This is a genomic window from Moritella dasanensis ArB 0140, from assembly GCF_000276805.1.
GTDB classification, from domain to species: Bacteria; Pseudomonadota; Gammaproteobacteria; order Enterobacterales; family Moritellaceae; genus Moritella; species Moritella dasanensis.
Window position 1 is genome coordinate 173,015 of the sequence record NZ_AKXQ01000006.1, and the last position, 42,405, is coordinate 215,419.

Annotated in this window: 35 protein-coding genes and 2 tRNA genes (1 of these 37 running past the window's edge); 3 read left to right on the plus strand and 34 right to left on the minus strand. The window is 43.0% G+C overall.

The window, feature by feature from the left end:
• The 32 genes from A923_RS0107000 to A923_RS0107155 all read right to left on the minus strand — a co-directional run.
• Window positions 1-486: the 5' portion of a chemotaxis protein CheW gene (locus A923_RS0107000; RefSeq protein WP_017220956.1), read on the minus strand. 507 nt of this gene lie to the left of the window's left edge; the window shows 486 of its 993 coding nt (coding positions 1-486); it begins with the start codon at window positions 484-486; its stop codon lies off the left edge, out of view.
• Window positions 479-1,270, minus strand: coding sequence for a ParA family protein (locus A923_RS0107005; protein WP_017220957.1), 792 nt, complete (start codon window positions 1,268-1,270; stop codon window positions 479-481). Before A923_RS0107005 ends, A923_RS0107000 begins: the two co-directional genes overlap by 8 nt.
• A 26-nt stretch (window positions 1,271-1,296) precedes the next feature.
• Window positions 1,297-2,589 carry a protein-glutamate methylesterase/protein-glutamine glutaminase gene (locus A923_RS0107010; RefSeq protein WP_017220958.1) on the minus strand — a complete coding sequence of 431 codons (1,293 nt, stop codon included), beginning with the start codon at window positions 2,587-2,589 and terminating at the stop codon, window positions 1,297-1,299.
• A gap of 70 nt (window positions 2,590-2,659) precedes the next feature.
• A complete protein-coding gene (locus A923_RS0107015; RefSeq protein ID WP_017220959.1) occupies window positions 2,660-4,822 on the minus strand; it encodes a chemotaxis protein CheA in 2,163 nt (720 codons plus the stop codon).
• Window positions 4,823-4,833: 11 nt separating this feature from the next.
• Window positions 4,834-5,583: a protein phosphatase CheZ gene (locus A923_RS0107020; protein WP_017220960.1), complete on the minus strand. Its 750-nt coding sequence runs from the start codon at window positions 5,581-5,583 to the stop codon at window positions 4,834-4,836.
• 12 nt (window positions 5,584-5,595) lie between these two features.
• Window positions 5,596-5,979, minus strand: coding sequence for a chemotaxis response regulator CheY (gene cheY, locus A923_RS0107025; RefSeq protein ID WP_017220961.1), 384 nt, complete (start codon window positions 5,977-5,979; stop codon window positions 5,596-5,598).
• 100 nt (window positions 5,980-6,079) lie between these two features.
• A complete protein-coding gene (locus A923_RS0107030) occupies window positions 6,080-6,805 on the minus strand; it encodes an RNA polymerase sigma factor FliA (protein ID WP_017220962.1) in 726 nt (241 codons plus the stop codon).
• Between the two features lies 1 nt (window position 6,806).
• Window positions 6,807-7,682: a MinD/ParA family protein gene (locus tag A923_RS0107035; protein ID WP_017220963.1), complete on the minus strand. Its 876-nt coding sequence runs from the start codon at window positions 7,680-7,682 to the stop codon at window positions 6,807-6,809.
• Window positions 7,683-7,684: 2 nt separating this feature from the next.
• A complete protein-coding gene (gene flhF / locus A923_RS0107040; protein WP_017220964.1) occupies window positions 7,685-9,190 on the minus strand; it encodes a flagellar biosynthesis GTPase FlhF in 1,506 nt (501 codons plus the stop codon).
• A gap of 45 nt (window positions 9,191-9,235) precedes the next feature.
• The gene (flhA, locus tag A923_RS0107045) at window positions 9,236-11,335 is read right to left on the minus strand and encodes a flagellar biosynthesis protein FlhA (protein ID WP_017220965.1); all 2,100 of its coding nucleotides are present in this window, start codon (window positions 11,333-11,335) and stop codon (window positions 9,236-9,238) included.
• 89 nt (window positions 11,336-11,424) lie between these two features.
• Entirely contained in the window at window positions 11,425-12,555 is a 1,131-nt protein-coding gene (gene flhB, locus A923_RS0107050) for a flagellar biosynthesis protein FlhB (RefSeq protein ID WP_017220966.1), read from the minus strand.
• Between the two features lie 35 nt (window positions 12,556-12,590).
• Window positions 12,591-13,376: a flagellar biosynthetic protein FliR gene (fliR, locus tag A923_RS0107055; protein ID WP_017220967.1), complete on the minus strand. Its 786-nt coding sequence runs from the start codon at window positions 13,374-13,376 to the stop codon at window positions 12,591-12,593.
• A gap of 3 nt (window positions 13,377-13,379) precedes the next feature.
• Complete coding sequence (fliQ, locus tag A923_RS0107060; protein ID WP_017220968.1) at window positions 13,380-13,649, minus strand: flagellar biosynthesis protein FliQ; 270 nt, start codon at window positions 13,647-13,649, stop codon at window positions 13,380-13,382.
• 90 nt (window positions 13,650-13,739) lie between these two features.
• Window positions 13,740-14,486, minus strand: coding sequence for a flagellar type III secretion system pore protein FliP (gene fliP / locus A923_RS0107065; protein WP_017220969.1), 747 nt, complete (start codon window positions 14,484-14,486; stop codon window positions 13,740-13,742).
• Window positions 14,476-14,799 carry a flagellar biosynthetic protein FliO gene (gene fliO, locus A923_RS0107070; RefSeq protein WP_017220970.1) on the minus strand — a complete coding sequence of 108 codons (324 nt, stop codon included), beginning with the start codon at window positions 14,797-14,799 and terminating at the stop codon, window positions 14,476-14,478. The genes fliP and fliO overlap by 11 nt, the downstream gene beginning before the upstream one ends.
• Window position 14,800: 1 nt before the next feature.
• Complete coding sequence (fliN, locus tag A923_RS0107075) at window positions 14,801-15,184, minus strand: flagellar motor switch protein FliN (protein WP_017220971.1); 384 nt, start codon at window positions 15,182-15,184, stop codon at window positions 14,801-14,803.
• A 9-nt stretch (window positions 15,185-15,193) separates the two neighbouring features.
• Complete coding sequence (fliM, locus tag A923_RS0107080) at window positions 15,194-16,246, minus strand: flagellar motor switch protein FliM (protein ID WP_017220972.1); 1,053 nt, start codon at window positions 16,244-16,246, stop codon at window positions 15,194-15,196.
• Window positions 16,247-16,253: 7 nt separating this feature from the next.
• Window positions 16,254-16,766, minus strand: a complete 513-nt coding sequence (gene fliL / locus A923_RS0107085; RefSeq protein WP_017220973.1) for a flagellar basal body-associated protein FliL — start codon at window positions 16,764-16,766, stop codon at window positions 16,254-16,256.
• Window positions 16,767-16,832: 66 nt separating this feature from the next.
• On the minus strand, window positions 16,833-18,398 hold the full coding sequence (locus A923_RS0107090) for a flagellar hook-length control protein FliK (protein WP_017220974.1): 1,566 nt from the start codon (window positions 18,396-18,398) through the stop codon (window positions 16,833-16,835).
• A gap of 81 nt (window positions 18,399-18,479) precedes the next feature.
• Entirely contained in the window at window positions 18,480-18,926 is a 447-nt protein-coding gene (gene fliJ, locus A923_RS0107095) for a flagellar export protein FliJ (protein WP_017220975.1), read from the minus strand.
• An 18-nt stretch (window positions 18,927-18,944) separates the two neighbouring features.
• Window positions 18,945-20,282 carry a flagellar protein export ATPase FliI gene (fliI, locus tag A923_RS0107100; protein WP_017220976.1) on the minus strand — a complete coding sequence of 446 codons (1,338 nt, stop codon included), beginning with the start codon at window positions 20,280-20,282 and terminating at the stop codon, window positions 18,945-18,947.
• Window positions 20,282-21,082, minus strand: a complete 801-nt coding sequence (locus tag A923_RS0107105; protein ID WP_017220977.1) for a flagellar assembly protein FliH — start codon at window positions 21,080-21,082, stop codon at window positions 20,282-20,284. Before A923_RS0107105 ends, fliI begins: the two co-directional genes overlap by 1 nt.
• A gap of 27 nt (window positions 21,083-21,109) precedes the next feature.
• Complete coding sequence (gene fliG / locus A923_RS0107110) at window positions 21,110-22,153, minus strand: flagellar motor switch protein FliG (RefSeq protein WP_017220978.1); 1,044 nt, start codon at window positions 22,151-22,153, stop codon at window positions 21,110-21,112.
• Window positions 22,146-23,855: a flagellar basal-body MS-ring/collar protein FliF gene (gene fliF / locus A923_RS0107115; RefSeq protein ID WP_017220979.1), complete on the minus strand. Its 1,710-nt coding sequence runs from the start codon at window positions 23,853-23,855 to the stop codon at window positions 22,146-22,148. Before fliF ends, fliG begins: the two co-directional genes overlap by 8 nt.
• A gap of 22 nt (window positions 23,856-23,877) precedes the next feature.
• Window positions 23,878-24,207, minus strand: coding sequence for a flagellar hook-basal body complex protein FliE (gene fliE / locus A923_RS0107120; RefSeq protein WP_017220980.1), 330 nt, complete (start codon window positions 24,205-24,207; stop codon window positions 23,878-23,880).
• A gap of 133 nt (window positions 24,208-24,340) precedes the next feature.
• On the minus strand, window positions 24,341-25,732 hold the full coding sequence (locus A923_RS0107125; protein ID WP_017220981.1) for a sigma-54-dependent transcriptional regulator: 1,392 nt from the start codon (window positions 25,730-25,732) through the stop codon (window positions 24,341-24,343).
• Between the two features lie 4 nt (window positions 25,733-25,736).
• A complete protein-coding gene (locus tag A923_RS0107130; RefSeq protein WP_017220982.1) occupies window positions 25,737-26,792 on the minus strand; it encodes a sensor histidine kinase in 1,056 nt (351 codons plus the stop codon).
• A 176-nt stretch (window positions 26,793-26,968) separates the two neighbouring features.
• On the minus strand, window positions 26,969-28,438 hold the full coding sequence (locus A923_RS0107135) for a sigma-54 dependent transcriptional regulator (RefSeq protein ID WP_017220983.1): 1,470 nt from the start codon (window positions 28,436-28,438) through the stop codon (window positions 26,969-26,971).
• Between the two features lie 306 nt (window positions 28,439-28,744).
• Window positions 28,745-29,659, minus strand: a complete 915-nt coding sequence (gene secF / locus A923_RS0107140; protein ID WP_026006122.1) for a protein translocase subunit SecF — start codon at window positions 29,657-29,659, stop codon at window positions 28,745-28,747.
• 17 nt (window positions 29,660-29,676) lie between these two features.
• A complete protein-coding gene (gene secD / locus A923_RS0107145; protein WP_017220985.1) occupies window positions 29,677-31,515 on the minus strand; it encodes a protein translocase subunit SecD in 1,839 nt (612 codons plus the stop codon).
• A 275-nt stretch (window positions 31,516-31,790) separates the two neighbouring features.
• Entirely contained in the window at window positions 31,791-32,267 is a 477-nt protein-coding gene (locus tag A923_RS0107150) for a hypothetical protein (protein WP_026006124.1), read from the minus strand.
• Window positions 32,268-32,406: 139 nt separating this feature from the next.
• Window positions 32,407-32,492 (minus strand) — tRNA-Leu (locus A923_RS0107155).
• Window positions 32,493-32,814: 322 nt separating this feature from the next.
• Between A923_RS0107155 and A923_RS0107160 the strand changes: the two genes are divergently transcribed.
• The 3 genes from A923_RS0107160 (at window position 32,815) to A923_RS0107170 (ending at window position 38,859) form a co-directional block, all read left to right on the plus strand.
• Entirely contained in the window at window positions 32,815-34,167 is a 1,353-nt protein-coding gene (locus A923_RS0107160; RefSeq protein ID WP_017220987.1) for a sigma-54 dependent transcriptional regulator, read from the plus strand.
• A gap of 70 nt (window positions 34,168-34,237) precedes the next feature.
• On the plus strand, window positions 34,238-35,023 hold the full coding sequence (locus tag A923_RS0107165; protein WP_017220988.1) for a DsbA family protein: 786 nt from the start codon (window positions 34,238-34,240) through the stop codon (window positions 35,021-35,023).
• Window positions 35,024-35,886: 863 nt separating this feature from the next.
• A complete protein-coding gene (locus A923_RS0107170; RefSeq protein WP_017220989.1) occupies window positions 35,887-38,859 on the plus strand; it encodes an Ig-like domain-containing protein in 2,973 nt (990 codons plus the stop codon).
• 106 nt (window positions 38,860-38,965) lie between these two features.
• On the opposite strand, the gene A923_RS0107175 is transcribed toward A923_RS0107170, so the two are convergent.
• Both A923_RS0107175 and A923_RS0107180 read right to left on the minus strand, forming a co-directional pair.
• The gene (locus A923_RS0107175) at window positions 38,966-41,362 is read right to left on the minus strand and encodes a hypothetical protein (protein WP_085984816.1); all 2,397 of its coding nucleotides are present in this window, start codon (window positions 41,360-41,362) and stop codon (window positions 38,966-38,968) included.
• Window positions 41,363-42,305: 943 nt separating this feature from the next.
• Window positions 42,306-42,391 (minus strand) — tRNA-Leu (locus A923_RS0107180).
• Window positions 42,392-42,405 lie beyond the last annotated feature (14 nt).

Genomic DNA, 42,405 nt, shown 5'->3' on the forward strand with positions numbered 1-42,405 from the left:
TTGTGCTGGGACGTCCAACTCACCAGTGCTATCCTCAGAACTCTTCAGCTCAGTTGCTCGCTCTTTAGCCGTACCGGTATCGACAATAGTATTCACTGTATCAACAACGGGTTCGACTGCATCAACAACCTGTTCTACAGTACCTATATCAAGCTCTACTGTTTCGACAACCCCTTGATTTACAGGCAAGTCGACCGGCTCAACCGTATCTAAAACAGACAAGTCCATGTCAGCAAGATCTATATCAATAACAGAACCCAACAACTGGTCAAGTTCGGTTAATGAACCAGCACTATCTGGTTCAGGGATCTTGAAGTTACTCAATGCTTGAGGCGCCACAACCGACAATAACGGTACTGGCTCAGGATGAGTGGGCTTTGCAAGCACAACTGCTGGTTCCACCAGTTTCACTTCTTCCACGACAGGCACTGACAACATAGACGAAAAGTAATCATCCAATGCAGAATGTTTGTTGTTCTTATCCATACATGCGATCCTGTTGTTTTATCTCTGCCAACAAGTCTTGTAATAACGCCCCATACGCAGCAACACCACGGCTACTTCGAGAATACATCGAGGGCGGCATATGTTTTAAACTGGCATTTCTAAATTGTGTATCAATTGGCACAACAGCACGCCAAACATGCTGGCTATAGTTTTGCTGTAATGTCTGCAATGATACCAGTGATGCTTTAGTTCGACGGTCAAACATCGTCGGGATCACCGTATATTTAAATTCATTTGCACAACTACGTTGCATAATTTCAAACGTTTTCACCATACGGTCTAACCCTTTCAAGGCTAAGAATTCCGTTTGTACAGGCACTAAAATACGATCACTGCTTGCTAATGCATTCACCATCATCACCCCGAGTACAGGCGGACAATCGATAATAACAAAGTCATAATCATCCACGACTAGACTGATGATATTTTTGAGAATAAGTCCCATACCATCACGATGACCAAGGGTTCTATCCAAGGTCGCCAATGCCATTGTCGCGGGTAATAAATTAATACCGTTGTAAGGCGTTTCTATTGTCGCATTATGAACTAGTTCAGCATCAAGCGTAGGCGCGACAAAAAGATCAAACAATCCAACTGTTAAGTCATCACTGTCATAATTGAGATAGCTGGTTAAGGATGCGTGAGGGTCGGTATCAATTAATAATACGCGTTGCCCTTGCTCTGACAGTAACCCAGCCAGCGTAATGGCAGTGGTTGTTTTTCCAACCCCACCTTTTTGATTAGCAACAGTCCAAACGTTCAACTTTACCCTACCTTATCTGCTTGTCATTACCGACAACCAACTTCAATATTAATGCGCTCTGCGATTTGTAGCAGATTAATTTGCTCATCGGCTAATCCAGCATTCACAATCGCTTGTGGCATACCATAGACAACACAAGATTGTGCATCCTGTGCCCATACTGTACTGCCATGTTGTTTAAGTAATTTAGCGCCCTCGCGACCATCTGCGCCCATGCCAGTTAAGACAATCGCCAATACTTTATCGCGATATGACTTTGCAGCAGAACCAAATGTAATATCAACACTCGGTTTATAATTAATGCCTTCTGGACTGTCTATGACTTTCAGATACAAGCCACCGGCTTTACTTTCGATCAATACTTGCTTGCCACCCGGCGCTAAATAAGCGACACCCGGCTGTAAGCGATCACCGTGCTGCGCTTCCTTTACCGTAATTTGGCATAAAGTATTCAATCGCGCTGCAAATGCCGAGGTAAATGTAGCTGGCATATGTTGAATCAGCAAAATAGGGAGTGGAAAATCATGCCGTAAAGGTGTTAATACATTTTGCAATGCGACTGGACCACCGGTCGAAGAGCCGATTGCTAATAAGCTATACTTTTTACCTGATGCACGTTTTAGCACACGACTTGCTGCTGGCAATACTCGCGCTTCAGACGGACTATTGTCGACATGGTGAGTGTGACCAGAATTTAACGTATTTAAGCGATTCGTATCCGCATTGTGTCGCGCAACAACTGGCGTATTGATACGGTTATGCACGGTGTTATTAACAGTGCGATTAACTGTATTATTAACAGTACTATTAACCGTACTATTAACCGTACTTCGCGTTAAAGTTGGTATCGAATGATTCGTAGGTGCTGCAGTCATTATTGGCGACGTAACAGGCGTACTACGCGGTGTTCTTAATAAACTGCGTCGTTTACTAATTTCTTTAATATTCTGCTGTAATAATCGTACCGCTTCCGCTTTATCTTTAGCAATATCTTCAAACTTTTTCGGCAAGAAGTTAGCGGCACCCGCTTCTAAGGCCTCTAGCGTTGATTTGGCACCTTGATGTGTTAATGATGAAAACATTAAAATCGGAGTCGGCGCTTCCTTCATGATCACTTTAACAGCAGAAATACCATCGAGTACCGGCATTTCAATATCCATCGTGATCACATCAGGACGTAGTAACTTTGTTTGAGTGATCGCTTCTTGACCATTGTTAGCAGTACCAATAACTTCCATTTCTGGATCTGCATTAATGATTTCACTTACTCTACGTCTGAAAAAACTAGAGTCATCAACGACTAAAACCTTTATTTTCATCTAATCTATCTACTTCAATGTGTCTACTTCAATGTAAAAGCACACAGGGGTTGCCCCCTGCATCAACAAATTAGCGTTTTGCGTAATGATTCAAGAGACTTGGAATGTCCAAAATCAGCGCAATACCACCATCACTGGTAATTGTTGCTCCAGCCATACCTGGCGTACCTTGTAATAAGTTGTCTAACGCTTTAATAACAACTTCTTCTTGACCAATCAGACTATCAACAACAAAACCAACTTGCTTGAGACCCAATTGAACAATAACAACATGGCCTAAACCGCGTTCATTACGAGCACCTGCTTGTGGATCCATTTTCGTTAACCAATCATGCAGATAGAATAGCGGTATCGCTTTCTCTCGAACAATAATTGTCAGCTGGTTATCCACTACGTGCGTTTTATTTAAATCAAGATGGAATATTTCATTCACACTTGTTAATGGTAACGCGAATATCTGTTTACCCACTTCAACCATCAATGTTGGTAATATCGCCAGTGTTAGCGGCACCTTAATAAAGATTGTCGTACCAGTACCCAGGTTTGAATCAATCGAAATAGTACCATTAAGCTTACTAATACCAGTCTTAACAACATCCATACCGACACCACGGCCAGAAATATCAGAAATCTTTTCTTTAGTTGAGAAGCCTGGTGCAAAAATAAGGTTGTATGCTTCATTATCCGAAATGCGTGCCGCTGAATCTGCGTCAAGTACACCACGGTCAATGGCAATTTGTTTTAATCGTTCAGCGTCCATACCGGCGCCATCATCAACGATTTTCAAACTAATATGGTCGCCTTCTTGTGAGGCCGATAAGGTAATATTACCTTGTCGAGGTTTACCATTTTTCTCACGTACGTCCGGCATTTCAATACCGTGATCCACCGAGTTTCTCACTAAGTGAACCAGGGGATCAGCAAGTGCTTCCACTAAGTTTTTATCTAAATCAGTTTCTTCACCAACCAATTCAAGGTTAATGTCTTTCGCTAAAGTACGCGCTAAATCACGTACAACACGGGGGAAACGACCAAATACTTTTTTGATTGGTTGCATCCGTGTTTTCATTACTGCACCTTGTAAATCAGCAGTAACCACATCAAGATTAGACACAGCTTTGGTCATATCTTCATCATTCGTTGAAATGCCCAAGCTCACTAAACGGTTACGAACAAGCACTAACTCGCCCACCATATTCATGATTTCATCAAGCGTACGCGTATCAACACGTACCGTTGAATCGGCTTGTGGCTTAGCTTTTTTATCTGTTTTTGCAGCTGGCTCTACCGCTTTAGCGACTGGCGCCTTAGCTGGTGATGCCGCTACTTTTGCAACAGGTGCTGTCGGTGTTGCAACAGCGGTTAACTGTTCCACAACGGGTTGCGATTGTACTGCTGGTGTATTCGAAGTAGTGGCTACATTTTTAATGCTGTTCACAGCACTTGGTGCATTACCCTTACCATACAAGTCATCGAGTAAGCTTTCGAAGTCATCGTCATTAATACCAGCATTATTATCTGCCACAGGTGCTACCACCTTCGGCGCCGCTGGTGTAGCAGGAGATGCCACACTATGCTGACCAACACCATGCAAGTCATCAAGTAGCTTTTCGAATTCATCATCACTAAAGTCTGAATTTGAACTTACAGGCATCGCCACTGGTGCAGGTTTACTCTCTTCAGTATTAGCCGTTGGTGTACCGCCTTTACCGTGTAACTCATCAAGTAACTGCTCAAATTCAAGCTCTGACATGCCGTTAATGTCTGGACTAGCAGCAGTAACCACAGGTGCCGCAATTTTTTCAGCGACAACAGGCGTTTCGATCACCGCTGCTGGCGCAGATTCAGGTTGAGTAAGCAAATTCAGTTGATGAATTAATGCCGCATCTGCAGCAACAAGAGGCTCTCTTTGTTGAATTGCGACAAACATTTCGTTTACACAATCCAATGATTTAAGAATAACATCCATTAATTCAGGTGTTACCGCTCGAAGTCCATTGCGCAAGCCATCAAATACGTTTTCTGCACCGTGGCATATATCAACGAGTTCTGATAATGCTAAAAATCCAGCACCACCTTTAACCGTATGGAACCCCCTAAAGATTGCATTCAGCAATTCTGAGTCTTCTGGACGTTTTTCTAAATCAACGAGTTGCTCAGAGAGTAGCTCCAGAATTTCAGATGCTTCTATCAGGAAGTCCTGTAGAATATCTTCATCAACATCAAAGCTCATCAATATCTCCCTTAAAATCCTAAACTTGATAATAAATCATCAACATCATTTTGGCCGTCTACCACATCAACACGTTCACTCGCGTTCATGATCGGACCTTCCGCCTCAATGCCACTTATTTCTTTAATTTGTTCAGCTGATTTGTTTAGTGGTTTTGCTGCCTCACCAAACATCGTCAACATTTCAACTAATTTAACTTCAACTTCTTGCACTAGATTAATCACACGACGGATCATTTGACCTGTTAAGTCTTGGAAATCTTGTGCCATTAGAATTTCAGTTAAGTACTGTCTTAGGCTATCGGCATCAGACACTGAAACTTGAAGGAAATCATCTAATAAATTACAAAGTTCTTTGAATTGACCGAGTTGCAAATCACGACTCATCAAGCTCTTCCAATTTGGCATCACTTGTTGGATGCGATCGTTAAAGCTATCGGCGATTGGCAAGCAAGCTTCTACTGCATCCATCGTTCGGTTTGCGGCTTTATCTGTCATCTCGATCACGTAGTTTAAACGCTCTCGTGCATCAGGAAATTCGTCGTTGGCCAAACTTTCAATACGTGTATCTAATTGGAAGTCTTCTAATGAATCATGCAGTTGACGCGTTAACACACCGACTTTATCAAACAGAGCATCGGAACTTGCACTCTGAATATCGGTGATAATTTCATTTGCCATTTCAATCTGGTCACACTCTAACAGTGCAACCAATTCTTTAGCTTTTGCCAATGAAATCAAAGATTCTAGTTGTTCACTCATGCGCATCCCTGATTATTGAATTCGTTCGAAGATCTTCTCTAATTTTTCTTTTAATGTCGCTGCCGTGAATGGTTTGATAATGTAACCATTTACACCTGATTGTGCAGCTTCAATAATCTGTTCACGTTTCGCTTCTGCAGTAACCATCAATACTGGAATATGGCAAAGCGCTTGATCTTTACGGATCTCTTTAAGCAGATCAATACCTTGCATGCCAGGCATATTCCAATCAGTGACAACAAAGTCATAATCGCCATTTTTAAGCATAGGTAACGCGGTGTTACCGTCATCCGCTTCATAAGTATTACTAAAACCAAGGTCGCGCAATAGGTTTTTAATGATACGTCTCATCGTAGAAAAATCATCAACGATAAGAATTTTAATTTGCTTTTTCAAGTTGTTCTCCAAAATAAGTAATTACAATATTTACAGGTCCTGATACCCATAAATATATTACTTCAATATTCAGGTACTGAATAAATAGTACCAATTAAACTTAATCATCAATCCAAGCATGCATACGAGCTTTAACACGATGCATTGCTTGACTGTGTATTTGACTTACTCGAGATTCACTGACACTAAGCACTTCCCCAATCTCTCTTAGGTTTAACTCTTCATCGTAATAAAGCGATAAAACTAAGCTTTCTCTTTCTGGTAATGTTTTAATACAACCAGCGAGTGCTTGCTGAAAACGTTGGTCAGAAAAGTCCGCACAAGGGGTACTTGATTTACCTTCATAAGCTGAATAAGCGTCTTCATTACTGGCCGTCAAATCCTCGACCGCCAATATATGCCCACTGTTAACATCCATCAACATACTATGGTAGTCGGTCAGACTTACGCCTAATTCGCCAGCAACATCAGTATCTTTTGCGTCCGTCCCCGTTTGTTTCTCGATCCGATCAATGGCAGCTGCAATATCACGACCATTTTTATGCACTGATCTTGGTACCCAGTCTCCGCGTCTCATTTCATCAATCATTGAGCCGCGAATACGAATACCCGCATACGTTTCAAAACTAGCCCCTTTAGAACCATCAAAATTGCGCGCAGCATCCAGTAACCCAATCATACCCGATTGGATTAAATCATCTAACTGAACACTCGGCGGCAAACGTAGAAGCAAGTGATGGGCAATTCGTTTTACTAAAAAACCGAATTGCTCAACAGCCTGATTCTGTTGCGACTGGATGTTAGTGTAAGCGGATGCCTTATTCACTTCAATCTTCTACCTTGGCTTTGTTCTCAAACAGGTTCTCAATGAAAAACTCTAGATGACCACCGGCTTTATTCGGTACCGGCCAAGTAGCAGCTTTACTTGCCAATGCTCTAAACGCAAGTGACGCAGGTGCTTTTGGAAACGCCTCTACAACCACTTTTTGCTTTCGAACAGATTGACGAACACAGTTATCAAACGGAATACAAGCAACAAGTTCTAATGTTGCATCTAAAAATCGGTCGGTGACACGTGTCAACTTAGTAAATAATTCTTGGCCTTCACGTAAACTGCGCACCATGTTGGCGACAATTTTAAAACGATGAACACCGTGTTCTTTAGATAATAATTTAATTAAAGCGTAAGCATCGGTAATCGATGTTGGTTCATCACACACCACCATCAAGATATCTTGTGAAGCACGGCAAAAACTTAATACCATGTCCGAAATACCGGCAGCAGTATCAACTAATAACACGTCAATGGGTGTCTTTAATGCGCCAAAAGCGCGGATTAAACCCGCATGCTCTTGCACCGACAACTCAACCATCGAACGTGTACCCGATGTCGCTGGCGCGATCAAAATGCCATTTGGCCCTTCAATCAAAATATCGTCTAATGTACATTCTCCCGATATCACATGAGAGATATTTTTATGTACGCGTAAGCCGAGTAAAACATCGACATTTGCCAATCCAAGATCGGCATCTAAAACCATCACTCGCTTGCCTTGAGCCGCGAGTGCTACTGCCATGTTCAGTGTTACGTTAGTTTTACCCACGCCACCTTTACCACCTGAAACGGCAATAACTTTAACTTTTTTGTTATTACTCATTTGTCTTAGACCACTTGCTTGATCGAAAAAAAGATTTTTATTCATTACTATTTATCATCGCCTAACCAAAAATGCGTATCGTGTTGTTCTTCTCGTGTATCTCTGTTCAGCACAGTACTCACTAATTGCTGAGCATTCGCTGAATCGATATCTTCAGGTACTCTCTGCCCATTCGTTATATAAGCAATCGGCAGTTGATGTTGTATTAATACACTTAAAATTTCACCGAGGCTTAAACTTTCATCCACTTTACTTAAAATACAGCCCGCTAACGGGATGTGGTGAAAATGCTCAAGTGTTTCTTGTACGACCCTACGCTGTGAAGTAGCAGGGACAACTAAATAGTTACGAATCACGACTTTTTCATTATTTACTAATGTCTTTAACTGTTCAGACAAACGCGTATCGCGCTGACCCATCCCAGCGGTGTCAATCAAAACTAAACGCTTACTACGTAATTGATACAAGTATTGTGCCAATTCCGCATCATCACGTGCAACCTTAACGGTACAGCCCATTATACGGCCATAAGTCGCTAATTGTTCGTGTGCACCGATACGATATGTATCAGTTGTGATCAACGCAACATTATCGGAACCATGCAACATGGCAAATTTTGCCGCTAACTTGGCGATTGTTGTCGTTTTACCAACACCGGTTGGGCCCACTAAGGCAACGGCGCCACCTTTACTTAAAATATCATCTTTGGCAATCAAGACATTATCTATTAATAGCGCCTGAATTTGATCCCATGCTGATTCTATTGAACAATTTTCTGCCACACAATTTGCCAATTGATCGGCAATTTCGTCAGTAAAACCAATCTTAACTAGATGCTTAATCAACATAGCACGAATAGGTTCGTTACGTTCAACTTCCTGCCACTGCAAGCCTGACACTTGGTGCTCAAGCAACTGACGGATTGAAGCCAGCTCCGCTTTCATGGCACTAATATCCTGCTGGTTATCCACTTTTGGCGGCGTTGACTCAAACGGTTTATAGCCATTTGGCGCTGACTGCTTCGCCATACCATCACGCATTTCATTTTGCTCAGCGAGCGTGGCTGGTGCAGACTTTGGTGGTTCAGCGAAACGTCGAGACACAGGTTTCTTTAGAAAACTGGTATCCCAATTATTCTCTTCACTCGTGTCATCATTGTTTATAGCTTGCGACATCTGCTGTTTATGTTCTTGCTGACGTGCCAGTAAGCTTGCTAATGAGTCGTTTTTACCCGCAACTTGCTCAGGTTCAGCTTGTTGTGACATTTCGCTATTCATTAATTTCTTGAAACTAAATTTAGATGCCGATAAATTGACGGAATCTTCAGAAAGTTGACGGTTTGTCTTATTTGTTACAGGTGCTTGTTCCGCTGCCAGTTTAGGTGCAGGCTTAGGCGCAGCAGGTTTACTTTCAGAGAAATCCACAGCAGCAACGATTTCGATGCCACCAGTGACCTTTTTGTTAGACATAATGACAGCGTCAGGGCCAAGAACCTCTTTAACTTCAGCCAATGCCGCTCGCATATCTTTGGCAAAAAAGCGCTTTATTTTCAACTTATCATCCTTAAGTACTGTTCACTACTTTAATTTATTAACGCGTTATTGCCCTACAACACTGACAATTCTAATCTGTTTATCATCGGGGACTTCTTGGTAAGACAATACTCTTAATGATGGTATTGAATATTTCACAAATTTCGCCAATGTCGATCTTAATACCCCAGACGTTAATAAGATCGCGGGTTGTCCCGCTAATTCTTGATTCTGCGCAACTTCTGCTAACGACGTTTGCATTCGTTCAGCTAATCCAGGTTCAATACCAGCACCTTCACTCCCTGCTGCCTGCAGAGACTGATGTAATATTTGTTCTAATTCCGGTGCCAGTGTCACGACAGGTAATTCACTATCGATACCATTAATATCCTGAACAATCATACGACGTAAGCTGACACGACAAGCCGAAATTAATACTTCAGGGTCTTGTGTTTTAGTGCCATATTCAGCCATCGTTTCGACAATGGTGCGTATATCTCGAATGGGTACGTTATCATGCAATAACCCTTTCAGTACTTTCACTACAACACCGAGAGGTAAAATTTCAGGTACTAAACTTTCAACCAACTTGGGATGTGTTTTTGCTAACACATCCAATAAATTCTGTACTTCTTCATAGCCGAGTAACTGCGCCGCATTGTTCAGCAGTAACTGACTCAAGTGTGTCGCAACAACCGTAGCCGAGTCAACTGCTGTATAGCCCAAGGTTTGCGCTTGATCACGCTGTTGCGGGTTGATCCACAAAGCAGGTAAACCAAAAGCTGGATCGATGGTTGAAATGCCATCAATTTTGCCGTAAACCTGGCCAGGGTTAATCGCTAACTCTTTATCGTGGAAGATTTCAATTTCGCCATTTGATACCCCCATAATGTTAATACTGTAACAATTTGGTGGTAGATCAAGGTTGTCTCGAATATGTACCGCGGGTACTAAGAAGCCTAATTCTTGAGACAGTTTTTTACGCACACCTTTAATACGATTTAATAATTCGCCACCTTGGCTCTTATCAACCATAGGTATAAGACGGTAACCCACTTCCAAGCCAATTGTATCAACGGGTTTAACATCGCCCCAATCAAGGTCTTTTTGATCATTCAAATTCGATTCAATCGCGGCATCTTCTGGTATGTTATTTTTATCTTCTTCGCGTTTATCGGCTTGTTTCATTAAACGCCAAGCCCAAGCACCGGTAAGCACACCAAAACCGATGAAAGCGAGATGTGGCATGCCCGGCACTAGGCCCATTACAGTCATAATAATTGCAACAACCGCTAATGCTTTTGGATTAGCCACCATTTGACTCGTCACTTGGGTACCAAGTTTTTCGTCTTTATTTTGACGGGTAACGATAATTGCTGCAGCAATAGAAAGCAGTAATGATGGAATTTGTGCAACCAAGCCATCACCAATCGTCAGCAAGGTATAAATTTCACTGGCTTCAGAAAAGCTTAAATCATGTTGCATAATACCGATAATCAGACCACCGATAATATTGATAAATAAAATCAATAAACCCGCAACCGCATCACCTTTTACAAATTTACTGGCACCATCCATCGAACCATAAAAATCAGCTTCTTCAGTCACCTCGGCACGGCGCTGTTTGGCTTGTTCTTGATCGATAATACCGGCATTCAAATCGGCATCAATCGCCATCTGTTTACCTGGCATCGCATCAAGGGTAAAACGCGCACTTACTTCCGAGATACGACCCGCACCTTTGGTCACAACCGCGAAGTTAATAATCATCAGGATCATGAACACGATTAAACCGACCGCCAAATTACCGCCGATCACCACAGAACCAAAAGCGTCAATTACCTTACCGGCGGCATCACCACCATTATGACCTTCCAATAACACCACTCGAGTCGAGGCCACATTCAGGGCTAAACGCAGTAGCGTCGCAATTAACAGTACCGTCGGAAAAGCAGCAAATTCAAGGGGTTTGTTTACGTATACAGAAACAAGTAAGACTAATAACGACAACGCGATATTAAAAGAAAAGAAGACATCTAACAGGAATGCAGGTATCGGTAATACAACCATACCTAATGTAGCTAAAACAACTATCGGGGTGCCGATATTTTCTAGCGCGATCGATCTTTTACCCCAGATTTTGGATAGATTTGTTGCTACTTGCATTCGGAGACCTCAAAAAATTATGCTCGCTAGTATAAAGCAATAATCATACCTAAGGCAAAAGCATTAGCTATCTTAACCTAAAAATGGCATTAATATTTCAAATCATCCGGTATATCCATGGCTTTTGGCAATGGTTTGGGACGATTACCTTTACGCTGCTTGAACTGCTCGAGTTGATAAACGTAAGCGAGGATCTGCGCAACTGCAATAAACAAGCCTTCAGGGATAGGTTCGTCGATCTCGGTGGTATGGTAAATAGCACGCGTTAAGGCCGCGGACTCTAAAATAGGTACTTTATGTTCTTTGGCCATATCGCGAATACGAAATGCCGTGTGATCGACACCTTTAGCCACGACTTTAGGGGCGGAACTCCCCGACTTCTCATATTTTAGCGCCACAGAGTAATGGGTAGGATTGGTAATAATGACATCTGCATCTGGGACATTGCCCATCATTCGACGCTGTGATACCTCCATCTGCATTTGTCTTATCTTGCCTTTTAGCTGTGGATTACCATTCACATCTTTCATTTCGTCTTTTACTTCTTGCTTGGTCATACGCAATTCTTTGGCATGTTTCCAATATTGATACGGTACATCAATCGCCACAATAATAATCAAAGACGCACAGAGCCAAATGAAAACATCAGTCAAGAAGGTTAACGATTCGATAATCGAGATGTGTAATGGCTGAAGACTAAACTCCATAATTTCTAAGAATTGATTTTTTAGCACCATCAAGGCAATGGTGACTACGACCGTGACCTTGGCAATTGATTTAACCAGCTCCACCATCGCCTGCGGGCCCATCATTCTTTTAAGGCCTGCTTTAGGCGACATTTTCGATGCTTTAGGGCGAATTGACTCGCCACTAAAGACTACGCCGCCCATGATAATATTACCGACAATACCAGCAAAAAAACCCACGATCATAATACCGAATAAGGGCCAGAATAACGGTTTAATACTCAGAGTTACAATCTCGAGCAAGGCTTGAGGGTTGAATATTTCTTCACGATCAAGTTTAAAAAGCTGAGTCATATTGGTCACAAGCGCACGCGCTAACGCATCACCAAAAGCCAGAAAAGCAGCACCTGTCGCCGTCAGAACAAAGGTCGTCGCAAGTTCTTTCGAACGTACTACCTGACCTTTCTCCCTGGCTTGGGTGAGCTTTTTCTCGGTGGCGTCTTCGGTTTGTTCTTGACCGTCTTTTTCAGCCATGAGGAAATACCTTTATTCTAATGTGATGAGTAGTACTAATACGCGCACGCATTATTGAGCAATGAACAGATCAGTTCACCGGCTCTTTGCCATTGCGCATCAAAATGGAACATAAAGCTCTTTAATGATAAATAAATAATAAATAAACCCGCGACCATACCTACCGCAAACCCTAAACTGAATACGTTTAACTGCGGCGCCGCTTTGGTCATAACACCAAATGAAAAGTTAATCACGAGCATAGCAACAATCGCAGATAATGACATGCTCAGGGCAGCCGCTATCATCACCGACATCCAGCCTGCTATTTCATAATATTGTATTGCAACCAAACCGGATTCCGATACGGGTAAGGTATCAAAAGATTTAACGATGGTTTCGATCATAAATAAATGACCGTTAACAGATAAATAAACCAACGTACCTAATAGAATATAGATTTGGCCGATCACAGGCGAAGTCTGCCCGGATGACGGGTCTGCCATTGAAGCAAAACCTAAGCTGGTTTGCATCGCAATAATCTGTCCCGCGACAACAAAGGTTTGAATCAACATCAGTGTCACAAAACCAACCGCGATACCAATCAAACTCTGTTGCAGGATTATCATGAAACTGCGGAGCGAAAACAGCTCAACATTCGGCATAGGCGGTAATACAGGTGCAACCATCGCAGTCAGTGCGAGGCAATAGAATAACCGGATCATCACAGGCGTGGTTTTAGCACCACTGACGATCATGACCATCACCATGCCAGAGAGGCGGGCAAACGGCCAAATATAACTGGCCATAAACGTCATGATATCAGCCGACAGAATTTCCACTTATTACCCTACAACTTGCGGAACTTGCAGCATCATATTGGTGAAAAATTCCATTAATCGACCAAACCCCCAGTGAGCGCCATAAATAAGCGCTAATAAGGTGGCAATTAAGCGCGGTAAGAAACTCAGTGTTTGTTCATTAATAGATGTAGCGGCCTGAAATACAGAAACGACTAAACCAACCAGTAATCCGGGCACAACAACAGCACATACCAACAGCAATACTGTCCATAATGCTTGTCGAAATATATCTACAAAGACTTCAGGTGCCATGATGCTGCCTCTTCCTTATAAACCGGTTTATGAACTGGCTGATGAACGTATATGATTGCGGAGATGGAAGCTCGGTGATAAAGAGGCTCGTCATAAACCAAAACTAGTTGCAAGCGTACCCATAATCAGGCTCCAGCCATCAACAAGTACAAACAACATCAATTTAAAGGGTAAGGATACAATCATAGGCGATAACATCATCATACCCATGGCCATCAAGATACTCGCCACAACCAAGTCAATAATCAAAAAGGGAATGAACACCATAAAACCAATTTGAAAAGCGGTTTTCAGTTCACTGGTCACAAAGGCAGGAATGAGTACTCTAAAAGGCACTTCTTCAGGTGAATTAGCTTCCACTTTAGCAATACGCATAAAGGTATCAATGTCAGTCACACGAGTTTGCGCTAACATAAATTGTTGCATGGGTAGCTTTGCCTGTTCAAAGGCTTGTATCGAGGTAAGTTCTTCATTCAAATAAGGCTGCAGGGCATTATCATTAACGCGCTCAAATACCGGCGACATAATGAAAAAAGACAAGAATAAGGTGATACCGACAAGCACTTGGTTAGACGGACTTTGCTGTAAACCCAGCGCTTGACGCAAGATAGACAACACAATGATAATCCGGGTAAACGAGGTCATCATGATTAACGCGGCAGGGATAAAACTCAGCGCCGTCATCATTGCTAAAATTTGCAAGGACACCGAATACTCTTGCGAACCATCGTCGTTGGTGATGAGTTTCACCGCCGACATTACCGAGTTATCGGCCCAGGCAGCAGAAGTAAATAATACCAATATTAATGACAGTAAGATCGTATACTTATTTTTCATTATGCTGTTTCATCATCTGGGCTAATTTAGTAGCAAATGGATTGAGTTCTGGCTGACTATTTACCAATGGTTCTGGCAATTCTTTCAGCAGATTAATTTGCTGTCCAGTCACACCGAGAAGTACTTGTTCAGAGCCCACTTGTACCACCATAAGACGTTCTTTAGGCCCTAGCGGTAGCGTCGCGATAACGTGTAGTTGTTGATGATTACTACCAAATACACGCGTCTTTTTGGCGATCCAAGCTAACATCACGATAACCGCAATAACCACAAACAATGATAATAGCCATTGCAGCATATCGAGATCGTTCATGCTATTTAAGCTTTTTAATACGTTCGGTTTGACTTATCACATCAGTTAAACGAATACCAAATTTATCATTTACCACAACCACTTCACCGTGTGCGATAAGCGTACCATTGACCATCACGTCGAGTGGCTCACCGGCAATACGATCAAGCTCAACAACAGAACCTTGGTTTAACTGTAATAAATTACGAATACTAATTTTACTACGGCCCACTTCCATTGAGATCACAACTGGAATATCAAGAATACTATCTAGCTTTTGCTGATGCTCAGCCGAGAAGGTATTGTCGTCGTTGTTAAAATCTTCTAACTCAGTCGCTTCAACATTACTTTGCTCTGCCATTGCAGCAGCCCAGTCATTAGCCATCTGATCTTGATCTGCACTCATTTCAATACCTTATTTGTCATCATTGTCATTGTTATCGCCTAAATTCAATAAACCACCACGTAATGCTACATGGTCGATATCAGATTTAGTTAAATTACTTACTTTCAGTTTTTTACTAATTTTAACCGCTACATTGTCTTTATTCCGACCTAGTTTGGCTTTATAACTCGGTAAATCTTCAATAAATACAGTGAGTTCTTCAGGCATATCGACCGGAATAATATCGCCGGCTTTTAATTCCATGATTTGCCCTAGCGTTAACTCAGTTTCAAGTAATCGAGTACTAAGCTCTACCGGTACATCTAAGATCTCTTCTTGTAACGCCGAACTCCAGCGTTCATCGGTATCTTCTTTATCACTTTGCACACCCGCATCGAGTAATTCACGGATCGGCTCTAGCATCGAATACGGCATGGTAATATGGAAATCACCACCACCACCATCAAGTTCAATATGGAACGAGCTCACCACCACAACTTCTGTTGGGCTAACAATATTCGCCATTGCCGGGTTCACTTCCGAATCAAGGTATTCAAACTCTGAATCCATGACTGGCGCCCATGCCTCGTGATAATCTTCAAATACTATCTTCAATAACATTTGAATAATACGACGCTCTGTCGGCGTAAACTCACGACCTTCAATCTTGGCATGATAACGACCATCACCACCAAAAAAGTTTTCAACCAAAATAAATACTAACCGCGCTTCCATGGTCACTAACGCAGTGCCTTTTAATGGTCGGAAACGTACCATGTTCAAACTCGTCGGTACAAATAACGTATGTACGTACTCACCAAACTTGAGCATCTGTACGCCATTAATTGATACTTCAGCAGTACGACGCATCATATTAAAAAGGCTGATCCGCATGTGACGCGCGAAACGTTCATTAACCAACTCCAGCGTTGGCATACGGCCACGTACAATACGGTCTTGCGATGAAAAGTCAAAATCAACAATACTGGCACTGTCTTCGACGGTGTCAAACTCATCTTCTTCAACATCATCAACACCATGTAATAGCGCATCGATCTCGTCTTGGCTTAATAAATCACTCACACTTAACCTACTGCATTACAAAACCAGAAAACAGGATTTTTTCAATCGCCGCGACTCCGGTATATTTTGTCAAAATTTCATTCACACTCGTTAATGAGTCCGTACGTACTAATTCTTTACCTTGATAGGTTGCTAATTGCTGCTCTGTTGTGGCGCTAAAGACTTGTAGCAAAGTACTCTCAACCAGCGGTAAATTGGCTTTCACTAAGTCTTGATTATCACTGCCACGTACCATTAGCTGGACTTTTATTTGTACTAAGCGCTCACGCTTCAAGCCAATAACATTAAAGACAAAAGGACGTGGTAGAGCAACATAATAAGCAGTCTGGTCAGCGCTTTTATCAACAATTTTCGTTGCTACTTCAGTACTATCAGTGGCAACACTATCATCACCACCACTTAGTAAGAAAAATGCCGCGCCGCCACCAGCAAGCGCTAAGATTAAAATTATCGCAATGATAATAATTTTCTTATTCCCTTTACCTTTTTCATCTAGTTTCAGGTCTTTGTCGTCGGCCATTGTGATCCTTAAATCGAATGCTCTATTGTGCTATATGAATGCTAATACTGTCACTGATGAAACAGCTTAGGCGTAAAAGTCTACCCCTTTAGCCGAGTCTTGCCAATACGGAGTCGTCACAGGTGCTTCACTCTGTGAATCTATCGCGTGATTCGCTTGATTATTGCTATTTTTTTGTCCGTTTTCTTGTCTTGCTTGCTGAAATCCAGATTGCTGCTGGCCACTGTCAGCTTGTACCTGTGTATCACCGAGTGTCATGCCTTGTTGCTGGAGCATTTCTCGTAATCGCGGCATTTGCTGCTCAAGTAAATCTCGGCTTTGATTATTCTGCGCTTGGATTGTCACATTTATCTGATCATTTTGCACAACCAATTTGATATTCATGCTACCTAATTCTGCAGGGTCTAAGCGGATTGTCGCAGTTTGTAATTCTTTGCCGGCCATGATGGCGATTTTTTCATTTAATTCCGAACTGGCGAGATTGTTATTAAGATGCACCCGTTTCTCTAATACTTGCTGTTCAGCGTCCGTTAATATCGGCGCCTTTGCCAGGGTACGCGTCGTTTGATCTAACAGTTCGGGCTTACGTGCTGACTCCATAATTTGCGCAAAATCGAGTTGTTCAATGGGTTCAGCTGATGTCGTGCTCAGCTGATCTCGCGCTGAATCGTTACTTTCAGTTGCGGCACTGTTGATACCAGCAGCCATGTTATTTGGTTGACCAAACGGTGTGTTCTTCGTCATCCCGGCGTCGCCAAAGCCAGTAGCTAAGCTAGCTTTACCAGCGCCGCCATCTAACCCTTCACTATTAACTGAGCCATCGCCATTAATTGTATCGCCAGTCGCCTGTAAATCATCTTTCGCAGAACGGCTGTTATTGTCAGTCAGACCCGCAACAGTCGACATCCCCGCTAACGTTGATGCTGTGATCGTATCAATTGGAGCTGTCGCATTTGCTGAGGTTGTAGATAATTCGCTCATTGGTAATGCTTGCGTCAGTTCATCGCTGCCAGCATCACTAACATCTGTCGTTTTTGCAGCGTTACTCTCAAGCGCGGATAATTCAGTCATGTCAATTGATGTTGATGTTGATGTTGATGTTGATGAGGCAATATTCGCCCCCTTTGTAGCTGAAGGCAATTCATTACCGTTGGCTTGACCTTGCACGGATTTTCCCGCGTCACTCGCTGCATTGCCTTGCAATAACATAGATGATTGACCAAGGCGCGCTAAAAAGTCATCACTACTTTCATTTTGTGGCAGACTGTCAGAGGGACTTTTTTCGTTTAACTCATCGCCAGATATCACTTCAACGTCATCTGCGTTATTAATTAATCCAGCAGTGACAATATCATCATCACTGTTCAAAGTAGCAGCCGCAGGGCCAGTCGCAACACTCTCGCCCGCTAGCGCAGCGGTGCTATTGTTCGATTTTACAGTGGCGTTATCGGCGGTGTTATTATCACTGCTAAAGAGAGAGAACAATTTAGAAAAGCTACTTTCAGGGGTACTCGACTCTCCATCATTCGCGATATCTGCAGCGGCATCGCTTTTGACATTAAGCGCAGACGATTTGTTATTCGCCGCCTGCGTATCCGTCATCGCTGTTGATTTTTGTAGAGAGAAAGTCATAGTTCAAGCCTAAATGTCATCAATAAGGAATTATAGCTAAACGATTGCAAAATTCACGCCAGATTATGCTCTTACGTGCGTTTAGCGATTATTTTTACGCTTGAAGTATTGGAAGTTAGAAAACTCATCAAGATCTTTTTGCTCGCGGCGGTGTTCGACAAGTTGGGCGGCGGTTTTTCGCTTATCTAACAACAAACCAAGGGCATCCCGTTTCTTACGGATCTCCATCCAATCCCGATGTTTGTTATTGACGGTTTGTTGGATATTGTCGAGTGCTTGCTTTTGCTCAAACTCGGCCAGTTCTAGTTTTTTCATGAAGTTATGATAGTGCGCATAACTATCACCCGATATACCTTCGGCACCTTTGTCAGTAAACTTTTGCAGATATTGTTTACGATAATCACTCAGTTGTTGCATTTGGGTATGATAACGTACTGCATCTTGTTGGATCAGTGCATACGCTCTGGCGGCATATTTCTCTTGCTCTGTAAGCTGCTGGTGCACACGCTCTAACGCGGTATTAGACATATTATTGACACTGTTTCATTATGGGGCTGCCACGCCTAAATGCGGCGCGATGGCAGTCAGCATTTCTTCACATTGTGAAAACGGAATAACTTCTTTCATTCCTTGCTGTAAGAATTGGTCCATCGCCGGTTTTAAGCGAATGGCGCGGTCAATTTTAGCATCGGCACCTTGGTTATATGCACCAATAGCCACCAGATCTTTATTCTGTTGGTATAACGAGTACGCTTGCTTAAAACCACGTGCGGCGGCTTGATGGAAATCACTGGTGACCATCGGCATAACACGACTAATAGACTTTTCAATATCAATCGCAGGGTAATGTCCCGCATCCGTTAAGTCACGTGATAATACGATATGGCCATCAAGAATGGCGCGTGATGCATCAGCAATCGGATCTTGTAAATCATCACCTTCGGTGAGTACTGTAAAGAAGGCAGTAATTGAGCCTTGCTCGTCATTACCGTTACCAGCACGTTCCACCAACTGTGGTAGTTTTGCAAAAACCGACGGCGGGTAACCTTTAGTTGCAGGCGGCTCGCCAACGGCTAAGGCAATTTCACGTTGTGCTTGGGCAAAACGCGTCAACGAATCCATTAACAGTAAAACATTCAAACCTTGGTCACGAAAATATTCTGCAATGGCTAACGATGTTTCACAACCTTTCAGACGCATCAAGGGTGATGCATCCGCAGGGGCGGCGACAACGACTGAACGCGCGCGTCCTTCGTCACCCAGGATCTCTTCAATAAATTCTTTTACTTCTCGACCACGTTCACCAATCAAACCAACGACAACAACATCCGCAGTCGAACCGCGCGTCATCATCCCTAACAGCACACTCTTACCGACACCAGAACCAGCAAAAAGCCCCATACGCTGACCTTGACCTACGGTTAGCATGGCATTAATGGCTTTAACGCCAACATCCAGTGGTTTTGAAATTTGTTTACGTGACAGCGGATTAATACGTTTGGCAGTAAAAGACGTGGTTTGTCCGGTAATGATCTCGCCTTTACCGTCAATCGGCTTGCCGACACCGTCTAACACCCGCCCCAGTAATTCCATACCAACGGGAATACCTTGGGTTTCATTAAGCGGAGTGACTTTGGCGCCGGGGATAATACCGGTGACCTGTTCACTGGGCATTAAGAATAATTTGTCACCATCAAAACCCACAACTTCGGCATCCATCAGCCCGTTATCGGTTTCGACAGAACACAAACTGCCAATCGCAGCGCGGCAACCAACAGCTTCGAGCGTCAAGCCAACAACACGTGTCAACTTGCCCGCGACAGTTGGCTTGTTCGCCAACGAGGTGGTTTTTAATTGTTGTAATCGACTAAGGAGCTCGGTCATTATGCGCCCGGTTTATTAGCAATAAGGAATTGACGCATCATCTGCTTGATACGCTGTTCCATTAACAGTTCGACCGAAGATACTTCATTATTAATAACCAAATCACCTTGTTTCATCATCGGTTCTGAGATTAATACCCAACCACGTTTCTCACACTCTTCAGGGGCGTAATATTCATTAATTACGGCTAAATCATCAGGGTGCAATGTAATGGTAATTTTTTGTTCCAGCACAGGTAACGCAGCCAGTGCTAATTTTAATGTTTGTAGCATGATATCGTGATTAAAGGTGACCTCAGTCTTAATTAACTCTTCGGCCAAACCTGTTGCCACACGAATCAATTCATTTTCAACTTCGCTATTAACGGCCGCTAAAGGGGCGTGCATTTGCGTTTGCAATTGTTCCCACGCCGCGGATTTCTCTAGCACTTGCTGCTGCCCTTCTGCAAGTCCTTGCGCCAGTCCTTGCGTATGGCCCTCGGTTTCACCTTGGCTAAGCCCCTCAGCCGAGCCGCTGGTGAAGCCATCTTGATAACCTTGTTCTTTACCCTCAGCAAAACCATCTTCATACGCCGCTTGGCGTATTGCATCAAGCTCTTCAGCCGTCATCGGCTGAGGTTCAATCTCTTCAACCTGTTCATGACTCGGTTTACCTTCATACCAGTCATGCTTCATGCCCAGTGCATTGGTATTAAGCGCTGCTGCTTGGGTATTCTCAAACTCAGGTAAATACCAATCTTCTATTTCATGTTCATCACTACCTTCAAAAGGTGGGATATTCGACTTCAAACTATCCGTCATACTCGAATTCCATCAACGGTCGTGTGCTTATAAGAAGTCATCACCACCGCCTCCGCCTAACATGATGTCACCGCTGTCAGCTAAGCGACGCGCAATAGATAAGATCTCTTTCTGCGCAGATTCAACTTCACTAACGCGGATAGGACCCATAGCTTCGAGATCGTCTTCCAACATTTCAACTTGACGTTTCGACATGTTTTTAAAGATCTTATCTTTCAGTTGATCATCAGCGCCTTTCAGTGCTTTTTGTAATTGCTCTTGCGATACTTCACGCAATAGCGCTTGAATACCACGGTCATCAACATCGATAAGATTTTCGAATACAAACATAAGGTCTTGGATCTGTTGACTGATCTCTTCGTCCGATTCACGGATCGCATCCATTAATTGACCTTCAATATTGGTATCGAGGTAGTTCATAATATTGGCCGCCGCTTTCAGACCACCCATCTTCGCCGCTTGCGCGCCAGATTGACCAGCAAACTGTTTCTCCATGATCTCATTTAGCTCATGCAGTGCCGCGGGTTGTACTTCTTCTAAATTGGCAATACGCATCATTAAGTCGATCCGTACTTTATCTTGGAATTGCGATAAGATCTCAGCTGACTGTTCAGGTTCTAAATAAGACAATACAATGGTTTGGATCTGAGGATGCTCATTATGAATGATATTCGCCACCTGACGTGCATCCATCCATTTCAGTGAATCAAGACCTTTAGCGCCACTGCCCATGATGATTTGATCAACCAGGTTACCGGCTTTGTCTGCACCTAACGCCGCAGTTAAGGCATTACGTACGAAGTCTTCACTGCCCACGCCAATGTTAGTGAACTTTTGGATGTCATCAATGAATGCACGATGTACACCAGCTACCTTCGCCTGTGAAAAGTCCTTCATCGAGGCCATCGCCATACCCAAGCGTTGTACTTGTTTTGGCTCTAACTGGCGAAAAATAGTCGCCGCATCACCTTCATTCAGGCTCAACATTAATATCGCTGAACGTTCAATACCGGTTAAGGTGGTCGCGTCGAACTTATCGGTCGTGGCTACTTGTTTATTCGAATCAGGCATCTTCTATCATCCATTCTTTTATCACTAATGCAGTTAAGTCTGGTTCGTTGGCAACCAGTGCACGAACCGCTTCTAGCAAGTCTTCATCTTTATGTAAATTAGGTAATTGTAAATGACCACTGCGCATCGCAAAGTCAGTATCACCATCGGCATCGGCAGTAAGCAATTGCATGTCTTCATCATTTTCAATTGCGCTAATACCTAAATCTAAATCTTCTTTGTCGTCTTCAACGTCATTATTGATTAAGCGTTTAATCATTGGACGAATAATCGCCATAATTAAGACCACAATCACAATCAAGCTGGCGACTACACGAATGGCACGCCAGAACCACTCTTCTTCCCAGATTGGCAGCGCAGCCATCGCGGCTAATTCTGGACGATTAAAAGGAATAGCAACGACTTCTAAACTATCACCACGATTGACATTAAAACCGACACCACCTTGTAATACTCGGCGGATATTCGCAATTTCAGCTTGACTACGCGGCTCTCTCACTAAGGTACCGTCAGCGCCGGTACTGTTAATGTAATCGATCGCAACCGATACACTTAAACGTTTAATAATACCGCTTTGTGACTTGGTATGACTGATCGTGGTATCGAGTTCATAGTTTCGCGTTGATTCTTTTTGCGACTGGCCAATAGGACGTGCAGCAGCATTGCCCGCGCCGGCTTCTTCAGGAATGTCAGCATCCAATGGCGGTTGGTTGGTTAATGCCCCTGGAATACCTTGATTACCATTACCGAGCGATTGACGTTCAAGTAACATTTCACTACGGACAGCGGGTAGGTCAGGATTAAAACGTTTTTGAGTTTGTTCTGTCACACTAAAGTCCATAGAGACATCAACTTCAGCAGTGTAGTTACTCACCCCTAAGATAGGGATCAAGATAGAATCAATTTTTTCGCGGTACTCACGTTCGTGATTTTTCACCATTTCAAATTCACGGCGGCCTTTTGCAGCCAGCATGTTTTGGCTACCAGAGTTAAGTAAACGGCCATTTTGATCGGTTAATGTCACCCGTGTTGGTTCTAAGCCTTGTACGGCAGAAGCAACTAATTGCACCATAGAATCAATATTTTCTTGGGAGATGGCGCTACTATTACGCACCGTTAATACCACGGTAGCGCTGGGTTTTTTCTCGCGTTTAGCAAATACATTTTCTTTCGGTATCGCCAGTAAAACCTGTGCTTTTGACACATGTTTAAATTCTTCTAATGCGCGTGAGATTTGACGTTCACGGCCGAGTTTCAAACGTTCTCGTTCAACCCGTTGACTGACACCAAAGCCCATATCTTTCATTAAGATATCGTCACCTTGTAATTGTGTAGTGGTTAAACCAGAACGACGTAAATTAAGTTTAATGTCTTGATATTGTTCTGCCGGTACAGACACTGTATCGCCATTAATTTTATATTCTATTTTTTGTAGGTCTAAAAATTCGAGGGTTTCAATGAGTTCAGCGGTTTGATACGTGCCTAACGGACGCATTTCAGGTTCTTTACCCCAAAGTAAAATAAACACCACTAAAGTTAGCGAGATCGCTAATGCCAGAATGAGAATAATTTGACGTAAGATATCAGAGTTAGAAAAAAAACCAAATGCTGAGCTTTTCTGCTCATTCTCATCTAATTGCGCTAAATCATTACCCATATCGTTGTTATTTGCGATACCTGTATTTGAAGCTGTATCAGCCACAGCAGTACTCCTTTACCCGAGATTAAACAGGCATGCTCATTATTTCTTTATAAGATTCGATCAATTTATTTCGAACCTGAACAGTAGCATCGAAAGCCACCCCAGATTTTTGCGAGGCTATCATAACATCACTTAGGGACACACTGCGATCTCCTTGATCAAATCGGGTGCGTAAATCGCCTGTAGTCTGTTGTAATCCGTTCACATTATCCATTGCTTGCTGCAACATATCACCAAAATTAGCCGATGTCGTGCTTGGCGCTTTGACGGCGGTTGGATCGACTTCAAATTTAGTCGCTTGTAACGACATGCTTTGCATTTCAGAGTAAAGGTTGTTGGCTGCGATGTTCATTGATTATCCTTAGTTGTCATATTTTTGACCTACTCGACTAATTTTGTCACTAACCAAATAAAGCAATTGTTATGCCAACAAAAAAGGCCGCAATTTCAATCAATTGCGGCCTTAATAGATAATTCATTGATGATTAAGCGGGAATTTCAATCCCTTGCTCACGCATTTTCGCTAATTTATAACGTAAAGTGCGCGGGCTAATACCTAATTTCTCTGATACGTCCTTACGCACGCCATGACAACCAATCAAGGTTTCCAAAATAATTTGATATTCTTGCTGACGTAATTCGTTACCTAAAGGTTCTGTTGGCATGGTGACACTTCGCGCAGGTATTTCAGTCTTAACCTGCAGTTGTGGTGCCAGCCCTTCTTCAGTAGACAGCTTAAAATCAGCGGCGGAAAAATCTTCTAAAATCAGATCTTCAGTCTTAACCTGCCCATCAACCGCTAAAATCATCGCGCGTTGAATGACATTGTCTAATTCACGCACATTACCTGGCCAGTGGTAGATCTGTAATTTGCTTTTCGCACAATCAAGTAATTCAAGTGTGGGGATATTGTTTTGTTTACAGTGCAGTTTTAACAAATGCTGGGCAATCGGTAAAATATCGCCTTTACGCTCGGTCAAGGGGAGCCAAGCCAATGGAAATACATTTAAACGATAATATAAATCTTCTCTAAAATCACCGTTCGCCACCGCTTGCTTCATATTGCGGTTACTGGTCGCAATCACGCGCACATTCAATTTAATGGTCTTACGGCTACCGAGTCGCTCAACTTCACGCTCTTGTAATACCCGCAGCAGTTTAACTTGCAGGGCTAAATTCATTTCTGATATTTCATCAAGTAAGATAGTGCCGTTCTGCGCTTGTTCAAATTTACCTGGGCACGCTTGGATAGCGCCGGTAAATGCGCCTTTTTCATAACCAAACAAAGTGGCTTCAAGCATGTTATCCGGGATCGCCGCGCAGTTAATCGCCACATACGGGCCATCGAAACGCATCGAGTTATCATGAATATAACGCGATAATACTTCTTTACCAGTACCACTTGGGCCCGTCACCATAACGGTAGCATCTGACTTAGCGACTTTACGCGCTAGGCTTAATAACTGCTCCGTTTTTATATCACCATAACAAGGTGTACGTTTAACCACTTTTTGTGGTGGCACATAACGTCCCACTTGATTAATCAATACTTCTGGCGAAAACGGCTTACCAATGTAATCAACAGCACCATTACGCATTGCGGTTACCGCATCATCGACTTTGGCATAAGCCGTCATCAACAACACAGGTAAGTCGGGGTGTTTTTGTTTAATGTTATGTAGTAATGTTAACCCGCTCATGCCACCCATTTGGACATCACTTACGACCATATCATACGCTTTTTTACCTAATGCAATCAGTGCGCCTTCGCCACTATCAACTTCATCACATTCGTAACCAGCCATTAATAAGGTATCAACCAAGGCTTCACGGAGACCTAAATCATCTTCAACAACAAGAATTTGAGAATGGGACATACTATTATCCACCTATTACCATTGGTTGCGGTTCTGCTACACGATGTAGCGGTACGATTATACTAAAACGACTGCCTTCACCTTCAGTTGAGTCTAATTTCAAACTGCCATGATGGGCTTTTACCACACTTTGAACCACGGCAAGGCCAAGACCTGTGCCTTGTGATTTCGTGGTAAAGAAAGGTTCTAAAATTTGTTTCTGCATATGCTTGGCGATACCGGGTCCATCGTCAGCCACAATAATGGCGACTTCGTCATCACCCGAGCGTACGGCTGATATCGCTAAGTTAGCGCCTTGGCCACAAGCGTGTAAGGCGTTTTGTATCAAGTTACCAATCGCGCTAGACAGAGCATTGCGATTAGCTAAAATTAATAAATCGGGTTCTGGCAACGTTACGTGCATTTTGCTGTGGGTTTGCAACATCATCGCTTCACTGCCCGCTTGTACTTGCACCAATAAATTCTGTAGCGAGATTTCTTCAACCACTAAGTCATTACCGGTACGTGCAAACAGCAGCATGTCATTCACCTGGTTTTCCAGATCATTAAGACGTTGAATCAGCTTACTTTGAAAACGCTGTCTTGATGCCGGTGGTAGATTAGGATTAGCTAAGTTAGAACCGTATAATAATGCCGCCGATAATGGCGTACGGATTTGATGCGCTAATGACGCCACCATACGACCCAATGACGACAATTGCTTCATGTGACTGACACGCTCTTGTAAATGACGTGTATACGTTAAGTCAGTCAACATAATTAATTGACCAGGCTGAGAACCTAGCGTGGTAATAGAAAGCTGTACTTTACAGCCATTTTTCAATGAGACTTCATGACCATCGTCTTCTTTCGGGGTAAATGCCCGTTGAATAACATCCATCCAACGCGATCCCATTAGCGGCTCACCCAGTAACTGCACAGCCACTTTATTGACTTCAATGACAATACCGTTGCCATCAAGAATGACCAACCCAGACGGCAGTGCTTCTACTAACTTTTCGCTACGATCTTTGTGTGCTCGTAGTGCTGCTAATTCGCCGGGATAAGATTCTTGTACCATGGTAGTACTCCGCTAAAAAATTGACTCACACCTAATAATGCATTTAGTGTGCCAACAAATTCAACTTTGTAATACATTGAAATACTTTAAAATTATCATCTTTAACCGTTATTTAAAAACAAAAAAGCCCAACGTCATGTTGAGCTTTTTATTTTAAATTTTATTTTAATTTTGATTTAAGCTTCTTTCTGTAAGCCATACTTACGCATTTTTTCAACCAAGGTTGTCCGGCGCATACCCAGTTGGTCAGCGGCGCGTGCCACAACATGTGCCTGTTGATCTAACGCTTGCTTGATCATATCAATTTCAAATTCAGCCAACATTTCTTTCAGGTTTACACCCGTTTCAGGCAAGCTACTTGGCATCGAGAAAAAACCATCTTCTTGGGGCTCTTCTTCGACGTTAGCAAAAATTTCATCGTTAAACATCGCCGAGATAGCATCACGCTCGGCTAACTCACTGGGTATATCAGGACTATGCACCTGACTTTCACCATCGTCATTATAACGGTATTTAGCCGGTAACTCACCGATGTCAACGATGTTACCCGATGTCATGATAAGCAGACGTTCAATCAGATTGGATAACTCACGGACATTACCCGGCCAAGAATGTTGCATTAACGATTCCATGGCACGTTGGGTAAATAAAATTGTGGCATCATGCTCTGCTTCGTGACGACGTAATAACTCTTGAATCAATAATGGAATATCATCAGGACGCTCACGCAGTGCAGGGCTTTCAATTGGAAATACATTTAAACGGTAAAATAGATCTTCACGGAATTCACCGTCGGTGATCATTTTTTCTAAATTACGGTGTGTTGCTGCAATAACCCGTACATCGGCTTTAATGGCTTTACTGCCACCCACTCGCTCGAAAACACGTTCTTGTAATACGCGTAATAATTTTACTTGCATTGGTTGCGGCATATCACCAATTTCATCAAGAAATAAGGTACCACCACCAGCGAGTTCAAAACGGCCTTTACGTGCTGCAAATGCGCCGGTAAACGCGCCTTTTTCATGACCAAATAATTCACTTTCTAATAATTCAGCCGGAATAGCACCGCAGTTAACCGGTACAAATGGACCATCGCTACGTGATGACGCATCGTGGATTGAACGGGCAATCACTTCTTTACCCGTGCCGGATTCACCCAATACTAATACATTCGCGCCCTTGGTCGCGACTTGCGTAATCAAGTGACGGACACTTTGAATGGCATCACCACCGCCGACCAATTGCTTAATAAGCGCTTTTGATGCCGAAGGTGATTGACCCAGCTTACTCGCCACACATTGACGATAAGATTGGCAACGTCCGAGTAATAGCGTCAGTTGTTGATAAGATAAAGGCAGTTCGATATGGCCGATTAAATTACCTTGCTCTGATGCTTTTTCATTTGCACCAAAGGTTAAAAATGGGTTCATTGGATTGGCATCAAGTAACGCAGATAAATCATTTTCTGAGTAACTTTCTGAAGACACAATAACGCTGTTTGCAGCAAGGTCTATCTTCGCACTTATGTCCATATGAGAGTCGAAACTCTGCCAGCCTTCACCAAGAAAAGACAAGATCGTTTCTAAATTTTGTCTGCGTTCAATATTCTCATCAATTACAAAAACTGACTTAGTAGTATCCATATTACAGCCTGTGCTAAACCTTACTTAAACTTAGAAGAGTTAATCACTTTAACTATTAACTATTAACTATTAACTATTAACTATTAACTATTAAAGTGTGTCAAAAACTAACCAGCGCCAATTAATTGACATGGCTATAATACACATTCCTAAATCAAGATGAAACAGTCACAAGAATTAATTAGAAGGTCGGATAAAAATAGTCAGTGCTGCATCACAATATCGACAACGATAACCGCCGATTACGGTAAGCGCATGGGAATTAAGCCAACCCATACGCTATCATTATCGGTGACAATAGACTTATTAACCTTCACCAAACTCCTCTTTCAACTCAACGACTTGGTAATGACTGGCATTGAGTCCCCAAAATTCCGGTAATGTCGTCGCCACTGCAATCGATGACCAAGTACCAACAATCAGACCAATAAACATGGCGGTAGAGAAACCATCCAAAGGTCCTCCTCCCAATAACCATAATGCCGAAACTGTCATGAGTGTGGTGCCCGATGTCACCATGGTGCGTGATATTGTTGCCGAAATAGCTTGGTTATTCACCTCTGCAATCGCTAAGGTTGGTTTTAGTATCAGTAACTCGCGGATACGATCTCCGATAATAATCGAGTCATTTAATGAATAACCAATAATCGCCAATATCGCCGCAAACACGGTCAAGTTAAACTCAAGTTGCAATGCTGCAAACACACCAAGCACAAACAGCACGTCATGCACCAAGGCAAATAATGCCCCTGATGCCAAGCGCCATTCAAAGCGATAGCTTAAATACGCCAGGATACATAACATCGATACTAACAGCGCCAAACCGCCTTGTTCCGCCAACTCTTGGCCAACCTGAGAGCCGACAATACTGGTGTTTAATACTTCAATATTGGTTGCTAACGGTGCCAGTACATCGGTAATATTCACAATACTCATACCAGCAGCAGGCTCTGCATAGCGTAAGATCCAACGTCCGACATCTCCCCCTTCAATCACACTGACATGTTGATTCAATGCCGATTGCAATAGCGGTGAGATCTCACTCATGGTAATACTGGGATCAAGTTGTATTTCGGTGATCACACCACCGGTAAAATCAAGTCCCCAATTCAAGCCATTAACACTAATGAAGGCAATCGCAATGAGCATGAAAACAACTGAGATAGCGCTGCTAAAATAACGTAATTTACTGTATTTGTTGCTATTTATAATATTTTTCATGTTGATAGTCATCATACTTATACCTTCAAGTCATGACGAGTATCACGACCCCATATTTTATTAATTAAAGCGCGTGATACGATGATCCCAGTAAACATACTGGTCAAAATACCTAAACCAAGTGTTAACGCAAAACCTTGTACTGGCCCTTGGCCAATTGAATACAACACCACGGCAATAATGAGGGTGGTGATATTGGCATCAACAATGGTGCCAAATGCACTATCAAAACCGCTATTAATGGCTTGTGCGAAGCTGTGTCCTTCGCGCAATTTGTCACGAATTCGCTCAAACACCAGCACGTTAGTATCAACCGCCATACCGACTGTCAGAACTAATCCAGCAATACCGGGTAGCGTTAATACTGCCCCCGGGATCAAGGCTAACAAACCAAATAACATGATGACATTAGCCAGTAAGGCTACATTCGCAACCCAGCCTAAACGGCGATACCACAGCGCCATAAATACCAAGGTTAACCCTAAGCCAAGAGCCAGTGCTGAAAAGCCATTTTGAATATTCTCGGCACCCAGTGAAGGGCCAATCGTTCTTTCTTCAACAATCGTCACTGGCGCAGTTAACGAGCCCGCGCGGAGTAATAACGCTAACTCTTTGGCATCAGCCATGTTACCCGCCCCCGTGATCCGAAATTGGCTGCCGAGTTGTGCTTGAATAGTAGCGACACTGATAACGTTATTGGTCTTTTTAGTTGAACCATCGGTATTGCGGCTGTACTCGCTGTAAAGTGTTGCCATTGGCTTACCAATATTATGCTTGGTGAAGTCAGACATTTTCTTACCACCAGCATTATCTAAGGTGATACTTACCTGAGCAGCCCCCATTTCACCGACATTAGCCCGCGCATCAATAATATGCTCGCCACCGAGTATCGCGTCACGGGCAATGCGTATTGGCGCACCGTCGTTATTACTGACGACCATACTGCCACTGTTTGTCGCTTTCAGTTCATGAAACGCCAAGCTGGCTGTAGCACCAATCACATTTTTAGCCGTTGCCGGATCTTGTACACCCGGTAGTTCAATTCGAATACGATGTTCGCCTTGACGCTGTACCATCGCCTCGGTAATGCCTAATTCTTCAATACGACTGCGCATTGTTTGTAAGTTCTGCTGCACGGTTAAATTAACAATGTCGGTTTTTTCAGCTTGCGGCATGCTCACCTCAACGAACAATCCCGAGCTTTGCGTTACTTTCCATTGTGGATAGTTGGTTTTAATCTGTTTCAACAAGGCAACTTTAGCTTCATCCGTTGGCAAGTTCAGTTGCAGGCTATTATCGCGATCAATACTGATCCTGACGCCACGCAACCCTTGCTCACGAAAATCAGCGTGTAAGTTATCTAATAACTGCTGGGCTCTGATATTAAATACCGGTTCCATATCAACATCTAACAAGAACTGCACGCCACCACGTAGATCCAAGCCTAATTTGATCGGCTTCAACCCCATGTTCTGCAACCAAGACGGCGCAGCAGAAACAAGTGAGAGCGTAATATCATCATCTGCAGGCAACATAGATTCGAGTATCGCTTTGGCGCGGGTTTGCGTATTACTGTCTGCGAGTACGATAGTAGTTTTATCCGCCTCTTGATCGATACGCATCACTACAATGTTATTACTCTCAAGTGTTTGCTTAAGCGTATTAATTGCGGATTTTGGCGATTGTTTGTGGTTAATTTGCAGCGCTGGGTTCTCTCCATATAAGGTAGGGATCGCACTGAGTAACATCACTAAGAGTGTGCAGATTAAGACAACATATTTCCAACCAGCATAATGGTTAAGTAGTTTACGTTGCGATTTAGTCGTTGATTTTTTTGTCATTTGATAGCTGTCCATCAATGCCTTCTTTCTCTATCAGAAACAGATATATAAAGTTGCTATATAAAGTACTTATATAAAAAATATATACATAAACTAATGATATAAAACGCAGGCATATTGGTGATTAACTTGCTTATCGATCCAGACAATCACGTGATAAACACGTTATGTCAGTGCAATGAATTTCTTGTACATTTCAGTACTTGAATCAGAGGTCGAATCAATGCTAACGAAAATAGATAAGCAGATAAAATTAACAAAAAGTAGGTAATTTAATACTTACATTTTGTCTAAACAGATGGTGTAACAGCGGGGTATTGGCGGTGAGAATATAATAAATTACTGTCTTTCCAGCCTGATATGCGCGACTTAGAAGAAGAACGCGTTAACCAGTATTGAGAGAAATTAACATTAACCGCATAGCCGATCACCAAAGATGGCGATGGTGGAATTGATAATTCAATCTCGACTTGATAGTCCGGTTCTGGGTTATTCAATACTAAGCGGCCAGCACTGCTGTAACGGGTAGTGTCCGTTAAGGCAAACTCATAATTATGGCGTGTTTTCGATGATATTGGCGCTGGTTCTGATCCTGATTCACCGAGATCTTGGCTGACACTATTATCTTCATGCGCATTAACCAGTAAAGAGGCTGGTGTGAATGACGGCTGTGATGTTATCGATACTGTTTTCGATACAGCTACTTGTGTACTAGCCTGAGCATTAAAGCCCACAACCATGACAAACAGCAGAATGAAACATCGCATAAACCGAGCTAGCATAGAATATAATTAATCATAAAGGATGATTACATATCATATATCACTAGCGTTTAAAGAGACAAGGATTATTTTAAACGTCAGAAAGCAAAAAAGGCTTACCGTTAGGTAAGCCTTTTTCTAAATTTGGTGCCCGAGGCCGGAATTGAACCGGCACGCCTATTAAGCGAGGGATTTTAAATCCCTTGTGTCTACCGATTTCACCACTCGGGCTGAGTGATAAACTGTTAAGCTGCTGCCTAACCGGATATGCGCTCACTTTACCTGATTCTAATATTGAGTCAACATAAAATATTAAACATAAATCAAATGGTTGAAAATAGATCCAATTTGTTTGTTTATTATCTAACAATTAACCATGAAGCACCAATTAGAGAGCAACTCCCTGATAAACGTAAGCACCTTGAACCAACAAACCGAGATTAATTATTTTCTTTTACTCTAAAGCTGGAAATATATACCATCGGACCTACAATTTGAGTGTCGGCAACCCACTATAAGCTGGAATATCACGCATTCAAAGTAAGGAATTAAAATGGCAAAACTAGCTAAGTTTGACCATGCCAAGCAGAAGCCCGTCCTGTTACTGAATTTAAATAATGAAGAATGCCGCTGGGAATCAGAGTTTAATGCATTAGATTGGCATTGCATTCACTCGAGTAACATTACCGAAACGATTAAATATATTGAAGAGTTCGATATCAAGATCGCAATTGCGATGATCTCCTCAACTTATCAACAGTGCGTATTTAAAACCTTGTCTAAGCTTTTTGAAGTTAACAGCAATATGATCTGGATTGCGATTTCCTGCGACAATCAATTTGCACAATATCCGCTATCACACCAGTTTCCAGACTATTTTTTTGATTATCATCACCTACCAATTAATTGGGATAAATTAGGCCATACGTTGGGTCATGCGTACGGCATGTTGCCATTGAAGACTCAAAGTAACGAGCAACAAGATAAACAAGATAACTGTAATGAGATACTGGGTGTATCTGCCATTATCAAACGTTTGAAATCTGATCTGAATAAAATATCCCATGCCGATGGTGCGGTACTGATTAGCGGTGAGACGGGGACAGGTAAAGGGCTCTGCGCTAGCACTATTCATCGCCAATCCTGCCGAAAAAATGGCCCTTTTGTGACAATTAACTGCGGGGCATTGCCAAGTACCCTGCTCCATTCAGAACTCTTTGGTCACGAAAAAGGCGCATTTACCGGTGCAAACAAATTATATATCGGCCATATTGAACGCGCGCATAAAGGTACTTTGTTTCTTGATGAGATCGGCGATCTCACCTTAGATTCACAAGTACATCTGTTACAGTTTCTCGAAGATCATAAGATTGAACGTCTCGGCGCTAACCATACGATCACTATCGATTGTCGTATTATTTTTGCTTCCCATGTCAATCTCGAAACCGCAGTGGAAGAAGGACGATTTAGAGAAGATCTGTATCACCGCCTTAATATTCTCCGTATTCACGTACCCAGTTTAAGAGAACGCCGAGAAGATATAGAATTATTGGCCAGTTACTATCTACAACAATACAGTCCTGAATTCGCGTTTGCCCCGCAAACACTGGAAAGCATGCTCAGATATGAATGGCCAGGTAATGTGCGAGAGCTTAAAAATCGAATTCAACGCGCTGCGGTCATGGCTGATAACTGCGAAATTCATGAAACTGATATGGGCATGAAAGTCGTGAATAATCTACCAGCTAAAATCAAGTTATCACAACAGCGAATAGAGATAGATACCGAGGTATTACTCGCTGCTATCAACCGCCATCATCACAATATTTCCGCCGCCGCAAAGGAGTTAAATATCTCTCGGACTACGTTTTATCGTCTGGTCAAAAAATGCAAAATTAAACTCTAACTCTAAAATAAAACAAAACTCAACTTATATTTAACTTAATAACTGTGTCAGTAAAAATGAGGTAGTCATAATGCAGAAGAATAAAATACCACTGTTGCTTGCAGTACTCGCCATCCCTTTTATCAGCGCTTGTGAGCCACAGAGCAACGATAAATTGGAACAGGATATCAGCGCACTGCAACAAGAAATTCAGCAGCTGCGGCAGGATCTGACCAATATAGGCACGCAAGTTAACGATATTCATGAAGTCGCTACCCGTTCTCAAAAACCTCAAGTAAAAACCCTGCCGACTCAGGTTAATTACACTGCGGATGGTGAGGTACCGTTACTCGGTGATGCAGGTGCAAAACTGGCGATTATTGAGTTTTCTGATTATCAATGTCCCTACTGTAAACGTTTTATTGATCAAACCTTCGATAAGCTGAAAACCAACTACATTGATGTCGGCAAAGTACAGTACCTGACGCGTGACTTTCCGTTAAGTTTTCACCCCAAAGCCAAAGGCGCAGCGGTGGCAGCTAATTGCAGCTTGCAGCAAGATGCTTACTGGCCGATGCGTGCTGCGTTATTTAACAATATGAAACAGCTTGGTGATGCGTTATATCAACAAACCGCCACCGACTTATCGCTGGATATGACTAAATTTTCAGACTGCCTCAACGATCCACAAGTGCTCAGCAAAGTCGAAGCTGATGTGGCGCTGGGTAAGTCGCTCGGGATCCGCGGTACACCAAGTTTTGTCATTGGCCGAATTGAAAACGATAAGCTAGTAGACCCGCAGCTTGTTGTCGGGGCACAGAGTTATGAGAACTTTGTATTACTGCTAGATGGGTTAATGAAAGAGAAAGAGAATTAAAACTAATCCAAATAATGACAACGCGATATACGAAAAGTAAAGGGGTGACCGATTTCATTCGGCCACCCTTTTTAATAGACAACGCCAACTGAAAATACCTCTGTAGCAATTTAGCCAACATCGCTAGCCAAAGATACCCAAAGTGCCCACCATCACTATGACCATTTTAGTTAATAACATAAAGTGAATAATTAGAACTGTTACATGCATCCAACCCACCGAATTAATTGATAAAACGTACTTTAAATCTCGGTTGAAATCGCACTGACAATAGGGGTGACCACATTCACAAGCGGTCACAAAACGTACACCCCACTTTTGATGGGGAACAGGTTCGCTTGTCTACATTCAAAACTAAAATAGACTTAAATCACCGATAAAACGGCCTTCAGTTAATTAAACATTCATAATACATTGTCATTTATCTGAGATTTCCTCGAAGTTACTGATTAAAAAAGATAATAAAATCGATCAAAAAACAACCTATCTAAAATGAAAAAGTACTGCTACGATGCCTTCCTGAAATTAAACAAAAAATCCAGTTTATGACTGTTTAATGGTTTATTTAGTGTTGAGTTCTGTAATGTAATTTTACTTACCTGTGGCTGTGTATTTTGGTTCAAGGCCGACACGAATAATCCTTTAATCGTAACGCTAACCAATGATATGGAAGATCATCTGAACCATGCCTACTTAAAATAATAACAATAAAATAGCAGGGAAAATGTTTCAGGACATGTGTTTCAGGCAACAGGGAATAACCCTTTTGTTGTCTCGAGTCTCGTCATTCTATTAATAAAATAATCCTTTGTGAGCTCAGGCTCCAAAAACTTAATCAGTAAATTCTAACAATGAGGTTTTTTATGAAGCATCTTGTGTTGGGCATTTTTGTGTCCATCAGCACCCTTTTGACTATATTTCCAGTCACCGCAGAATCCAAGGGTAACCCATTCGAAGGAACTATAAGCATTGAAGCTCTGGAGCATCGGACGCTCGCACAAAACAAAACGATGGCACTGGCCAAGCTGATGGCGAATTATCGCCATGCTGACAAATCAAATAACAAGCAATTGCTTAATGAGCTAATTGAACAGGCTAAAGCGCGCCAAGCGCTACTCGCTGAGTTGGTAAAAACCGACCCCGGTGCAGCGATTCGAGCTACATTGCCAAAGCATGTTCGCGCCGGTATGCCTGCAGAAGTACAAGCATTGTTAGAACAAAAGCAAGAGCTTAACGGTGAGTTAGAAGTTGTCTATGAAGATTATGAAGATCCAAGCCTAAATCGCTTGCATCATACGTTAATCACTGACAAAGACCGCGTTGAGCTATACTTACCTGAAAATTACAAAGGCAATTCGCTGCAAAGCGGCACCAAAGTGCGTGCTAGCGGTTGGTTGTTTAAGCAGGGTGATGACACCGTTCATTCGCTTGCTGTCAATGATGACCAGGTAAGCCTGACCGTGTTAGCTGCCGGTGGCAGTACTACTTCTTCGAGTACGACTACTGCGCCTTTAGCTAACACCACTGGTGAGCAGCGCACCTTGGTGTTGCTCATTAATTTTCAGGACAATTCAAGCGAGCAGCCATGGACTATTGCTGAAGCCAATGACATGATCTTTGGCACCGTCAGTGATTATTACCGTGAATCCTCTTACGGCCAGACTTGGCTTAGTGGTGATGTACTGGGTTACCTGACGCTGCCGATTAATGCGACTTGTGATTTCGGCACGATGGACGGTTATGCGCAACAAGCTGCTATTGACAGCGGCATCGATGTTGCCAGTTACGATAGATTAATTTATTTATTTCCCAAGAACAGTACCTGTGGCTGGCGAGGCCAGGGTACTTTAGGCGGAACCCCTTCCAGATCATGGATTAACGGTGAGTTAAATTTACTCACTATTGGTCATGAATTGGGTCACAACTTAGGGCTGAAACATGCTAAAGAGCTTAGTTGCGACAGGGGCTATATCAGTGATAGTTGCGTTGAGATCACCTACGGTGACGTGCTGGATATCATGGGTAAGTCAGAAGGCCATTTCAACGCCTTCAATAAAGAAAGGCTCGGCTGGCTGACCCCTGAACAGGGCGAGATAGTCACGGCTGACAGCGATGGCAGCTACTTGCTGGAACCCTATGAAACTGCCTCAAATGGTATGGCCAAGGGACTCAAAGTGCGACGAGGTGCGGATGCAGTTACCGGAGAGCAGCTGTGGTACTACCTCGAGTACCGCCAGCCATTGGGTTTTGACGCTTTCCTTGCGGGTAAGGTGGTTACAGGCGGCGTATTAGTGCATCTCAATAGCAGCGCCGAGGATATAACAAGCAGCCTACTGCTGGATATGACGCCCCACAGTTCCGTGCTTGATCTGGACGATGCAGCCCTGTTAGCCGGCGTTAGTTATACCGATGTGGATGCCGGGGTTACTATTACTACCGAATGGGCAGATAATTCAGGCGCCAGTGTCAATGTCAGTTACTCCGGACAGAACTGTGTTAAGGCGAGTCCATCACTATTATTGTCACCTAACGAAAGTGCCTGGGTCACATCCGGTACTACAGTAACTTACAGTGCCGCAGTAACAAATAATGACAGCAATGACTGTGCAAGTGCAGATTTTAACGTTGCAGCTAACGTGCCTTCAGGTTGGGCTACCAGCAGTAATTCACTTAGCCTTGCTCCAGGTGCCAGCGGCTCGGTTATTATTAATGTCACTTCTGCAAGCACAGCTAGCGATGGATTTTATGATATTGCGATCAGTGCGAAAAACAGCACTGACAGCAGCTATTTCGATAGTGGAGTGGTCAGTTATGTAGTTGATACACCGACTCAGGCATGTGTCGTTGCTAACCCGCAGTTGTCATTAACCAATAGTCAAGGTGATGCCGTAACACCTGGTTCTTCGGTCGCTTACACAGCCACTGTTAAGAATCAGAATAGTGATAGTTGTGCGGTGACTAATTTTGATCTCGCTGCAAATGTTCCGACTGGCTGGACTGCCAGTAACACTCGTGTTTCTTTAGCTTCGGGCAACAGTGCAACGGTTAATCTCAATGTAACGTCGGCCACGAGTGCAACTGATGGCGTTTACAATTTCTCCATCAATGCGCAAAACAGTGCCGATGCCAGCTATAGTAACAACACCGTTGCCAGTTATACTGTAACAACACCACCACCGGTTTGTGTTGCGGCTAATCCGCTGATTTCACTGTCTGGACCGAGTGGGAGTGTAACCGCAGGTGCAACAATCAATTACAACGCGACAGTCACCAACTTAGATAGCGAGTCATGTGCAACAGCAAACTTTAATGTGCTTGCTGACATTCCGGCAGGTTGGAACGCCAACAGCGCCAGTATCGATTTAGTACCCGGAGCGAGTACAACTGTTACTTTGAGCGTGACGTCAACAATTAGCGCCACAGACGGTGTCTATAACATTGCCATAAATGCTGAAAATTCAGCGAATAGCAATTATAGCAACAGTGGTGTGGTGAGTTATGCGATTTCGACACCAGTCAAAGTCAATAACGCACCTGTTGCAGTAACAGATAGCGAAGTCTTAGCGACGAAAGAGCCAATATTTATCAATGTATTGGGTAATGACTGGGATCCAGAAAATGACACATTAAGCGTCAGTGCAGTAAGCCAGGGAGCTAAGGGTAGCGTGCAAATCGCCAGTGATGGTCGCCTGCTTTATACGCCAGCTAAGAGTTTTAAGAGCAGCGATAGTTTTAGTTACACCATCAGTGATGGAGATAAGGTTGCGACGGCTACTGTAAACCTTAGTCTTACCAATTCCGGTGGTGGCAAGGGCAAGGGTAACGGCAAGGGCTAAGCCAGTCTGTAAAGTGACTTTCAAATAATTAGGAGCCAGGGCATTACCCTGACTCCTTGTGGATCGAATCGCAGTTAAATCGCACTTACATCAGACTTGCCGGCGATTACTCTCCTGTTATTACCTGAATTGTTACGTCGTTGGTTGAGGTAGCTAGTTTATCGTCTGTAACTATGGCTATGACATCTTCCAGGAAGCCGATAGGTAACGTGTCTTCCAGTCCAGGTTTGAACTCAATAGTGAAGGCACAGCTATAGGTATCTGTGTCCGTAACATCACTATTAAAGGTCAATAACTGATCCTCGACGCAGGCACCATAGGTTATGCTGTTAAAGTCGCCACCAGTATTGATCAGCCTGAAGGCAGTTTCGTCGGCACCGGCAAACACGCTAAAGCCACCCAATGTAAGATCGGTTAGGTTGACATTTTTTATACCGGCGTTGTGCAGTTCCAGTACCACCAGCATGCTGGCTGCAAACTTCATCTCTGTGGCAGGATCGCTAGGTGTGAAGGTCACTGTGGCACTATTCATAGCTTCTACCGCTTGGCCATCTTCGTCTGCTCCGTTGATGGTAGCCTCGTTGGTGTGTATAAACCCCGATTTACCCGTGAGTTCCTCTGTGATAGTACAGCTGGCTTCTTCACCGGGATCCAGCATGAAACCATCGAGTGGGACAGACTGAGTAATAGCTGAAAGATCACCAATTGGGCCTTTCATGTCGACCTCACAGTCGGCGACAGTCCAGTCAGCGAATTTGTCATCAGTCAGACTGCTGAATGTGACAGTATCCACTGCGGTTTCTCCCGTGATAGTAGTAGGGTTGACTGAGAACAAGAGGGTATAGACGACGGTACGGGTTACCGTAGGATCGTCACCAGTCTCAAGTACTGTAGTTGGGTTGGCTGTCTTGGTTAGCGTGATCGCCGAAGGAATATCGTTGATCTGCACCGTAGCCGAGTTAGAGTTAGTGGCTTCATCTGCCTCATTGTCTATCGCCTTGGCTGTGGCTGTGTTGGTATGTGAGCCAGCACCCGTGCCGCTGATGAACTGATCGAAGAAACATTCATAGAAGCCGTCAAAGACGATGAATCCGCCTGTGGCACAAGTTGTGCCAGGGTTCTCTGTCGAATCAGTCAGATCACCAAATTTATCATCCGTCAGGCTGGTTAGCTCCATTGGTGAATCATAGATGGCAGAGGTATTGTCCACTCTGACGGTATAGCGGACAGTTCCGCCGGACTCTGGAACCTGTATTGGATCGGCGGTCTTCAATACCGTAATACTCGGTAGCAAGTTAGTCACTTGCACCTGAAGTACATTACTACAGAATTTACCTGCTGTTCCAGCTAAGTCTGCAGGACAAGTTTCACCGTTAGTTACATCGTCCCCATTCTTATCTTCTAAGCTAAGACGAATTGTATCATCATAGAGCTCAGGACTCTGATCATTGGGTAAATCCGAATCGACAATAGTAACCTCGAATTGGCAACCGAATGAGCCTGAAGGTACAATTTCAATCTGGCCACCACTTAATAGCGCATCACAGTTTGTGTCGGTTAGGTAAACACCATCGCTACTACCTGCTGTTACAGGTGTTCCCCAAAGATCGAGAGCAACATTGTAGCTACCGGGATCTGAGGGATCGACGATATCGACCTCGTCAACGAGCGAAGTGAGGAAGATTGAAGTTTTGTTATTGGGGTTGTCAAAATCAACGTCAAAGGTATAGACACCACCTGGTTCAGCATGAGTATTAGTGCTTACCAGCGTTTTGATCACTACTGGTGGTTCAGGGGTGATAAAGACATCGATGTTAAAGGTATCACAGTTACATTTTGATTTGTTGTTAGGGATCTGGCCGGGATACTCACCACCCAAACTACAGTTATCCCGCTCGATGTTATCCCATGCTGCACAATAGGAAAAATCCGCGCGGTTGTCATTATCGACGTCGGAACAAAGCATGGTAATCAATACAACTTGCTCGTAGTTATCGGTACCATTCGCCTTGGTGATATCACCACAAACATCGCTATCGAGTTTAACATCCGCGGGTTCACCAGTTAAATCATTTGCATTTGGCAAGATAATGCTACAATCGTCGCCTATTAATAGGTTCTCCGTAGATGGAACATGAACCACTTGTGGACTATTCTCGGTTAATGGCAAATAGAAGGTAGTGTCCCAACGTTCGTTGGCATTGGTCTGCACCTTAACAACCGCCTCAAAGGTAAATATATCTCCTAAAGTACATTCCTCCGCAGCATTTACTGGTGTTACTTGGGTGATCTCAACATCATTGGCGGTACAGTTAAGCGCATCTTGTGCCAGTTTATTACCCGGTTCGAGTAAATAGGCATCGGCCATACAATATTCAGAATTGAGGTTAGGATGGACACCAGCATAGGCCGGCACCAGACTGGCTGCTCCGAACAGGGTCATTAAGCTTATCAGGGCGGTGGTGACCCTCCTGATAAGCCGTCTACATATTGAAATTTTCATGATGATTACCACTCTATTATCTATATGTGAATAAAAGATTAAGGTAGCGCTAATAGATCAGACGCTGTCTATATCGATTTTGAGCTAAGAGGCTCTTTGCATAAATTTGAATATATGTGTTATTACACACTGTAAATTAGTCTCGCTACCAAAAGAGCAACTTTCAAGCCAGAATTGTAACCAACTGAAAAATAATAGGAATATGTATTAAAAAGACTTTATTTAAGAAATTTTGTAGTGCAGATGTAACAGTTAATTTTGGCTAAGCCAGCTAACACGTTGTAAATAGTGAAACTTTATATTATTACCTAGTGTCACTTAGTTAACAGTTAATCTGTCCTAGGTGTAACACCTGTAACACTGCGACATAGCGTCACGGCAGATCGCATCTAAGATAGCTCGATTACGCTGTTCGTTAAATTAAATCCCCCTATCTAACTAGAGTAGGTAAGACTCTACTTTTCAAAGTGTTAACTTAGTTGTTCTAGGGCACATAATATTTAGTAAACGTTAGGAGATAAATAAACCAAGATATGGCAATGGCTCTCTGTCCATTTATTATATTTTTGTGTCAGGGGGGGGGCTAATCTGAATAAGAGCAAGTTGCCAGTATTTTATTGCGTTATTTAGGTGATTGATATCATGTGACCAAAGTGCTATCGCCGAGTATTATTGACGGTATGCCACTGACGCCAAAATGAAAATGATCGGGCACTAGATTATCACAACTGGCGGTTGCTGTTTCCAGCTCGACTTTAGCGTCGCTTATTACTGATCTTTATGTCTATAAAGAATAATAGACAGAGAAAAAGTAAAGCTTACATCTAAATATCACGATCAATACTTTGATATAGCGAGCTGATAACCAAGAGAAATATGAATAGGCATGGATAAATTACAGACATAAAAAAACCAGCTATAAGCTGGTTTTTTTATAAAATATTGGTGCCCGAGGCCGGAATTGAACCGGCACGCCTATTAAGCGAGGGATTTTAAATCCCTTGTGTCTACCGATTTCACCACTCGGGCACTGAATTTTTTAT

Excerpts from the sequence above, each read along its gene's own strand:
- fliN (WP_017220971.1), bottom strand. The coding sequence starts at position 15,184 with ATGAGTGCAGATCAAGATCAGATGGCTAATGACTGGGCTGCTGCAATG.
- fliQ (WP_017220968.1), bottom strand. The coding sequence starts at position 13,649 with ATGGCACCTGAAGTCTTTGTAGATATATTTCGACAAGCATTATGGACA.
- A923_RS0107170 (WP_017220989.1), top strand. The coding sequence starts at position 35,887 with ATGAAGCATCTTGTGTTGGGCATTTTTGTGTCCATCAGCACCCTTTTG.
- secF (WP_026006122.1), bottom strand. The coding sequence starts at position 29,659 with ATGAAAAATATTATAAATAGCAACAAATACAGTAAATTACGTTATTTT.
- A923_RS0107125 (WP_017220981.1), bottom strand. The coding sequence starts at position 25,732 with ATGTCCCATTCTCAAATTCTTGTTGTTGAAGATGATTTAGGTCTCCGT.
- secD (WP_017220985.1), bottom strand. The coding sequence starts at position 31,515 with ATGGACAGCTATCAAATGACAAAAAAATCAACGACTAAATCGCAACGT.
- fliP (WP_017220969.1), bottom strand. The coding sequence starts at position 14,486 with ATGAAAAATAAGTATACGATCTTACTGTCATTAATATTGGTATTATTT.
- fliL (WP_017220973.1), bottom strand. The coding sequence starts at position 16,766 with ATGGCCGACGACAAAGACCTGAAACTAGATGAAAAAGGTAAAGGGAAT.
- fliG (WP_017220978.1), bottom strand. The coding sequence starts at position 22,153 with ATGCCTGATTCGAATAAACAAGTAGCCACGACCGATAAGTTCGACGCG.
- A923_RS0107175 (WP_085984816.1), bottom strand. The coding sequence starts at position 41,362 with ATGAAAATTTCAATATGTAGACGGCTTATCAGGAGGGTCACCACCGCC.
- flhB (WP_017220966.1), bottom strand. The coding sequence starts at position 12,555 with ATGGCTGAAAAAGACGGTCAAGAACAAACCGAAGACGCCACCGAGAAA.
- fliI (WP_017220976.1), bottom strand. The coding sequence starts at position 20,282 with ATGACCGAGCTCCTTAGTCGATTACAACAATTAAAAACCACCTCGTTG.
- fliJ (WP_017220975.1), bottom strand. The coding sequence starts at position 18,926 with ATGTCTAATACCGCGTTAGAGCGTGTGCACCAGCAGCTTACAGAGCAA.
- A923_RS0107160 (WP_017220987.1), top strand. The coding sequence starts at position 32,815 with ATGGCAAAACTAGCTAAGTTTGACCATGCCAAGCAGAAGCCCGTCCTG.
- A923_RS0107165 (WP_017220988.1), top strand. The coding sequence starts at position 34,238 with ATGCAGAAGAATAAAATACCACTGTTGCTTGCAGTACTCGCCATCCCT.
- A923_RS0107135 (WP_017220983.1), bottom strand. The coding sequence starts at position 28,438 with ATGGATACTACTAAGTCAGTTTTTGTAATTGATGAGAATATTGAACGC.
- A923_RS0107035 (WP_017220963.1), bottom strand. The coding sequence starts at position 7,682 with ATGAATAAAAATCTTTTTTTCGATCAAGCAAGTGGTCTAAGACAAATG.
- A923_RS0107010 (WP_017220958.1), bottom strand. The coding sequence starts at position 2,589 with ATGAAAATAAAGGTTTTAGTCGTTGATGACTCTAGTTTTTTCAGACGT.
- A923_RS0107015 (WP_017220959.1), bottom strand. The coding sequence starts at position 4,822 with ATGAGCTTTGATGTTGATGAAGATATTCTACAGGACTTCCTGATAGAA.
- fliO (WP_017220970.1), bottom strand. The coding sequence starts at position 14,799 with ATGAACGATCTCGATATGCTGCAATGGCTATTATCATTGTTTGTGGTT.
- flhA (WP_017220965.1), bottom strand. The coding sequence starts at position 11,335 with ATGCAAGTAGCAACAAATCTATCCAAAATCTGGGGTAAAAGATCGATC.
- A923_RS0107150 (WP_026006124.1), bottom strand. The coding sequence starts at position 32,267 with ATGCGATGTTTCATTCTGCTGTTTGTCATGGTTGTGGGCTTTAATGCT.
- fliE (WP_017220980.1), bottom strand. The coding sequence starts at position 24,207 with ATGAACATCGCAGCCAACAACCTTTACTCTGAAATGCAAAGCATGTCG.
- A923_RS0107105 (WP_017220977.1), bottom strand. The coding sequence starts at position 21,082 with ATGACGGATAGTTTGAAGTCGAATATCCCACCTTTTGAAGGTAGTGAT.
- A923_RS0107130 (WP_017220982.1), bottom strand. The coding sequence starts at position 26,792 with ATGGTACAAGAATCTTATCCCGGCGAATTAGCAGCACTACGAGCACAC.
- A923_RS0107090 (WP_017220974.1), bottom strand. The coding sequence starts at position 18,398 with ATGACTTTCTCTCTACAAAAATCAACAGCGATGACGGATACGCAGGCG.
- A923_RS0107020 (WP_017220960.1), bottom strand. The coding sequence starts at position 5,583 with ATGAGTGAACAACTAGAATCTTTGATTTCATTGGCAAAAGCTAAAGAA.